Source organism: Billgrantia saliphila, assembly GCF_002930105.1.
Lineage (GTDB): Bacteria > Pseudomonadota > Gammaproteobacteria > Pseudomonadales > Halomonadaceae > Halomonas > Halomonas saliphila.
Genome location: NZ_PJRN01000023.1, coordinates 1 through 45,941 on the forward strand (window position 1 = coordinate 1; position 45,941 = coordinate 45,941).

At 65.8% G+C, this 45,941-nt stretch carries 45 protein-coding genes and 1 pseudogene; 18 read left to right on the forward strand and 28 right to left on the reverse strand.

The genetic code is table 11. From position 1 onward, the window contains the following. Nucleotides 1-206: 206 nt before the first annotated feature. The gene (pssA, locus tag CYJ07_RS18310) at nt 207-1,085 is read right to left on the reverse strand and encodes a CDP-diacylglycerol--serine O-phosphatidyltransferase (RefSeq protein WP_104205160.1); all 879 of its coding nucleotides are present in this window, start codon (nt 1,083-1,085) and stop codon (nt 207-209) included. Nucleotides 1,086-1,230: 145 nt separating this feature from the next. Next, nucleotides 1,231-2,247: a ketol-acid reductoisomerase gene (ilvC, locus tag CYJ07_RS18315; protein ID WP_104205161.1), complete on the reverse strand. Its 1,017-nt coding sequence runs from the start codon at nt 2,245-2,247 to the stop codon at nt 1,231-1,233. A gap of 180 nt (nt 2,248-2,427) precedes the next feature. On the opposite strand from ilvC, the gene ilvY reads away from it, so the two are divergent. Continuing rightward, complete coding sequence (gene ilvY / locus CYJ07_RS18320) at nt 2,428-3,315, forward strand: HTH-type transcriptional activator IlvY (RefSeq protein ID WP_104205162.1); 888 nt, start codon at nt 2,428-2,430, stop codon at nt 3,313-3,315. Between the two features lie 184 nt (nt 3,316-3,499). Here the strand turns inward: ilvY and ilvN are convergent, their stop codons facing one another. The 5 genes from ilvN to rluD all read right to left on the reverse strand — a co-directional run bounded on the left by ilvN (nt 3,500) and on the right by rluD (nt 10,754). Then, on the reverse strand, nt 3,500-3,991 hold the full coding sequence (ilvN, locus tag CYJ07_RS18325; RefSeq protein WP_104205163.1) for an acetolactate synthase small subunit: 492 nt from the start codon (nt 3,989-3,991) through the stop codon (nt 3,500-3,502). Beyond that, a complete protein-coding gene (locus tag CYJ07_RS18330; protein ID WP_104205164.1) occupies nt 3,991-5,715 on the reverse strand; it encodes an acetolactate synthase 3 large subunit in 1,725 nt (574 codons plus the stop codon). The genes ilvN and CYJ07_RS18330 overlap by 1 nt, the downstream gene beginning before the upstream one ends. Before the next feature lie 533 nt (nt 5,716-6,248). After that, a complete protein-coding gene (gene clpB / locus CYJ07_RS18335; protein WP_104205165.1) occupies nt 6,249-8,831 on the reverse strand; it encodes an ATP-dependent chaperone ClpB in 2,583 nt (860 codons plus the stop codon). A gap of 198 nt (nt 8,832-9,029) precedes the next feature. Next, nucleotides 9,030-9,785 (reverse strand): peptidoglycan editing factor PgeF, encoded by a 756-nt coding sequence (pgeF, locus tag CYJ07_RS18340; RefSeq protein ID WP_104205166.1) that lies wholly within the window; start codon nt 9,783-9,785, stop codon nt 9,030-9,032. 15 nt (nt 9,786-9,800) lie between these two features. Then, entirely contained in the window at nt 9,801-10,754 is a 954-nt protein-coding gene (rluD, locus tag CYJ07_RS18345; protein WP_104205167.1) for a 23S rRNA pseudouridine(1911/1915/1917) synthase RluD, read from the reverse strand. A gap of 118 nt (nt 10,755-10,872) precedes the next feature. Between rluD and CYJ07_RS18350 the strand changes: the two genes are divergently transcribed. Further along, entirely contained in the window at nt 10,873-11,697 is an 825-nt protein-coding gene (locus tag CYJ07_RS18350) for an outer membrane protein assembly factor BamD (RefSeq protein ID WP_104205168.1), read from the forward strand. Nucleotides 11,698-11,786: 89 nt separating this feature from the next. Here the strand turns inward: CYJ07_RS18350 and CYJ07_RS18355 are convergent, their stop codons facing one another. Next, nucleotides 11,787-13,418, reverse strand: coding sequence for an NAD+ synthase (locus CYJ07_RS18355; RefSeq protein WP_104205169.1), 1,632 nt, complete (start codon nt 13,416-13,418; stop codon nt 11,787-11,789). Nucleotides 13,419-13,516: 98 nt separating this feature from the next. Between CYJ07_RS18355 and CYJ07_RS18360 the strand changes: the two genes are divergently transcribed. The 3 genes from CYJ07_RS18360 to CYJ07_RS18370 all read left to right on the forward strand — a co-directional run bounded on the left by CYJ07_RS18360 (nt 13,517) and on the right by CYJ07_RS18370 (nt 14,674). Next, nucleotides 13,517-13,786 (forward strand): PP0621 family protein, encoded by a 270-nt coding sequence (locus CYJ07_RS18360; RefSeq protein WP_104205170.1) that lies wholly within the window; start codon nt 13,517-13,519, stop codon nt 13,784-13,786. Between the two features lie 127 nt (nt 13,787-13,913). Continuing rightward, nucleotides 13,914-14,441, forward strand: a complete 528-nt coding sequence (locus CYJ07_RS18365) for a GspH/FimT family pseudopilin (protein WP_104205171.1) — start codon at nt 13,914-13,916, stop codon at nt 14,439-14,441. A 26-nt stretch (nt 14,442-14,467) separates the two neighbouring features. Continuing rightward, the gene (locus CYJ07_RS18370) at nt 14,468-14,674 is read left to right on the forward strand and encodes a DUF3565 domain-containing protein (RefSeq protein ID WP_104205172.1); all 207 of its coding nucleotides are present in this window, start codon (nt 14,468-14,470) and stop codon (nt 14,672-14,674) included. Nucleotides 14,675-14,698: 24 nt separating this feature from the next. Here the strand turns inward: CYJ07_RS18370 and CYJ07_RS18375 are convergent, their stop codons facing one another. From CYJ07_RS18375 to CYJ07_RS18395, 5 genes are all read right to left on the reverse strand, one after another. Then, nucleotides 14,699-14,878 carry a PLDc N-terminal domain-containing protein gene (locus CYJ07_RS18375; protein ID WP_104205173.1) on the reverse strand — a complete coding sequence of 60 codons (180 nt, stop codon included), beginning with the start codon at nt 14,876-14,878 and terminating at the stop codon, nt 14,699-14,701. A 95-nt stretch (nt 14,879-14,973) separates the two neighbouring features. Next, on the reverse strand, nt 14,974-17,283 hold the full coding sequence (locus CYJ07_RS18380) for an ATP-dependent DNA helicase (protein ID WP_104205174.1): 2,310 nt from the start codon (nt 17,281-17,283) through the stop codon (nt 14,974-14,976). Continuing rightward, a complete protein-coding gene (locus tag CYJ07_RS18385; RefSeq protein WP_104205175.1) occupies nt 17,280-19,016 on the reverse strand; it encodes a VRR-NUC domain-containing protein in 1,737 nt (578 codons plus the stop codon). Before CYJ07_RS18385 ends, CYJ07_RS18380 begins: the two co-directional genes overlap by 4 nt. A gap of 72 nt (nt 19,017-19,088) precedes the next feature. Then, nucleotides 19,089-20,078, reverse strand: a complete 990-nt coding sequence (locus CYJ07_RS18390) for a YihY/virulence factor BrkB family protein (protein ID WP_104205176.1) — start codon at nt 20,076-20,078, stop codon at nt 19,089-19,091. Next, nucleotides 20,075-20,605 (reverse strand): retropepsin-like aspartic protease family protein, encoded by a 531-nt coding sequence (locus CYJ07_RS18395; RefSeq protein WP_104205177.1) that lies wholly within the window; start codon nt 20,603-20,605, stop codon nt 20,075-20,077. The genes CYJ07_RS18390 and CYJ07_RS18395 overlap by 4 nt, the downstream gene beginning before the upstream one ends. A gap of 186 nt (nt 20,606-20,791) precedes the next feature. Between CYJ07_RS18395 and CYJ07_RS18400 the strand changes: the two genes are divergently transcribed. Continuing rightward, the gene (locus CYJ07_RS18400) at nt 20,792-22,024 is read left to right on the forward strand and encodes an E22 family MetX-like putative esterase (protein ID WP_104205178.1); all 1,233 of its coding nucleotides are present in this window, start codon (nt 20,792-20,794) and stop codon (nt 22,022-22,024) included. A gap of 20 nt (nt 22,025-22,044) precedes the next feature. Here the strand turns inward: CYJ07_RS18400 and CYJ07_RS18405 are convergent, their stop codons facing one another. Then, the gene (locus tag CYJ07_RS18405) at nt 22,045-22,797 is read right to left on the reverse strand and encodes a sulfite exporter TauE/SafE family protein (protein ID WP_231489690.1); all 753 of its coding nucleotides are present in this window, start codon (nt 22,795-22,797) and stop codon (nt 22,045-22,047) included. Then, the gene (locus tag CYJ07_RS18410; RefSeq protein WP_104205179.1) at nt 22,798-24,177 is read right to left on the reverse strand and encodes an MFS transporter; all 1,380 of its coding nucleotides are present in this window, start codon (nt 24,175-24,177) and stop codon (nt 22,798-22,800) included. Between the two features lie 128 nt (nt 24,178-24,305). On the opposite strand from CYJ07_RS18410, the gene CYJ07_RS18415 reads away from it, so the two are divergent. The 4 genes from CYJ07_RS18415 (at nt 24,306) to CYJ07_RS18430 (ending at nt 28,746) form a co-directional block, all read left to right on the forward strand. Continuing rightward, nucleotides 24,306-25,442 carry a PQQ-dependent sugar dehydrogenase gene (locus tag CYJ07_RS18415; RefSeq protein ID WP_104205180.1) on the forward strand — a complete coding sequence of 379 codons (1,137 nt, stop codon included), beginning with the start codon at nt 24,306-24,308 and terminating at the stop codon, nt 25,440-25,442. A 244-nt stretch (nt 25,443-25,686) separates the two neighbouring features. Then, nucleotides 25,687-27,078: a substrate-binding periplasmic protein gene (locus CYJ07_RS20675; protein WP_231489691.1), complete on the forward strand. Its 1,392-nt coding sequence runs from the start codon at nt 25,687-25,689 to the stop codon at nt 27,076-27,078. Continuing rightward, on the forward strand, nt 27,078-28,343 hold the full coding sequence (locus CYJ07_RS18425) for a GGDEF domain-containing protein (protein ID WP_197038429.1): 1,266 nt from the start codon (nt 27,078-27,080) through the stop codon (nt 28,341-28,343). The genes CYJ07_RS20675 and CYJ07_RS18425 overlap by 1 nt, the downstream gene beginning before the upstream one ends. A 67-nt stretch (nt 28,344-28,410) precedes the next feature. Then, a complete protein-coding gene (locus CYJ07_RS18430; RefSeq protein ID WP_231489692.1) occupies nt 28,411-28,746 on the forward strand; it encodes a sll1863 family stress response protein in 336 nt (111 codons plus the stop codon). A gap of 16 nt (nt 28,747-28,762) precedes the next feature. On the opposite strand, the gene CYJ07_RS18435 is transcribed toward CYJ07_RS18430, so the two are convergent. The 5 genes from CYJ07_RS18435 to CYJ07_RS18455 form a co-directional block, all read right to left on the reverse strand. Continuing rightward, nucleotides 28,763-29,995 carry a toxic anion resistance protein gene (locus CYJ07_RS18435; RefSeq protein ID WP_104205181.1) on the reverse strand — a complete coding sequence of 411 codons (1,233 nt, stop codon included), beginning with the start codon at nt 29,993-29,995 and terminating at the stop codon, nt 28,763-28,765. Between the two features lie 56 nt (nt 29,996-30,051). Further along, on the reverse strand, nt 30,052-30,999 hold the full coding sequence (locus tag CYJ07_RS18440) for a cobyrinic acid a,c-diamide synthase (protein WP_104205182.1): 948 nt from the start codon (nt 30,997-30,999) through the stop codon (nt 30,052-30,054). A 78-nt stretch (nt 31,000-31,077) separates the two neighbouring features. Next, nucleotides 31,078-31,776, reverse strand: a complete 699-nt coding sequence (locus tag CYJ07_RS18445) for an extensin-like domain-containing protein (protein ID WP_104205183.1) — start codon at nt 31,774-31,776, stop codon at nt 31,078-31,080. Between the two features lies 1 nt (nt 31,777). Further along, a complete protein-coding gene (locus CYJ07_RS18450) occupies nt 31,778-31,957 on the reverse strand; it encodes a hypothetical protein (RefSeq protein ID WP_104205184.1) in 180 nt (59 codons plus the stop codon). Between the two features lie 70 nt (nt 31,958-32,027). Continuing rightward, on the reverse strand, nt 32,028-33,662 hold the full coding sequence (locus tag CYJ07_RS18455; protein WP_104205185.1) for a BCCT family transporter: 1,635 nt from the start codon (nt 33,660-33,662) through the stop codon (nt 32,028-32,030). Between the two features lie 175 nt (nt 33,663-33,837). Here CYJ07_RS18455 and CYJ07_RS18460 point away from each other — a divergent pair, with 175 nt between their 5' ends. From CYJ07_RS18460 to CYJ07_RS18485, 6 genes are all read left to right on the forward strand, one after another. Further along, a complete protein-coding gene (locus tag CYJ07_RS18460) occupies nt 33,838-34,833 on the forward strand; it encodes an LLM class flavin-dependent oxidoreductase (protein WP_104205186.1) in 996 nt (331 codons plus the stop codon). Beyond that, the gene (locus CYJ07_RS18465; protein ID WP_104205187.1) at nt 34,830-35,552 is read left to right on the forward strand and encodes an AzlC family ABC transporter permease; all 723 of its coding nucleotides are present in this window, start codon (nt 34,830-34,832) and stop codon (nt 35,550-35,552) included. The genes CYJ07_RS18460 and CYJ07_RS18465 overlap by 4 nt, the downstream gene beginning before the upstream one ends. Further along, complete coding sequence (locus CYJ07_RS18470; RefSeq protein ID WP_104205188.1) at nt 35,549-35,860, forward strand: AzlD family protein; 312 nt, start codon at nt 35,549-35,551, stop codon at nt 35,858-35,860. The genes CYJ07_RS18465 and CYJ07_RS18470 overlap by 4 nt, the downstream gene beginning before the upstream one ends. Before the next feature lie 79 nt (nt 35,861-35,939). Next, nucleotides 35,940-36,320: a hypothetical protein gene (locus CYJ07_RS18475; RefSeq protein ID WP_104205189.1), complete on the forward strand. Its 381-nt coding sequence runs from the start codon at nt 35,940-35,942 to the stop codon at nt 36,318-36,320. 210 nt (nt 36,321-36,530) lie between these two features. Continuing rightward, entirely contained in the window at nt 36,531-36,890 is a 360-nt protein-coding gene (locus CYJ07_RS18480) for a hypothetical protein (RefSeq protein ID WP_104205190.1), read from the forward strand. Between the two features lie 6 nt (nt 36,891-36,896). After that, nucleotides 36,897-37,307, forward strand: a complete 411-nt coding sequence (locus tag CYJ07_RS18485) for a c-type cytochrome (protein WP_104205191.1) — start codon at nt 36,897-36,899, stop codon at nt 37,305-37,307. 12 nt (nt 37,308-37,319) lie between these two features. Here the strand turns inward: CYJ07_RS18485 and CYJ07_RS18490 are convergent, their stop codons facing one another. The 8 genes from CYJ07_RS18490 to CYJ07_RS18525 all read right to left on the reverse strand — a co-directional run bounded on the left by CYJ07_RS18490 (nt 37,320) and on the right by CYJ07_RS18525 (nt 45,163). Continuing rightward, entirely contained in the window at nt 37,320-38,120 is an 801-nt protein-coding gene (locus tag CYJ07_RS18490) for an ABC transporter permease (protein WP_104205192.1), read from the reverse strand. Beyond that, complete coding sequence (locus CYJ07_RS18495) at nt 38,117-38,872, reverse strand: ABC transporter ATP-binding protein (RefSeq protein WP_104205193.1); 756 nt, start codon at nt 38,870-38,872, stop codon at nt 38,117-38,119. Before CYJ07_RS18495 ends, CYJ07_RS18490 begins: the two co-directional genes overlap by 4 nt. Then, nucleotides 38,869-39,891 carry a PQQ-dependent catabolism-associated beta-propeller protein gene (locus CYJ07_RS18500; RefSeq protein WP_104205194.1) on the reverse strand — a complete coding sequence of 341 codons (1,023 nt, stop codon included), beginning with the start codon at nt 39,889-39,891 and terminating at the stop codon, nt 38,869-38,871. Before CYJ07_RS18500 ends, CYJ07_RS18495 begins: the two co-directional genes overlap by 4 nt. After that, nucleotides 39,879-41,090: an ABC transporter substrate-binding protein gene (locus CYJ07_RS18505; RefSeq protein ID WP_104205195.1), complete on the reverse strand. Its 1,212-nt coding sequence runs from the start codon at nt 41,088-41,090 to the stop codon at nt 39,879-39,881. The genes CYJ07_RS18500 and CYJ07_RS18505 overlap by 13 nt, the downstream gene beginning before the upstream one ends. Before the next feature lie 82 nt (nt 41,091-41,172). Then, on the reverse strand, nt 41,173-41,820 hold the full coding sequence (locus CYJ07_RS18510; RefSeq protein WP_104205196.1) for a hypothetical protein: 648 nt from the start codon (nt 41,818-41,820) through the stop codon (nt 41,173-41,175). Continuing rightward, nucleotides 41,817-42,662, reverse strand: a complete 846-nt coding sequence (locus CYJ07_RS18515; RefSeq protein ID WP_197038428.1) for a substrate-binding domain-containing protein — start codon at nt 42,660-42,662, stop codon at nt 41,817-41,819. Before CYJ07_RS18515 ends, CYJ07_RS18510 begins: the two co-directional genes overlap by 4 nt. Before the next feature lie 40 nt (nt 42,663-42,702). Then, complete coding sequence (locus CYJ07_RS18520; protein ID WP_104205197.1) at nt 42,703-43,236, reverse strand: c-type cytochrome; 534 nt, start codon at nt 43,234-43,236, stop codon at nt 42,703-42,705. 103 nt (nt 43,237-43,339) lie between these two features. Next, nucleotides 43,340-45,163, reverse strand: a complete 1,824-nt coding sequence (locus tag CYJ07_RS18525) for a methanol/ethanol family PQQ-dependent dehydrogenase (protein ID WP_104205198.1) — start codon at nt 45,161-45,163, stop codon at nt 43,340-43,342. Between the two features lie 330 nt (nt 45,164-45,493). Here CYJ07_RS18525 and pqqA point away from each other — a divergent pair, with 330 nt between their 5' ends. Next, on the forward strand, nt 45,494-45,565 hold the full coding sequence (pqqA, locus tag CYJ07_RS18530; protein ID WP_081786101.1) for a pyrroloquinoline quinone precursor peptide PqqA: 72 nt from the start codon (nt 45,494-45,496) through the stop codon (nt 45,563-45,565). A 220-nt stretch (nt 45,566-45,785) separates the two neighbouring features. Then, nucleotides 45,786-45,941, forward strand: a pseudogene (locus CYJ07_RS18535) (S-(hydroxymethyl)glutathione dehydrogenase); the annotation flags it as partial.

Consider the following 45,941-nt stretch of genomic DNA (forward strand, 5'->3'; position numbering starts at 1 on the left):
TCGCCGGCAGCGGATGCGTACTTTACGGTTTTCCTCGCGCCCCTGCAAGGGCCGCTTGTCAAAAAGTTTCAGGACGGTGACGGGGCGATGACGGCGAAGCTATCCACAGGCCCTCGCCGTGCCGGGCCTGTGGATGAAACGGGCGCGACCGCCACCGTCGAAAACGCCCGCACGAGGCGGGCGTCGATGCAAAGGAGAGAACCTCCTCAGCTCTCGGGAGGCGAGTGCTTCATCTTGCGCATGGTGGCCAGCACCGGCCCCGAGGCCACATAGGTGCCGAATAGCAGCAGCAGCATCACGGAGGGTTCGAGCGAGATCACCACGAACCCCAGCACGATGGCGAGCAGGACCACGAAGGGCACCGGTCCCTTGAGATCGATGTCCTTGAAGCTGTAGTAGCGGATATTGCTCACCATGAGCACGCCCGCCGCGGCAACCACCAGCAGCATCAACAGCTTGAAACCGACGGCGTCGGCATCGAAGCTGTGGAAGGTCCATACGCTTGCCGCCACCAGGGCAGCAGCCGACGGACTGGGCAGGCCGATGAACCACTTCTTGTCGACGCTCCCTATCTGCACGTTGAAGCGGGCCAGCCGCAGAGCGGCACAGGCGACATAGAGGAAAGCCACGACCCAGCCGGTCTTGCCGATGTCCTGCAGAATCCAGGTGAACGCCACCAGCGCCGGGGCGACGCCGAAGGAGAGCATGTCCGAGAGGCTGTCGTACTCGGCGCCGAAGGCGCTCTGGGTATTGGTTAGCCGCGCGACCCGACCGTCCAAACCATCGAGCACCATGGCGATGAAGATGGCTACGGCGGCTGCGGTGAAGTCGCCATTGATCCCGGCCACCACCGCAAAGAAACCGGCGAACAGCGCCGAGGTGGTAAACAGGTTGGGAAGCAGATAGATCCCCCTGCGCCTGACCTTCTTGCCATCCTCGATCGACTCCTCGACAACTTCGGTCTCGCGCAAGAAGGCGGCGGCCAGATCTTCCTCACCCGACGGCGTCTGCTCCTGCTCGTCCGCCCCGGGATCGACGCTGTCGGGACGGGATGTGCGTTCGCTATTGCTTGGATCTTGACTCATTCGTCTCGTCCGTTGCCAGAAAAAGGTCACCCGCAGGTGGTACGTTTCATTCTACACGGTGGCGACTAGGCGAAAAGCGTACGACACGATGAACGCAAAAAGGGCGCGGATGACCGCGCCCCTCTCGAACGGACTGGCTTGCCGTTCAGTTCTTGGTCTTGTCGACCAGCTGGTTGGCGGCGATCCATGGCATCATGCCCCGCAGCTTGGCCCCCACCTGCTCGATATCGTGTTCGGCGTTCAGGCGGCGACGCGCGGTCATCGAGGGATAGTTGGTGTTGCCCTCCTGGATGAACATCTTGGCGTACTCGCCGGTCTGGATGCGCTTGAGCGCATTGCGCATGGCCTGGCGAGACTGCTCGTTGATCACCTCGGGACCGGTCACGTACTCGCCGTACTCCGCGTTGTTGGAGATGGAGTAGTTCATGTTGGCGATGCCGCCCTCGTACATCAGATCGACGATCAGCTTGAGCTCGTGCAGGCACTCGAAGTAGGCCATTTCCGGAGCGTAACCGGCCTCCGTCAGCGTCTCGAAACCGGCCTTGACCAGCTCAACGGCACCGCCGCACAGCACGGCTTGCTCGCCGAACAGGTCGGTCTCGGTCTCGTCCTTGAAGGTGGTCTCGATGATGCCGCTGCGACCGCCGCCGATAGCTGCGGCGTAGGAAAGCGCTAGCTCCTTGGCCTTGCCCGAGGCATCCTGGTGGATGGCGATGAGATCGGGGATGCCGCCACCCTTGACGAACTCGGAGCGTACGGTGTGTCCGGGCGCCTTGGGAGCCACCATGATCACGTCGAGGTCGCGGCGCGGCTCGATCTGGTTGTAGTGGATGTTGAAGCCATGGGCGAAGGCCAGCGTGGCACCTTCCTTCAGGTTCGGCTCGACCTGGTTCTCGTAGATCGCCTTCTGGTTCTCGTCCGGCGCCAGGAGCATTACCACGTCGGCACTCTTGCACGCCTCCTCGACGGAAGCGACCTTGAGGCCGGCCCCTTCGGCCTTGGCCGCGGAGGAAGAGCCCGAGCGCAGGGCGACGGTGACATCGACCCCGGACTCCTTGAGGTTGTTGGCATGGGCGTGGCCCTGTGAACCGTAGCCCACGATGGTGACCTTCTTGCCTTGGATGAGGGCGAGGTCGCAATCCTTGTCGTAGTAGACGCGCATGGTATTGCTCCTGGAAGCGAAGGGTTGAAATGCGTTCGTGTCAGCGTTGATGGCCACCCGCGCCGTCTGACGCGGCGCTGGGAGTCGGCTCATTCGATGGCTCCACCTTAACGCCAAGGCTATGTTGCGTAAAACGCGATATTTGCAACATTACATGCCGATTCATGCAATACTCGAAGAATGGACATGCGCCCTCTCAAACAGTTTCTCGCTCTTGCCGATACGTTGCACTTCGGTCGTGCCAGCGAGCTGTGCCACGTCAGCCCCTCGACGCTTTCCCGCACCATTCGCCAGCTCGAGGAGACGCTCGACGCCCCGCTCTTCGTGCGAGACAACCGCCACGTCACCATGACACCGCAAGGTCGGCACTTTCAGGAATATGCGCGGGAAGCCCTGGCCCAGTGGGAGCTGTTGCGCCATACCCTGAGCCGACAGGCCGGCGAACTCATCGGCGAAATCAGCATCTACTGCTCGGTGACCGCCAGCTACAGCTTCCTCTATGACCTGCTCAGCGACTTCCGCTTGCGCCATCCGCGAATCGAGCTCAAGTTGCATACCGGCGACCCGGCGGAATCGATGAGCCGGGTGCTGGCCGGCGAAGAGGACATGGCGATCACGCCTCGCCCCAGGAGCGCCCCCGTGGCGCTGGCCTTCAAATCGCTGACGCGATCGCCGCTGGTGTTCATCGCCCCGGTGGAGCAGGCCGCGTGGATCCCCGCCACGCCCGACTCCCCTTCCGCCGAGCAGTGGCAGGGCGTGCCGATGGTGCTTTCCGAGGCGGGACTGTCCCGCGATTACACCGATACGTGGTTCCGGGCGCTGGGCGTGGCGCCGACCATCTACGCCCAGGTCGCCGGTCACGAGGCAATCGTCAGCATGGTGGGGCTCGGCTTCGGCATCGGCGTGGTGCCGAAGATCGTGCTCGACAACAGCCCACTTGCCGAGCGGGTACGCCTGCTACCGGTGAAACCCGAGCTGCCCCACTACGACGTCGGCCTGTGCGCGCTGAATCGTCAGCTCAAGAGCCCGCTGATCCAGGCGCTTTGGGACACGGTCACGGAGCGCTGAGACGAAAAAGCCGCCCCGAAGGACGGCTGTAACATTCTGCAGAATGTAGATTTACGTCACGAGCGAAGATAGGTCGGCCACCGCCGGAGCGCAGCACCCGGAGTTGACTGGCTGCTCAATGAGGATTGCGACGGTTCGACGCCTCGACACCGCCGGTGGCCGAGATATCGAGCGCAGTAGTAAATCAGAGCGAAAGCACCTTGTCGCCCCGGGCGATACCGGAAACCCCGGTTCGCGCCACCTCGAGGATCCCCACCGGCCCCATGGCCTGCAGGAAGGCATCGAGCTTGGAGGCATCGCCGGTGATCTGCACAGTGTAGAGGCTCGGCGTAACGTCGACGATCTGTGCACGAAAGATGTCGACGGTACGCTTGACCTCGTCGCGTGCCGCTCCCAAGGCCTTGACCTTCACCAGCATCAGCTCGCGCTCGATGTGGTTGCCCTCGGTGAGGTCGACCAGCTTGATCACGTCGATCAGCTTGTTGAGGTGTTTGGTGATCTGTTCGATCACGCGATCGTCGCCGACGGTGGTCACGGTCAGCCTCGACAGCGATGGATCCTCGGTCGGCGCCACGTTGAGCGTCTCGATATTGAAGTTGCGCTGCGAGAACAGCCCCACCACGCGAGACAATGCGCCCGGTTCGTTTTCCATGAGAATCGAGATGATATGGCGCATCAGGTCCGCTCCGTCTTGGAAAGCAGCATGTCACGCATGGAGCCCAGAGGCACCTGCATCGGATAAACGTGCTCGCGGGGGTCGACGATCACATCGACGAACACCAGCTCATGCTTGTCGGCGAAGGTGCGCTCCAGCGCCGGACGCAGCTCATCCATCGTCTCCACCCGCAGCGCGGTGAAGCCATACGCCTCGATCAGCTTGGAGAAATCCGGCAGCGACTCCATGTAGGAGTGCGCGTGCCGCGACTTGTAGTTGAGGTCCTGCCACTGTCGCACCATGCCCAGCGACGCGTTGTTGAGGTTGATGATCTTGACGCCCCCGCCGAATTGCTTACAGGTGGAGAGCTCCTGCATCATCATCTGGAAGCTGCCCTCACCGGTGACGCAGATCACTTGCTCCTCGGGAAAGTTCTGCTTGATGCCCATGGCCGCCGGGAAGCCGAAGCCCATGGTGCCGAGCCCGCCCGAGGTGATGAAGCGGTTGGGTTTGTCGAACTTGTAGTACTGGGCGGCGAACATCTGGTGCTGGCCCACGTCGGTGGTCACATACGCCTCGCCGCGCGTCACTTCGCACAGCGCCTCGATCACCTCCTGCGGCTTGAGCTGCTCGCCCGGCTTCGACGGCTCGTAGAGCTTGCCGCGGCGCTCCTCGCGCCAGCCGTCGATCTTCTGCCACCACTCGGTCAGCGCCTCGGGGTGGGCGATCTCCTTGCCCTGTACCAGACTGATCATTTCATCGATGACGCTGGCCGCCGGCCCCACGATCGGCACGTCGGCACGCACCGTCTTCGACACCGAGCTGGGGTCGATGTCGACATGGATGATCTTGGCCGTAGGACAGAACTTGGAGGTGTTGTTGGTCACGCGGTCGTCGAAACGCGCGCCGATGGCGATGATCAAATCGGCGTGGTGCATGGCCATGTTGGATTCGTAGGAGCCGTGCATGCCCAGCCAACCCAGGCACTGGCGATCGCTCTGCGGGTAGGAGCCGATGCCCATCAGCGTCGTGGTGATGGGATAGCCCAGGCGCTTGACCAGATCGGTCAGGCCCTCGCAGGCGCGCCCGGTGATCACTCCGCCGCCGGTATAGAACACCGGCCGCTTGGCCTTGAGCATCATCTCCACGGCCTTCTTGATCTGGCCGGTATGTCCGCGCGCCACCGGATTGTAGGAGCGCATCTTGACCTTCTTCGGATAGACATACTCGTAGCGCTCGGTGGGAGCGGTCATGTCCTTGGGAATGTCCACCACCACCGGACCGGGACGTCCGGTCGCGGCCAGGTAGAAGGCCTTTTTCAGCACTTCCGGAATCTCGGTCGGGTGCTTGATCGAGAAGCTGTGCTTCACGATCGGGCGGGTCACGCCGATGATGTCGGTTTCCTGAAAGGCGTCGTCACCGATCAAATGGCTCATCACCTGGCCGCACAGAACCACCATGGGAATCGAGTCCATGTAGGCGGTGGCGATGCCGGTGACGGCGTTGGTGGCCCCGGGGCCGGAGGTGACCAGGACCACGCCGGGCTTGCCGGAGGCCCGGGCGTAGCCGTCGGCGGCATGGGTCGCCGCCTGTTCGTGGCGCACCAGGATGTGCTTGACCTTGTCCTGGCGGAACAGCGCATCGTAGATATGCAGCGCCGCGCCGCCGGGATAGCCATAGATATATTCGACCCCTTCATCCTGCAGGAATCGAGCGATCATATCCGCGCCGGAAAGCAATTCCACTTGTGTATCTCCCCTGGAGGTCTCGAGTGCGATCCGCGCCCAGGATGGGCACGGGGTCGAGTGCGGCGGTACGCCGCTGCCGGCCTTGCCGGCACCTGATGCCAAACCCTGGCATTGGATGCGACCGTGACGGTACGCATCCCACTGGCCCGGTTGGGGCCTGCACTCTCATCACGGCGGATCGCCGCGTCGGGGCGTTGGCCGAATCCGGCGGTTGGCCGGTTCCGGAGTCCTTCGGCGGGTAGAGGCCCATCGGCCTACCCTTCGCACGGGGATGGGGGATCGCCCTTCAATATCCGTGCCCGCAAATCAGGAACGCTCAAGATTCCAATAGCCATGCGGCAGTGTCAACCGCCGCGTCGACAGCTTGGCCGCCACGGCTCGCACTTTCGAATGAGGTTCGGGGAGTCGAACCGATGAGTAAAAAAGCCCGCCGGCTGAGAGCAGGCGGGCAAGGGGGTTACAGGACGCAACCTATAGAGCAGTGTAGACGCTCGCCAGCCACATGGCTGGCGAATGCGTAAGGGTTGGTATTACGTTCGAAACACCAGTTTGTCGCCTTCGGTTTCGACGTGAATGACATCGCCGGTGGCGAAGCGACCGGACAACAGATCCTGGGCCAGCGGGTTCTCGATGCGGCTCTGGATCGCACGCTTGAGCGGACGCGCACCGAACACAGGGTCAAAACCCGCCAGGGCGAGCTGAGCCATGGCCTCGTCGCTGACCTCGAGCCGCATGCCGTGTTCGGCCAGGCGGGCACGCAGGCGGTCGAGCTGGATGCCGGCGATCGCCTCGATCTGCTCCTGACGCAGGGCGTGGAACACCACCACCTCGTCGATGCGGTTGATCAGCTCGGGGCGGAAATGCGTGCCGACCACATCCATCACCGCACGCTTCATCTCCTCGTACTGCTCCTCGGCACCGCCCATGCGCTGGATGATGTCCGAGCCCATGTTCGAGGTCATCACGATCACCGTATTGCGAAAGTCCACGGTACGCCCCTGACCATCGGTGAGTCGTCCGTCCTCGAGCACCTGCAGCAGAATGTTGAAGACGTCGGGGTGGGCCTTCTCCACCTCGTCGAGCAGCAGCACCGAGTAGGGCTTGCGCCGCACCGCCTCGGTCAGGTAACCACCCTCCTCGTAGCCCACGTAGCCGGGAGGCGCACCGATCAGCCGCGCCACGGAGTGCTTCTCCATGAACTCCGACATGTCGATACGCACCATCGCCTCCTCGGTATCGAAGAGGAAGTTGGCCAGCGCCTTGCACAGCTCGGTCTTGCCTACCCCGGTCGGACCGAGGAACAGGAACGAGCCGTTGGGCCGGTTGGGATCGGCGAGCCCGGCACGCGAACGGCGCACGGCGTTGGCCACTGCGGTGACCGCCTCCTCCTGGCCGATCACCCGCTGATGCAGCGCTTCTTCCATGCGCAGCAGCTTGTCGCGCTCGCCCTCCAGCATCTTGGCCACTGGAATGCCGGTCCAGCGCGAGACCACCTCGGCGATCTCCTCCTCGGTGACGTTGGAACGCAACAGCTTGTGCTGCGAGATGTCGGCCTCGGTTTCGCTCGACTCGGCGATTTTCTTCTCGAGCTCGGGAATCACGCCGTACTGCAGCTCCGACATGCGGCCGAGATCGCCCTGGCGGCGCGCCTGCTCCAAGTCAATGCGGGCACGCTCGAGCTCCTCCTTGAACTGTCCCGCCCCTTGGATGCTGGCCTTCTCGGCCTTCCAGATCTCGTCGAGATCGGCGTACTCGCGCTCCAGGTCGTCAATCTGCTCCTGGAGGCTCTCGAGACGCTTCTTTGAGGCCTCGTCGGTCTCCTTCTTGAGGTGCTCGCGCTCCATCTTGAGCTGGATCAGCCGACGGTCGAGACGGTCCATCTCCTCGGGCTTGGAGTCGAGCTCCATGCGGATGCGCGAGGAGGCCTCATCGATCAGGTCGATGGCCTTGTCGGGCAGCTGGCGGTCGGTGATATAGCGGGTCGAGAGCTTGGCCGCGGCGATGATGGCACCGTCGGTGATATCGACCTTGTGGTGTACCTCGTAGCGCTCCTTAAGGCCGCGCAGAATCGCCACGGTATCCTCCTCGGAGGGCTCGTCGACCAGCACTTTCTGGAAACGCCGCTCGAGTGCGGCATCCTTCTCGATGTACTTGCGATACTCGTCGAGGGTAGTGGCACCCACGCAGTGCAGCTCGCCGCGCGCCAGCGCCGGCTTGAGCATGTTGCCGGCGTCCATGGCGCCCTCGGCCTTACCGGCGCCGACCATGGTGTGCAGCTCGTCGATGAACAGGATCACCCGGCCCTCCTCCTGGGCCAGTTCCTTGAGTACCGACTTCAGGCGCTCCTCGAACTCGCCGCGGAACTTGGCCCCGGCCAGCAGCGAGCCCATGTCCAGCGACAGTACACGCTTGTCCTTGAGCCCTTCCGGCACCTCGCCGTTGACGATGCGCTGGGCCAGGCCCTCGACGATGGCGGTCTTGCCCACGCCGGGCTCACCGATCAGTACCGGGTTGTTCTTGGTGCGGCGCTGCAGCACCTGAATGGTGCGGCGGATCTCGTCGTCGCGGCCGATCACCGGGTCGAGCTTACCTTCGGCGGCACGTTCGGTTAGATCGAGGGTGTACTTTTCCAGCGCCTCGCGCTGCTCCTCGGCGTTGGGATCATCGACCCGCTCGCCGCCGCGCACGCTGTCAATGGCCTGCTCCAGCCCCTGACGGGTGATCCCCGCCTGCTTGAGCAGCTTAGTCACCGCATGGCCCATCTCGAGTGCTGCAAGCAAGACCAGCTCGCTGGCGATGTACTGGTCGCCGCGCTGCTGCGCCTCGCGGTCGGTCAAGTTGAACAGCTTGATCAGGTCGCGAGAGGGCTGGACCTCGCCGGTGAATTGACCAACCGTGGGCAAATCATCGAGATGGCCCACCAGGGTATCACGCAGCCGCGCGGCGTCACCGCCGGCCTTCTGAGTGAGCGCCTTGATGCCGGTGTCGCGAGCATCGAGCAGTGCCAGCAGCAGATGCCCGGGCTCGAGCTGGTTGTGTCCCCGTCCCACGGCCAGGGACTGGGCGTCGGCCACGGCGTTCTGCAGCTTGGCGGTGAACTTGTCGAAACGCATTCGCTTTCCTCCATCGGGGTGGCGGTGCGTTCGGACGCACCGCTTGGCCCTGTCGTATCGTATTGACAGCTTCAATGGAGTCAGCGTGGCCGGCTTTCAAGTCATCGGCCAGGAGGGAAGTGCGGCGGCTTGACGCGGGTCAAGGTTGCGGGATGCAGGCTGCAGTGTATCGTTATGCTCGAAGCTCGTGGCCCGGTGCTACCTGAGCCAGATCACGCTGGCCATGCGTCCGGTCCGCCCTTCGTCGCGGCGATGGGAATAGAAGCGTGACTCGCAGGCGGTGCAGAAGTGGCCACCGCTGATGTGCGCCACGCCGAGCCGCTCCAGGCGCAGGCGGGCAAGCTTGTAGAGGTCGGCCATGTAGTGACCCAGGCGGTAGGGGCTGGGGTCGAAGGCGGCGGCGGTTTCCGGGTGCACGCCGACGAAGGCCTGCTGAACCTCGGGCCCCACCTCGAACTGAGCGTTGGAAATGGCCGGCCCCAGCCAGGCCATCAGCGTTTCCGGCGGGGTGGAGAGCGCTGCGACCGTGGCTTCGAGCACACCGCCGGCCAGCCCGCGCCAGCCGGCATGCGCCACGCCGACTCGCGTTCCCTGGCGGTCGCAGAAGAATACCGGCAGGCAGTCGGCGGTCAGCACCACGCAGGCGTGACCGCGATCGAAAGCCACCGAGGCATCGGCTTCGGGAAGTTTCTCGGTGTAGCTAGCCTGCACGCGGGCGCCGTGCACCTGTCGCAGCCACAGCAATGGCCGTTCGTCGTCGATTTCGGCACCGAGCAGGCGGCGGCAAAGCCCCACGTGGGCGGGGTTGTCGCCCACCCTATCGCTGGGGTTGAAGCAGGCGAAATCACCCTGGCTCGGACCGGTCTCGCGGGTGGTGACGAAGGCTCCCACGTTCATGGGCGCCGGCCAGTCGGGCTCGATCAGGGTCGGTTGCAGGTGGGGGGCGTCGCTCATTCGAGGCTCCTCGGCTCAGGCTTCGCTGTCGTTGCGCAGGTAATCGATCAGCGCGAGCAGGTCGTCGGGCAGGGCGGCACGGAACGTGACCGGCTCGCCGCTGCCGGGGTGTACGAAGGCCAGCTTGCGGGCATGCAGCGCCTGACGCGGAAACTCGCGCAGCAGCACCTTGAGCCCTTCTCCCGCCCCGGCCGGCAGCTTGAGTCGCCCACCGTATACCGGATCGCCGACCAGCGGAAAGCGCCGATGCGCCAAGTGCACCCGTATCTGGTGAGTGCGCCCGGTCTCGAGCCGGCAGCGCACATGGGTATGCGCACGGAAGCGCTCGACCACCCGGTAATGGGTCACGGCCGGTTTGCCGCTGACGTGCACCGCCTGCCGCTTGCGATCCTTCGGATGCCGGCCGATGGGAGCATCCACCGTACCGCCCGAGGTCATCACGCCCACGCAGACCGCATCGTACTCGCGGGAGACCGTGCGTGCCTGCAGCTGCTCGACCAATGCGGTCTGCGCGGCCAACGTCTTGGCCACCACCATCAGGCCAGTGGTGTCCTTGTCCAGCCGGTGCACGATGCCGGCCCGCGGCACGGTAGCCAGCGTCGGGCAGTGATGCAGCAAGGCGTTGAGCAAGGTGCCGTCGGGGTTGCCCGCGGCCGGATGCACCACCAGACCAGCCGGCTTGTCGATCACCAGGATCTCGTCGTCTTCGTACACCGCCTCGAGCGGTATCGCCTCGGGCTCGAAGCGAGCGTCCTCCTCGATCGTGGCCGCCAGCTGCAGCCACTCGCCGCCCGCCATCCTGTCCTTGGGCTTGCCCGGGCGGCCATCGACGGTCAGCGTGCCCTCCTTGATCCAACCCTTGAGACGCTCGCGGGAATGGTCGGCGAAGAGCTCGGCGGCGGCCTGGTCGAGACGGCAGCCGGCCAGTGAAACGGGCACACGTTGCTGGGCTTCCACGATCTGGGGCATAGGGGAACTATCGTTGTCAGCATCCTCGGACTGCGTTTTCATGCGAGGTGCTTTATAGTGGGCGGGTTACGGTCGATTCTACCACGGCCGACACGGCTTGTTAGACACGAGGATCACGATGCGCGTTTCCCCCATCGCCACACGCCTTATTGCCATGCTACTGGCCGCCGCCCTGGTCACCGGTTGTGCCGGCAGGTCCGCCACGGAAGAAGAGGAAGACGAATTCGAAGGCGTTGCCGAACAGCAGCTCTACGACGAGGCGCGTGATGCGCTCGAGGGTGGACGCTACCCCTCCGCGATCACTCGTCTCGAAGCGCTCGATACGCGCTTCCCCTTCGGGCGTCACGCCGAGCAGGCGCAGCTCGAGCTGATCTACGCTTACTATGAGACCAACGACTGGGAAGCCACGCGCGCCGCGGCCAGCCGCTTCATTCGTCTGCATCCCACGCATCCGCAAGCCGACTATGCGCTCTACATGCGCGGGCTGGCTTCGTGGCAGGCCGGCCGCTTCAGCCTCGAACGCCTGCGTCTGATCGACATCTCCAAGCGCGATCTCGGCGCCTCGCGCGACGCCTACGCCGATTTCCGCGAGCTGGTCACCCGTTATCCGAACAGCGAGTACGCCCCCGACGCCGAGCAGCGCATCGTCTATCTGCGCAACGTGCTAGCGCGCCATGAACTGCACGTTGCTGACTTCTATCTGCGCAAGGGTGCCTATCTTGCCGCTGTCGAGCGCGGTCGCTGGGTGGTCGAGAATTACCCCCAGGCGGAAGCCACTCGCGATGCACTGGCGGTGATGGTGGAAGGCTACCTGGGACTCGACATGCGCGATCGCGCCCGCGAGGTGCTCCAGGTACTGATTGAGAACGCTCCGAGCCACGATCGCCTACGCGGTCGCACCTTCCAGCCACAGCACGTCGATGCGGAGTCGATCTCGGCCTGATAGCTGCAGGCTGGCAGAGTCAGACTTCACAGCAGAACGCCACCGCCCATTCGGACGGTGGCGTTCTTTTTGGCTCGTGGCTCTAGAGCCTACTCCCCCGGCTGCCAGGCATTGACGATGGGATAGCGCCGATCCCGACCGAAGCCCCGCGGTGTCACCCGCACGCCCACCGGCGCCTGGCGCCGCTTGTACTCGTTGCGGTCGACCAGCTTGACCACCTGATAGACGTCCTCGCGCTCGAATCCAGCTTCGATGATCGCCTCGGCGCTCATGTCGCCCTCGATGTAGCGCACCAGGATGGCATCGAGCACGTCGTAGTCGGGCAGCGAGTCGGTATCCTTCTGGTCCGGCGCCAGCTCGGCGGAAGGCGGACGCGTGATGACACGCTCGGGAATTGCCGGCGACTGGGTATTGCGCCAGCGCGCCAGGCGATAGACCCACGACTTGTACACGTCCTTGAGCGCATTGAAGCCGCCCGCCATGTCGCCGTAGAGGGTGGCATAACCCACCGCCATCTCGCTCTTGTTGCCGGTGGTGAGCACCATCAACCCCTTCTTGTTGGAGATGGCCATCAACAGCACGCCGCGACAGCGAGACTGCAGATTCTCTTCTGTAGTATCGCGCTCGGTGCCGGCGAAGGTATCGGCCAGCGTGGTCATGAAGGCGTCCACCATGGGCTCGATCGGCAGCACTTCGTAGTGCACGCCGAGCAGGCGAGCCTGCTCGGCGGCGTCCTCCTGAGAGATGTCGGCGGTGTAGCGATACGGCATCATCACCGCATGCACGCGCTGTGGCCCCAGCGCATCCACGGCGATAGCAAGCGTAAGGGCCGAGTCGATGCCGCCGGAGAGTCCCAGCACCACCCCCTGAAAGCCGCTCTTGTTGACGTAATCGCGCACGCCGCTGACCAGCGCGCAGTAGAGGCTCTCTTCGGGCTCCTCGAGGGGCTCGATCTCGCCTTCACGCGGCACCCAACGACCCGCCTCCTGCACGAATTGCACCGGCATCAGCCCCGCCTGCCAGTAGGGCGCCACCACGCGCAGCTCACCTTGGGCGTCGACGCAAGCCGAGCCGCCGTCGAAGACCAACTCGTCCTGGCCACCGATGGTATTGACATAGACCAGCGGCAGCGACACCTCGGCGGCTCGCTCCTCGAGCAGGCGCAGGCGCTCAGACGGCTTGTCCTGGTGATAGGGCGAAGCGTTGAGAGTAATCAGGATATCGGCACCGTCGTCGCGCGCCGCCCTCACCGGTTCGCCATTCCACAGGTCCTCACAGATCAGAATGCCGATCCTGGCACCCTTGTGCTCGATCACGAGGCTCCGCTCGCCGGTGGCGAAGTAGCGCCGCTCGTCGAACACCTGGTAATTGGGTAACGCCTGCTTGGCGTACTCGCCGATCCACTCGCCGTTATAGAGCAGCCCGGCCAGATTGTAGCCCAGCCCCTCACGGCGTCCCGGATAGCCGATGACCACCAGCACGTCGCGCGACATCTTCGCCGCCATGCGCGAGCGTGCCTCGCGCAGACGGGTCTCCATGGAAGGGCGCAGCAGCAGGTCCTCGGGCGGATAACCGCTGAGGAACAGCTCGGGGAACACCACGATATCGGCACCATGCTCGATGCGTGCCTCGCGAACGGCTTCGATGGCGCGATCGGCGTTGCCGGGAATGTCCCCTACCAGCGGGTCCAGCTGCGCCATCACCAGCGTCAAGTCTTGCATGGGCGTAGAAATCTCTTGAGAATCCGAAGTCATCGTATTGTCCCGCAAGGGCGTCCGGCTGGCAAAGCCGCTAGCCCCCGACAGGGAGCCTAATAAGGATGAATCTCTTGATCATTCGCCTGATCATCTTCGCCGTGCTGTTCCTCGCCGGCCTCAAGCTCTATCGGATGTATCGGCAGTGGAAGCTCGATCACGATGACTCGATGGCGGATGACAACCACCGGGTCGAGGGCCAGATGGTGCGCTGCGCCTGGTGCAGTGTCCACGTGCCGGAATCCGAGGCCCTGCGCGACAAGGGCGAGTGGTTCTGCAGCAGCGCCCACCGTGACCGTTATCTTCAGGAACGACAGTCCGACGAGAACGAGTAGCCGTCAGGCCACGACGACGATCGCTTACAAATTGTATCGGCAATAACTGATGGAGCGTGCGCCCCGCTCGCCTAGAGTGGAGACCTCATAACACGAGGCCTTCTTACGGCAGGGGAGACATCACACCATGGGCGCAACGCATGTCCTTCGCTCCGGCGCCGGCGGCCAGCGCGGTCTGACCCTTCTCGAATTGTTGGCGGTCATAGCCGTGGCCATGTTGCTGCTGGGTTGGGCCGTTCCCGGCCTGCAGGCGATGACGGCGCGGCAAGAAGTGGCCGCCGAGGTGCACCGGCTGCGCACAGCGCTCTCCCTCGCCCGCAATACCGCCATCGCCAGGCGTTCGATGGTGACGGTCTGCCCCAGCGTCGACCGCACGAGCTGCAGCCAGCAACACTGGAACGCCCCGCTGGCCATCGTCCTGGGTTCCGCAACGAGCGGCAGCTTCGGTGACGATGATCTGCTACGGCTTCTCGAAGCTGGCCGCGGCGTCACGGTCGAGTTCCGCCAGGACGGCAAGCCCGTACGCTACAGCGCTCTGGGTCGCCCGGCGGGCCACAACGGGACCTTCCGCATCTGTGGCCGCAGTGGCCGCGGCGCCCGATTGGTGCTCAGCAATTTCGGCCGGGTTCGGCTGGGCGAACCCCTCACCTGCTGATGCAGGACGTCATCACGGGATCCGTCATGCAGCAACCCATTACCGGTTACCATCGCGACGAAGAGGGTGATTGGGTCGCCGAACTGGCCTGCGGTCACAATCAGCACGTTCGCCATCAGCCGCCGTGGATCGAGCGTCCCTGGGTCATGACGCGAGCCGGACGCCGTTCGCGCCTCGGTATCGAACTCGAATGCGTGAAATGCGAACAGGGCGAGCCACGCGACAATCCATGATCCGCCCCTTGAGCGGTAGGCCTGCTACCCCTTTGGCCCCATTAATAGCCAGATGATCAGGCCGACCAGCGGAAAAATCAGCAGCGCGAGGATCCAGAGGATCTTGGCGAAGGTGCCGGCCGAACTCTTGGCTACCTTGACGATGGCCCAGATCAGGATGATCAGCCAGATCAGGCCTAGCAGGCCGCCCACTTCAATTCCCATTAGACATCTCCTTGTCCAGCGGTATGTGGTTCTAGGATTAGCACGCCCGGGCACAGCTAACAAACCGGGACTGTAGCGATATGTGACTCAGCGGTTCAGTCGACCCGCCACCACCCGGGCAGAAGGCGGCGGACGTCGGGGCGCCGGAAGCGGTCGTCCAGCAGCACCAGCGTGCCCCGGTCCTGCGGATCGCGGATCACGCGACCGGCAGCCTGAACCACCTTGATCAGGCCGGGAATACGGTACGCGTAGGCGTCGCCGCAGCCGAAGCGGGTCTCCAGCCTGGCCTTGAGCGCCTCGTTGAAGGGATCGAAGGGCGGCAGCCCCAGGGTGGCAATGAAGGCGCCGATCAAGCGGTCGCCGGGAAGGTCGACGCCCTCGCCGAAGGCGCCACCCAGCACCGCGAAGCCGATTCCGCGGCCGCCCGGCCGGAAACGGGCCAGGAAAGCATCGCGCTCGGCCTCGCTCATGCCGCGGGTCTGCGCCCAGGTCGGCACGTCGGGTTGTCTCTCGGCCAGGCGCGCCAGCACTCGCTCGAGATAGGCGAAGCTGCTGAAGAAAGCCAGATAGGGGCCAGGCTGGCGACGATACTGGTCGGCCAGCTCGGCGACGATAGGATCGAGCGAGGCCTCACGGTCACGAAGGCGGGTCGAGATGCCCCCCGGGATACGCACTTCGAGCTGCTCGGCGCGAAACGGCGTCGTCACCGTCTGCCAGACGCAATCCGACGGTAATCCCAGCAGGTCGCGGTAATAGCGCGGCGGGCTCAGCGTGGCCGAGAACAGCACCGTGCTGTGCGCCTGCGCGAAACGCGGCGCCAGAAAATCGGCCGGCACCAGGTTGCGCAGGCCGAGCACTGCCTGGCCCCGCCCGGGTTGGCTCAGATCGCACAGCGAATGGTCGCCGAACGTCTCGGCCAGGCGGATGAACGCCAGCGCCTCGAACAGCCGCTCCTGCAATGCCGCATCGGCGCCACCGGGGTGCTCGGCCAGGTAGTCGGTGATCGCCACCGCCGCCTGATTTAGTGCTGCCACCAACCGCTGGGGCAGGGCCGCAAGTACGCCATAATCGGACGACTCCGCCTTCGCCGCGCCCGACTCGCGCTGCTCGCGCACCAGGCCCTGCCACTGGCGAACCAATCGGCCCATCGGCTTCACCAAGGGCGCGGGTGCACTGCGATGCAGTCGGGAAAAGGCACGCTGATCGAGCTCGGCGCTGTACATGCCTCGCGCCCGGTCCACCAGATTATGAGCCTCGTCCACCAGCAGCGCCAGGCGCCAGCCATTGGCCTGGGCCAGGCCGTGCAGCAGGGCGCTGCTGTCGAAGTAGTGGTTGACGTCGCCCACGCAGACATCGCTCCAGCGTGCCAGCTCTTGACCCAGGTAGTACGGGCAGATGTCATGCTCGAGAGCCACCTCGCGCAGCGCCTCGCGGTCGAGCCAGCCGCGGGCGACCGCCGCCTGGCGCGCCGCCGGCAGCCGGTCGTAGAAACCCGCGGCGAGCGGGCAGGCGTCGCCGTGGCAGGCCTTGTCGGGATACTCGCAGGCCTTGCTGCGTGCCACCAATTCCAGCACCCGCAGCGCCGGCCGCCCGAATTCGCCCTCTTCACATGGCTCGGCGAGCTCCAGTTGAGCCAGGGCATCCAGTGCCAGACGCCGACCCGGCGTCTTCATGGTCAGGAAGGCAACCCGGTCGATTCGCTGGCGTGGCATCGCCTTGAGCGTGGGGAACAGCGTCGCCATGGTCTTGCCGATGCCGGTGGGCGCCTGCGCCAACAGGCAGCGCCCGGTGGCCGCCGCCTTGTAGACGCTCTCCGCCAGCTCACGCTGGCCGGAGCGGAACTCGGCGTGAGGGAAGTGCAGCGCTGCTAGCCACCGGTCACGCCGCTCGCGATGACAGCGCTCCTGCTCGGCCCAGTCGAGAAAACGCCGGCACTGCGCCGCGAAGAAGGCGTTCAGCTCGGTGGCCGTTGCCGCCTGGGTCAGCAGCGTCTCGCGCTGGGTGGCGATATCGAGATAGACCAGCGCCAGGGTCACGTCGTCGAGCCCACGCTCGGCGCACAGCAGCGCCCCGTAGACCTTGACCTGGGCCCAGTGCAGGGCGCGCTGATTGGCCGCCATGCGCGAAAGGTCGCCGCGGTGGGTCTTGATCTCCTCGAGGCGGTTGCGAGCGGGATCGTAACCGTCGGCCCGGCCGCTGACGACGAGCCCCTCATAACGACCGGAAAGCGGCAGTTCGGTCTCGTAGTCGTCAGCGCGGCGGCCCGCCACCAGCGCATGCCCCTCGATCCCCTCGCGTGCGCTGGGCGATGGCGTAAATCGGTGATCCAGATCACCTTCTCGAGCGGTGAAGTCGCACAGGGCGCGCACCGCCACACGATAGTGCGGGGCTTGGGCGTCGCTCATGGCGCCGCTCCATCCTGCCAGGTGACGTGGCAGACGACGGCGGGCACGCCGTGCTGGCGAAAGAACGCCAGCCAGCGCCGCTGGTTGTCCTGCAGGCGATCGCCGGGGCCCTTCACCTCTATCAGCCGATAGCGCGGCCCCTTGTCTTCACCAGGCAGGAATTGAATCAGGTCGGGCAGCCCGGCCCGATTGGCCTTGAGATCGCTCAGCAGCCGCTCGAAGCAGGCCTTGAGATGCTGCGCCGGCAGGCAGGCAAGCGCTTGTTCGAGCAACGCCTCGTCGAGCCCCTCCCAATGGACGAAAGGGGATGCCAAGCCGTGCTTGGCGTGCCAGGTCGAGAGAATCGCTTCGGCGTGGCTGCCGTCATCGAGCCGGGTCAGGCAGGCATCGAAGCGCTCGCGCCGGCGGGCGACGAAGTCATCGTGGTACAGGTCCGCGGGGCCACGGTGGAACGGATGGAAGAAGGCACCGGCCAACGGCGCGAAGAGCGCCGGCCAGCAGAGCAGCCCGAAGAGGCCGGAAAGCAGCGTATTCTCGACGTAATAGACCGGCGCGTGCGGTCGATGCAGGTGATCGCGCACGGCACATTCCACGCCGCTCCAGATATCCGACGCGGGACAGGGCAGGCAGAGGTCCAGGCGTGTCGGGGTCGCTTCGAGCCGGCGCGGCGTAGAAGGCAACCCCAGCCGACGCCGCAACCTTGGCAGCAGACGCTCGAGCGCCTGGGTCTCCTGCTCGCTGGCCTGCGGTGCCGCCAGCACGGACGCCAGCGCATGAGCCAGCTCGTGCTCGCCCTGCCGCTCGAGCAACCGCAACCGGCGAATGCGTGCCTGGACCTGGCCTCCCGGCCCCTCGCCTCCCAGCTCGTAGAGGCGCAGCGCCAGCGCGTAGCGGGTTTCGCGTTCAGCCGCCTGTGCCAAGCGGAACCACAGCCGGCCGCGGCGCTGCGCCAGCCAGGCGTTGTCCTCGGGCAATACAGGGACTTCCTCGGCCAGCGCAGCGGGCGACTCCCCCTCCTCCAGTCGTTCGCGCAGGCGATCCAATGCCAGGTAGGCATCCACCTCCTCGCGACGCCGAAAGGCGCGCGAATCGGGTGTCAGCTCGACCTGTTCGAAACGCTGCAGGCCGAGCTCGGTGAGTACGAACTCGGCCCAGTCCTGGCGCAGGTTGCCGAAGAACATCAGTCGCAGCCGATCGCACAGCGGCATAACCGCCAGCCGCACGATATGCTCTCCAGACAATGCCTCGCCTGCGCCGGGCCACCAGTCGCCCAGCCGGCGCGCACCGGACAAGCGCGGCGTCAGCGCCTCGCACAGCGCCGCCTTGCTCGCCGAGCGCGGCAGCCCTGCGGCGGCGGCCTCCTCCGCCAGCGCCTGGCGCAACTCGGCCAGGCGCAGCAGATGAAACAGCTCGGCCAATGACAGCGCCGGTTCGGCTTCGACCCAGCCGGCCGCGAGCAGCGGCGCCAGCGCACGCTCGGGATCGCCGATCTCGGCATAGGCGAGCTTGGACGTGCGGAAGCACTCGCCCTTGCGCATCACCATGCGTACCAGTAGCGCACCGGAGGCTCGCGGCAGGGCATCGAATGCCGCCAGGAAATCATGCTCCTCCGGGGTTAACAAGTCACCGTGGCGCTCACCCACCCAGCCGAGTACGAAGCGGAAGTTCGCCAGGTAGTAGAAAGGGTCGTCGAGCGATGCGGTGACCGGAGCGGCCGTCAGGATACTGTTCATGTATCCATGATATCAGCCCTGCAGTCCCTCGCCAGCCTCGATGTTCAGCGAACGCTCGCCGCGGAATCAAGTTCACGAGCGCTCTTCTTGTTGGCGCTGGCGATACCCTTCGGGACGCGGCGCCCCCACAGTGTCGGCGGCATAGGCGCCGCGCTCCCCCTTCGGCCGCTCCTCGCCTGTCGTGGTGTCGCGCCGGGTCTGGCGCTCCATTTCAGCGTTGATCTCGGCGCCCAGCAACACGACGAACGAGGAAAGCCAGAACCACAGCATCAGCACCACCACCGCCCCCAGCGAACCGTAGAGCTCGTCCATCCGGGCGAACTGGCTGACGTAGAGTGACAGCCCTCCGGAGCCAACCAGCCACATCAGCGTCGCGACCACCGTACCCACGCTGACCCACTGCCAGCGCGGTGAGCGGCGATAGGGGCCGAAGCGATAGAGCACGGCGATGACGAACATCATCATGAGCAGCAGCGCCGGCCAGCGAAGCCAGGTGATCAGCGTGATCAGATCGGGGTCCAGCGCCAACCACTCGACGGCCAGCGGGAACAGGGCGATGAAGCTGGTCGCCACCGCCGACATCACGACCAGTCCGACCGTCAATGCGGCTACGACCAGCAAACGCTTGAACCAGCCGCGCTTTTCCCCTTCGCCGTAGACCACGTTGAGGCCGACCATCAGCCCGCGTACCCCCTTCGAGGCGAGAAAGATCGCCACCACCAGGCTCAGCAGCGCGGTCAGGCTAAGCCCCCTGTCGGTGTTCTCGCCGACCTCCCGGGCCTGCTCGTTGATGAGCCTAGCCCCGCCCGGGGGAATCAATCGGCTCAGCTCGCCGATCTGCCGGGCCATCTCCTGCGGATCGAGCGCCAGCGCCCACAGCGAGATGACCGCACCGATGGCGGGAAATAGCGAGAGCAGAGCATAAAAGGCGATCGCGGCCGCCAGCATGCCGACCCGATCCTCCGATGCCGCCTTCACGACTCGCCAGGCGACGTCCAGCCAACCGGGCCCGGGAATCTGGCTCGGCTTGGCGGCACGTCGACCGCGAAGAAATCTCGTCATGGCGTTCCCTGTTGTCGCTGTGCCGGCCTCAGCACCATCTGCGTATCGCGTATCTCGATATCGAAGCGGTTCAGAAAGCTCATGCCCAGCAAGACCACGTCGCCTTCGAGGCCCGGGCTGATGGAACCACGCACCTCGGAGGCAGTGAAGCCTCCGAGGCTGACCTCGTCGAGCCAGGTCAGGTCGCCGCGCACGCGACCGTTGGCCGTATGGAACCAGGCCGAGCCCACCGGCTCGAGCGCCAGCCGCTCGGCAAGCTCGGTGGGCACGGCGACGTAGGTGGCTCCTGTGTCCAGCAGGAATTCCACCGGTTCGTCATTGATGCGCCCCGAAGCGACGAAGTGTCCCGCCCGGTTACGCTTGAGCACGAGCGGCTCGCCGGCGGTAGTGATTAGCTGTGCGTTGGGATTGCGCTGGGTCTCGAGATAGCCATGAAACCACCAGCTGCCAACGGCAATGAACGACACCCAAAACAGCAGCATCATGCCTATTCCGGCCCCTCGGACCGACCCATGCTCTCGGCTCATCGACCCTCCCGTTTCAGCGGGCAGGCCCGCGCTTTGACACCTATGATGGCGCTGACTTTACTGAGGACGCCAATACCGTTTGGCGCACCGCCCCTTCAAGGCGCATGACCGGACGTTTCGGCTGTCGCCGACCGCTCTCTTCCAAGCGACGCTCACAGCCACCTCGACAACAACAAGGATAGCCACATGCACGACAGCAACGCATCATCGCGCACCCCCGACACGCTTCACGTCAATCATGGACGGTTTGCCGGCCTCGTAGTGGCCGGTGCGCTCATGTTGGCCGTCACTGCGGCAACGGCCTGGGACGGCCAGGTGGAGAAGCAGGTCTTCGAGATGCCCGAGTACACCACCACCGGGGGTGAAGCCATCGGCCCGGTACGCATCGGCTGGGAAGCCTACGGCACACTCAACGAGGCAAAGGACAACGCCATCCTGATCACCCATTTCTTCTCCGGTACCAGTCATGCCGCCGGCCGCTACGCCGAGGACGATCCGGCGCCCGGCTACTGGGACGCCATCATCGGCCCCGGCAAGCCGCTCGATACCGACGAGTACTACATCATCGCCTCGGATACCCTGGTCAACCTCAACGCCCACGACCCCAACGTGATCACCACCGGGCCGGCCACGCCCCACCCCGACACCGGCGAACCCTGGGGCACGGACTTCCCGCTGGTCACCATCCGCGACTTCGTCGAGGTGCAGAAGGCGCTGCTCGAGAGCCAGGGTATCGAACGCCTGCATGCGGTAATGGGCGCCTCCATGGGCGCGCTACAAGCCTACGAATGGGCCAGCGCCTATCCCGAGCGCGTCGAGCGACTGATACCTGTCATCGGCGCGGGGGCGGCCGACCCCTGGCTGCTCGCTACCCTGAGCGCCTGGGCCGCCCCCATCCGTCTCGACGCCAACTGGAACGACGGCGACTACTACGACGGCGAGCCGCCGCTGGACGGCCTGCGCGAGTCGCTCAAGCTGGTCACGCTCAATGCCAATCATTGGCAATGGGCCAACGAGACCTTCGACCGCAGCTGGGCCGACGAGCAGGCCGATCCGGCCCGCGACCTCGACGCGCGCTATGCCATCGAGCAGACCCTCGACGACATCGCCGCCGCACGCGCCGAGGTCGCCGACGCCAACCATCTCCTCTACCTGGTCAAGGCCAACCAGGCGTTTCTCACCGGTCACGGCGAGAGCCTGGAGGAGGGCCTGGCGCGCATCGATGCTCCCACGCTGATGCTCTACAGCGAGGACGATCTGGTCTTCGCCCCCGAGAGCGTGCGCGAGACTGCCGACATGATCGAGGCCGGCGGCACCCCGGTCGAGCAGGTCACGTTGGCGGGCAACCGCGGTCATCTCGACGGCGTGCTCGCCATCCAGCAAGCCGGCGACCGGATTCGCGACTTCCTGGCCGAGTGAGCCGTAAGGTCGCTGCCGGCTCACCCCAGCAGCGACCGCAGCAGCAGATACCCCCCCATGGCCAGCAGCCCGCTGAGAAAGACGCGCCGGAAGGTCGTCTCTGATAGCCGGCGACGCAGGCGCTGACCTAGCTGCATGCCGATCAGTGCCGGTACCACCGCCGCCAGAGAAAGCCCCGCCAGTTCGACGCTGAGCAGGCGCTGCCCGCCCATGGCGAGGCCCAGTGCCGTGGTCGTGGCCACGAACAGCACGCCCATGGCTTGGATCAGCATGTCGCGCGGCAGATCCAGCGCCTGCAGATAAGCCACGCCGGGAAACACCGAGGAGCCGGTCATGCCGGTGAGCAAACCGGTCAGACCGCCGTTGATAGGCCCGGCATGACGCCCGCGAGCGACGACCCTGCCGATCTCCAGGCGCAGCAGACCGGATAGCGCGTAGAAGGCGATCAGCACACCCAGCAGTGCCGAGAGCCAGCGCACTTCGGCCCTCGCCAGGATGGTGACGCCCAGCCATACGGTCACCACCGAGGCCAACAGAAAGCCCCACAGGCGACGCAGGATCGCCGTCAGATAACCGCCCACCAACGCTTGCCAGACGTTGGTGACAATGGTCGGCGCCAACAGCAGCGCCATCGCCGATGGCAGGCCCACGGTCGCCGTCAGCAGGGCCAGCGAAACCGTCGGCATGCCCATGCCGATAACGCCCTTGACCATCCCGGCCAGCAGGAAGGTTGCCGTCACCAGCCCCAACAGCAGCAGGTCGGACGCTGCCACTCAGCCATCTCCCTGCGGCACTTCGCCGTTGCGTCTCTCCCAGTCGCTTGCCGCCTGCTGGCCACGCGCCTGGTCCACGGCCAGGCAGATCAGGATGGCAACGACGAACAATCCCACGCACAGCAGGATCGAACCCTGCAGCCCCACCACCGACTGCAGCAGTCCCAGACCGATGATGCCGATCACCCCGGCGAGCTTGTTGGCCAATCCCCAGAAACCGAAGAATTCGGCGGCCTTGCGCGTCGGCGAGAAGAGCCCGACCAAGGCGCGGCTGGCCGACTGGCTCGACCCCAGCGACAGCCCCGCCAGACACCCCACCACCAGGAACAGGTGCTGTGCCTCCCAGCCGAGGCCGAAGGCGCCGTTGAGGAAGGCGGTGACCTCGGGCGTGGCCCAGATGGCGACGACCGCCGCCACCCAAAGCAGCAGTGTCAGCTGATAGGTGAACTTGGTGCCGATACGGTCCTGGAGGAAGCCGAAGCCCAGTGCCCCCGCCGCCGCGGTGATCTGCACGATGATGAACATGACGTTGCGGACCGACTCGTCCCAGCCGATCACCTGGGCACCATAGATGAAGGCGAAAGCAATGATGATGTAGACCCCGGCCATGGAGAACAGTAGCGACACCAGGAAGATGCCGAGGTCGCGGAAGCGTCTCAGCTCGTGCAGTGTGGTGGCGACCCGCTGCCAGGCGATCTGGCGATAGGTCATGGCATGCGGCTGTGGCGTGCCGCGCTCCTTGACCCAGAGGAAGGTGGGAATCGCGGTGACGAGGAAGAACGCCGCGGCGAACGGGCCCACCCAGCGGATGCGTTCGAAGTTCTCCGCCGTGGCTTCGCCCAGCGCCACCAAGGTGAACCCCGCGGCGCAAAGGCCGCCCACGTAGCCCAGCGCCCAGCCGAAGCCGGATATCTTGCCGAGATCCTCCGGCGGGCCCAGGTCGGGCAGGAAGGCGGCGATGAACGATTCACCCATGGAGTAGGCGTAGTTAGACACCACGAGCAGCAGTAGCCCCAGCATGATGTAACCCGGCGCCACGAAGTAGAGCAGCGCAGTGGCCACTACGGTGACCACGTAGCTCACGAACAGGAAGCGCTTCTTGGCCGCCCGGTAGTCCATGATCGCACCGCATAGCGGGCCGGTGACGACCACCAGCAGGTAGCTCGTGGCCAGCGCCACGCTCCACAGCAGGTTGGCCAGGCGATAGCCATCGTCGCGGTCGCCAACGATGACGGTGGTGAACAGTTCGCCGAAGACCACCGTGATGATCAGCAGCGTATAGGCCTGGTTGGCGAAGTCGAACATTGCCCAGCCCAGGATCTCCTTCTTCGACGCCCGCTGTCTGGACGACGTCTCCCCCACCACCGGAATCACGCTCATCTGCTCCTCGCCTCCTTTCCCTGCGAGACTTGCACGAAAGCGCCTAGCCTAGCAGGTATCCGTTGACGAAATGACGTGCTCCGAGCTTTCACTACACTGGTAAGGGCACTCGCAACCGGAGGTAAGCAATGAAACATCGCTGGAGTGGCATATCCCTGCTGACGCTGGCCGCTTTCACCGCGGCTGCGTTCGCCGAAGAAGAGAGCGTGAGCACCGAACACCAGGAGCTGCGCCTGGTCACGATCGCCGAGGATTTCGACGAACCCTGGGGGCTGGCCGTGCTCCCGGGGGAACTCTATCTAATAACCGAGCACTTCGGTCGCCTCGTGAGCGTCTACAACGGCAAACGGCAGGAGGTCGGCGGACTGCCATCGATGTACGCCAACGACGAGGGCGGCCTCCACGACATCATCGCCTCTCCCGACTTTCCCGACACCGGCTGGCTCTACTTCACCTATGCCAACGGCGACGCCGACGCCACCGCTACGACGCTGGCCCGGGGCCGCCTCGCCGGAGATCAGTTGGTCAATGTAGAGGAGCTATTCAAGGAGAATCGCCCTTCGGAACCCGGCTGGCGGCACGGATCACGCCTGGCCTGGCTGGAGGACAACACCCTGCTGATGAGCATTGGCGACCGTGGCAGCCCGGAACGGGCCCAGGACACCGAGGACCATGCCGGTTCGATTCTGCGCATGGACCCGGCGGGCCTGGCACCCGAGGACAACCCCCTGTTTCAGGAGGCCGGCTATCTGCCACGAATCTATTCTTGGGGTCACCGCGAGGTGCAGGGCATCGCCACCGACCCCGAAAGCGGCGACGTCTGGGCCGTCGAGGCGCGACCCGACGGCAACGACGAGCTGAACCGGATCGAGCCGGGCGAGAACCATGGCTGGCCCGAACTCACCCTGGGCGAGGAAGCCGGTACCCGCGGCATTCTGGAAGAGGTCTCCAGCAGCTCGCTGCTTACCGACAAATCGCTGGTCAAGCCCATCCATCGCTTCGAGGATCCCATCGATCCCACCGGCCTGGCCCTGGTCCGCGGCGAGCGCTATCCCCAGTGGGACGGGGATCTCATCGTCGGCGGCCAGGAGAGCGAGAAACTCTATCGTCTCGATGTGTCGGGGGGGGAAATCGTCGAGGTGGAGCCACTGCTGACGGAATCGATCGGACCGGTTCGCGACGTTCGCCTGGGCCCCGACGGCTATCTCTATATTCTCACCGGCGGCTCGGATGGCGCTCTGCATCGACTCGAGCCAGTCGAATGACCCCGTCCCGGGCCGCCTGGGGACGGCGGGCCGGGGCAGCGTTCCCTTGGCGTGAACACGCCTTCTTCACTTCTGTCCTTCCCCCGGGCATTATCGAGGTTAACCTAAGTTATGTTTTGTCCGCCTCGGCCGGCTCTCTTGAGGGGAGTCGCGCTGGCGGACCAGGGCCAGGTAGCGTGCGACGAGGTATGCCACGCGCGTGAGTGATGGCAAGAATAACAAGCTGGAAAGGGACTCGGGGCGCATGAAAAAGTGGTTAACGCTATGGCTCCTGGCTCTGCCGCTCCCGGCAGTGGCCGGCCTGGAAGGCCTGACCTTCATCACCGAGGAGTATCCGCCCTATAACTACCAGGGCGATACGCGCCTCGAAGGCATCTCCGTCGAGATACTCGAGCGGATTTTCGAGGAGACCGGCACCGCGTTGTCTCGCCGCGACATTCTCTACCTGCCCTGGGCCCGCGGCTACGATACGGCTCTCTCCGAGCCCGGCACGGTGCTATTCTCGACCACCCGTACCGAGCAGCGCGAAGCGTTGTTTCAATGGGTGGGACCTATTGCCACCAACCGGGTGACGCTGATCGCCCGGCGCGACAGCGGCATCCAGTTGCAGGACATCCAGGAGGTGATCGAAGGCGATTATCGCATCGCCGCGATTCGCGAGGATGTCGGCGCCCAGCGCTTGCAGGAGGCCGGCGTACCGCCCGAGCAGGTGCAGATGGCGATGTCGAACGTCAGCGCCCTGCGCATGCTGGAACGAGGAAGGGTCGACCTGTGGGCCTACGGCGAGGACGTGGCGTTCTGGCTGATGCAGGAACACGATCTGCCCATCACCGACTACATGCCGGTACTGACCATCAGCGAATCGGATCTCTACTACGCCCTGCATCGCGATACCGACCCAAGCCTGGTCGAACGCATGCAGGCGGCACTGGATCGTCTGCGTCAGCAGGGCGTCATCGGCGAGCTCCTCGGCGGTACCATCGCCTTCAATACCGAGGAGTACCCGCCCTTCAACTACGAGGATACCGACGGCACGGTCACCGGCCACTCGACCGAACTGCTGCGAGCGGCGCTTGACGATGCCGAACTCAGCGCCGACTTCCGCCTGCTGCCCTGGGCCCGCGCCTATACCGAGGCCCAACTGCGCGAACGCCACTGCGTCTACTCCACCACCCGAACCCCCGAACGCGAGCCGCTGTTCACCTGGGTCGGCCCGCTGGTATCCAGCACCTGGGCCGCTTACGCGCTGGCCGACTCCGCCGTCGAAGCCGCCTCGCTTGCCGAGCTGACGAAACTACGCGTCGGCAGCTTCCGCGAAGATGCGGTGGGCCAGTTCGTTGCCGGCCGCGGGGTGCCGATCGTGGTGTCCAGCGCCGAACGTGAGAACATCGGCCGCCTGCGAGCCGGCATGATCGATGTCTGGGTGACGGGAGAGCAGACCGCCGAATTTCTCGCCGAGGAGGCCGGCGTGGAACTGCACCGCCTGTTCGATTTTCAGGAGGTCGAGCTCTATCTCGCCTGTCACCCTTCGGTCCCCGACCCCTTCATTGCCCGACTGCAGGCGGCTCTCGATCGCCAGCTGGCTGCTCAGGCCGCCACGCAACCCGCGCGTAACGGCGCCGAGAGCACGCCGTGATGCGTCTTGGCGGCGTGGGCCGTCAGTCTCACAGCCGCAGCCTGACGGCCAAGCAGGCGCTGCTTACCCTTGCCATAGCCCTGCTGCTCAGTGTCCTGGCCGGAGCCATCGAGCTCGCCCTGGACGCACGCAAGATGCGCCAGGAAATCGTTCACCAGACGCAATATCGTCTGGAGCTGGTCGACGGCACCGCCGCCGAGGCCGCCTTCCAGCTCAATCCGGACCTGGCCAACCAGGTCATCGAGGGGCTGTTCGGCGGCGGACGGGTGGCCAGCGTCATCCTGCGCGACGACTTCGGACGCATCATGGCGGAACGCTACCGGGAGTACGAGGCGCCTTCCGGCTGGCTGACCCGGGCCCTGTTCGGCGACATTCTCCACTATGTCGAACTCCTCGAATACCACACCGGAAGCGGCTCATTGTCCGAGCCGGTGGGCGAGCTGGAGCTCACGCTGGCGCTGGATAGCCTGGGCCGCGACTTCACCGAACGCAGCCTGCTGATCTTCTCGCTGGGCGTCGTCAAGGCGCTGGCCATTGCCGCCCTCCTGGCCGTCGCGTTTCACGCCTACATCACCCGGCCGTTGCTCCAGGTGCACGATGCCATCGTCAACGCCGACCCGCGCCAGCCCGGGCGCTGGCCGAAGCCCGCCATGGGCGGCCACGCCAACGACGAACTGGGGCACCTGGTGGAGAGCCTCGATGAGCTGCTCAACGCTTTCCAGCAAGGGCTCGAGCAGCGCGACCGGCTCCACCAGATATCCACCATGGACGGGCTGACCGGCATCGCCAATCGTCGCCGCTTCGACGACTTCCTGGCCCAGGAGTGGCAGCGCGCCCATCGCTGCGGCCACCCACTGTCGGTGATCTTCCTCGATATCGATCACTTCAAGGAGTTCAACGATCACTACGGTCACGTGGCCGGCGACGACACCCTGCGCGCCATGGCCGAAGCATTGACGCGGGTGGTCAACCGCGCCTCGGATCTGGTGGCCCGCTACGGCGGCGAGGAGTTCGTCTGCGTACTGCCCGACACCGACCTGGAGGGCGCCCGACAGGTCGCCGATCGCATTCGCCGGGCGATCCACGACCTGAACATTCCGCATGCCCACTCCACCCAGGCCGGGCGGGTCACGGCCAGCCTCGGCGTGGCCAGCGCCTTTCCCGCCGACGGCAGGAGCAATCGCGAGGCGCTGCTGGCCCAGGCCGACAGCCAGCTCTACCGCGCCAAGCATCAGGGACGCGATCAGGTGGCCTCGCACAGCTGAGATTCTGGGCAGGAACCTCCGGGTACGCGTAGACTCGATAGGTAAGTCCCAGCCAGAGGCACCCACCATGAGCAGACGCGATGAGTTCGTCGAGCGGATGAAGGCTCAACTGGACGAATGGAATGTCGAGATCGACGAGCTGGCCGCCAAGGCGCGGCGAGCCGGGGCCGAGGCCCAGACCCGCTATCACGAGGATATCGAGCGGCTGATGCGGCGCCGGGACGAGACCCGGCGGCGCCTGGAGGTGTTGCAGTTCGCTAGCGAAGCGGCCTGGGAATCCCTGCAGGAGGGGCTGGAGGACGCCTGGGAACTGATGCGCAAGGCGCTGCGCGATGCCTACGCTCATGCTCCGGATCGTGGCGATGACGGCCCGAGGCGTCGCTCTTCGGGAGGCTCGCCCTAGGCCCCATCCGGTCGGCTCAGCCCCGCTGTCGCTCGCTGTCGTCCTCGTCCCGCGACACAGGGCTTTCGTTGTCGGGATGCACCTCGCTGCCGCGCTGCAGCTTCTCGATCGCACCGCTGCCCTGGCGCGCCAGCACTGCCAGCCGGTCGATCTGGGCGTCGAGGCGCGGAAGCGCCTCCTGCCGATAGCGCGAAAGATCGTCGATCGCTCCCATCACATCGCCGAACGCCTGCTCCAGCGCCTGCATGTCGAGCTGCGCCGAGGCCGCGCGGGTCTGAATCTCCACGCCCTGCTGACGCAGCGCCTTGGCCGTCCCCGCGATCATTTCCGAGGTGGTGGTGTTGAGTGATTCGACGCGATCGAGCACCAGCCGCTGATTGGCCAGCGCCAGGGCGACCGCCACCGCCACGGTCAGCGCCGATACGGTGACGTGGATTGCACGATCGACGCCACGCATCAGCTCGCGGTTATTGCGGATGATCACTTCCAGCGCCAGCACGCCCTGCTGGCTTACCGCCAACTGCTGCTGCAGGTCGACGATGCGCTGGCGCAGAGGGAAGAGCAGCTCCTCCTCGATGAAGGCGCGCTGCGGGTGGTCGTCGCCCAGTCGCGTCAGCGCCTGCCCCAGGCGCCGGTCGATCAGCCGGCCCAGGTCGATCTGGCGCTGCAGCCTACCGAGCAGCTCCCGCAGGCTCTCCTGATCGTCGTTGAGGGTGATGTTGTCGCGATACAGCATGTCCCGCCCCGACTCCAGGTCGGCGATGATGGCGTCCAGCGCCTGCTGGGCGTTCTCGAACTTGCGGAAGTAGCGCTGCATGCGGCTGCCGGCACCGGGTATGCGGGCCAGCAACCGATCCAGCGGGCCCGACGCCAGCCGGTGCTGCTGGGGATCGAGCTCCTGCATGCGGCCGCGCAGGTCGATCAGCGCCTTGGCCACCGGCCCGCCCTCGTCGCCCTGATGCGCCAGCTTGCGCAGCGGTGTCTGCAGCATTTCGCTGTGGTGGGCGGCCTGCTGCTGCAATTCGAGCCCCATCTCGTCCACCGCGCGCCGCTGGCGATCGAGCGCGGCGCCATCGCCGCTGGCCAGCACCTCCTCGACGAAGCGATCGGCCATCGTCTCGAGTTCGGGATCGTCGATCTCGACCTCCGCGCTTTCCACCGGCTCGGGAGCGATCTCCTCCAGCTCCCTGGCGATCTCCTCCACCGGCGGCAGCGAGAGGGGCGAGCCACGTTCGGATGGCTGGTTCATGTTCGTCTCCCCTTCACAACGCTTTGCTGACATTAAGCCATAGTCGAGCCGGCGCATCAGCGCCGGTCACTGCGACTGTATCGCTCCGCCCGGCCGATGAAGCGCCGCAACTCCTCCAGCGCCTGATCGGTCGCCAGCGATGCCTGGGGACGTCCCGTCTCGACCCGCGCCAGCGCCACCGCGGCATCGTCGAGCAGGGTGAGGGCCGACTCGTTGCGCGCCGCCAGCCGCCGCAGGCGCTTGTCGGTATCCTCGATCAGCTCGAGGCGACGCTTGAGGGCGATGCGCTCCTCGATTGCCAGCTGGCTTCCTTCCTGCTCCAGCCGGCGCCGCACGTAGGCTTCGTCCAGCCCCATCACGCCGCGCGCCTGGGCCGCCATGGAAGTGAAGGTATCCACTACACCGAGACATACCTCCCTGACCAGCCCCTGCGAGCGCTCGTAGGCCAGCTCGCTGCGATCGAAGCGGGCGCCGAGCACCGTCATGACATGGCAGTAGCGGGTGTAGCAACGGTCGACCTGAGTCGCCAGATCCGGGCGGCGCGCCTCGAGCAGCGCCTGCTTGGCCCGGCACAGCGCCAGGATCAGGTCGTCGGCGTCCGCCGGCGGGTGCGCCGGGTCGAGTTCCGCCACGCCCGCCTCGCGCGCTTCATGCTCGCGCTCGGCGCGACGGCGCTCGGCCTCGGCTTCGAGGCGCTCCCGCAGCCGGCGCTGATGCCGCCGTGCGCGCCAGCGGCGCCAGCCCCGTTCGACCGGGAGCGACACCCCCACCGCCACCAGCCCCGCCAGCCAACCGCCCAGGCTCGGCCCGAAGCCTCCCCACAGCGAAGTCAACCACAGCACCGTGCTGATGAAAGGCACCAGCAGGCAGTAGCGGAACAGCACTTGGAAACGGGTGGGATTGTCGGTGGGCAGTGCCAGGCGCGGGTTGGCCAGGCCAACCAGGCACCATGGCAGGCAGGTAACGAACAGTCCGTATGCGAATCCCTGCAGAAATCCCAGCATAAGCCTCGTGACTCAGCGACCTGAGAGTAATGCCTTGAGTGTACGGGTGCGCGCGGTGGCAAGCGAGCCCTACGCGACTCAGCGACACAGGCCGAAGCTGCGCATGCCGAAGTGGAAATGGTCGGCGTGGGCCTGGTTGTAGTCGGGGCCGAGCACGTTGCCGAACAGGTCGCAGGCGCCGTCGCGGGCGGCGCGCAGAAAATCGCCGCGTGTCCCCTCGTCGTCCCAGTGGCGCCGCAGCGACACCTCGCGGCCATCGGCCAGGTGAAACGTCGCCACGTCCAGCGCCTCGGCGGTGGCATGCTCGCTCTGGCGCTCGTCCTCGCGCCCGTTGACCGCGCGACAGGCGAAGCTGCCGTAGTGATCCACGCGGGACACGCGCGAACCGAAATGCGCCTCGGCTGTCGGCTGCAGGCGATGTCGCTCGTAGAGAGCCCAGGCCAGGGCCAACGGGCAGGAAGCCACGAAGCTGGCATTGAACGTCACGCCGGCGCGCTGAACACGCACCACGTTCTCGAGTGGACAGCCGGCCACCGGCTCGTGATCCTCCAGCGGCGTGATGCGAAGTTCATCGCCGGGGGCGGTGCCTAGCGCCGCCAGACAGCCCTCCGGGTCGTCGTCCAGGCGCCGCAGCTTCCAGCGCGTCACGGGCGTCAGGGGATCGTCCAAGGCTAGGGGTTGCCATGGGTGCCAGTGGCGCGGGATGCGCTCCCCGTAGCCCCACCAGGTCAGGGTCGCGAATAGCGGCACGAGCAGCACGAACGCTAAGGACCGCACGTCAGCTCAGCCAGAGGTGCAAGGCCAGCGCCACGCCCCCCACCAGCAGGGCCGTGATCACGGCGATGTCGACCGCACGGTCGAGCCAGCGATCGAAGCCGCCGGGACGCCGTCGCGGCGGCTGGCGTCGGCGGGTGGCGCCACGCGGAATCGGGCCGCGGCCCGAGCCGATCAGAGACATGGTAGCGATCCGGTTCCCCATTTCCGCTGAGCTTACGGCTTGCGCCGTCGCCTGACCACTGCTGCTTGCATCAACCGCCTTCACGACGATTGATCCTGCGATTGATCACGTTGGGCGCACGCCGCAGACGCTCCTGTTCGCCCAGCAGCTCGGCCTCGAAGGCGTCGGCGCCCACCGGCGTCTCGCCATGGCGGCGGTAGAGCTGGGTCAGCATCGCCTGGCGGTCGGCGCGCAGCTCGCGCATCAGCACGAAGAGCATGCCGTAGAGGATGAAGGTGAACGGCAGCGCCGACAGCACGGCGGCCGACTGCAAGCCGGTCAGCCCGCCCGCGGCGATCAGAGTGAAACAGATGGCGGCGATCAGCACACCCCATGCCACCCGCTTGTACAGCGGTGGGTTGATCGAGCCGTTGTCGGTCATCTGGGCGACGATGTAGGAGGCCGAATCCGCCGAGGTCACCAGAAAAATGAAGATCAGCAGCATTGCCACCATCGATAGCGCGCCACTGAAAGGCATGCGCTCGAACATCTCGAACAGGGCCACGGTGATGTTGTCCGCGGTGGCCGCCGCCAGGCCGACGTCGCCACCGAGCTCCATGTGCAATGCCGCGCCGCCGAACACACCGATCCACAGGCAGGCCAGTAGCGGCGGCACGATCAGCACGCCGAACACGTACTCCTTGATGGTGCGCCCGCGCGAGACCCTCGCCACGAAGGTGCCCACGAAGGGTGACCAGGCGATCACCCAGGCCCAGTAGAAGATCGTCCAGTTGGCGCCCCAGGCGTTGTCGCCGAAAGGGGCGATGCGCAGGCTCATGCCGACGAAGTTCTGCAGGTAGTCGCCGATGCCCAGGGTGATGGTCTCGAGAATCGCCACCGTCGGGCCGGTCACCAGCACATAGAGCATCAGTCCGATGCACAGCAGCATGTTGAGATTGGAGAGCCGCCGAATCCCTTTGTCCAGGCCCGACCAGGTGGACGCCATGTAGGCAAGGAACATGGTGGACAGGATGATGAACTGCCACAGCCGGTTCTCGGGCAGCCCGAACACGGCGTTGAAGCCGCCGTTGAGCTGCAGTACACCAAGCCCCAGCGAGGTCGCCACCCCCATCACCGTGGCCACTACCGCGAACACGTCCAGTGCCGGCGCATAGGGGCGAATGCGCGGATGCTTGGCCGCGATCGACGACAACACCGAAGAGACCAGCCCGGCCTGTCCCTTGCGAAACTGGAAGTAGGCGATGATCAAGCCCACCAGCGAGAAGGCCGCCCACTGGTGGACACCCCAATTGAAGTAGCTGTACTGGATGGCATAGCGCGCCGCTTCACTGGTCTCGGCCGGCAGGTCGCCGTAGGGCGGTTCGACATAGTGCAGCATCGGCTCGGCCATGCCATAGAACACCAGTCCCACGCCGAAGCCCGCCGCGAGCAGCATGCTGACCCAGGAGAAGAAGCTGAAACTCGGTGTGCTGTCCTGGGGGCCCAGGCGGATCTTGCCGTAGCGACTGAACGCGAGGAACATCAGGCAGATCACAAAGCCGAACACCGACAGCAGATAGAACCATCCGAACAGATGGGTCACGCCCGCAAGTGCGGTATCGGCCGCGCTGCCGAAAGCGTCGGGAAAACTGGCGCCTATCGCCACCAGCGCCGCGATGATCAGCGCCGAGACGGCAAAGACGCGCTGCCCTCCATGGTTGGCCATGTACAGTTCCTTCTGTTTCGTCCATGAATGACTTCATCCTATCAGTCCACCCGCGAGGGCACACAATCCGCTATCGCGATTGGCACTTGGGGTGACAAACCATTGCATCGAATCGCTTCCCAGACGATTCTGGAGAAACCCAGCAGGCTAAACATATCCGACCAGGGCCGATACCATGTCCCGACTTCCCCGGACTCCCCTCTCCGTGCTCGACCTGGCGCCGATCCGCCAGGACGGCACCATCGCCGACAGCTTCGCCGAGAGCGTGGCGCTGGCCCGGCTGACCGAATCGCTCGGCTTCACCCGCTACTGGCTGGCTGAGCACCACAGCCTCGACGGCATCGCCAGTGCCGCTACCGCCGTGCTGATCGGCCATCTCGCCGGCGCCACCACGCGCATCCGCGTCGGCAGCGGCGGCATCATGCTGCCCAACCACCCCCCGCTGGTGATCGCCGAGCAGTTCGGCACCCTGGAGACGCTGTATCCGGGCCGCATCGACCTGGGACTCGGCCGCGCTCCCGGTTCCGACGCCGCCACCATGGCCGCCCTGCGCCGCGACCCCTACGCCGGTGCCGAAAACTTCCCCGAGCTGCTCGCCGAGCTGCAGGGCTTCCTCGACGAGGTGCAGCCTGGCCAGCGCGTCCACGCCGTGCCCGGCCAGGGCACCCGGGTGCCGATCTGGCTGCTCGGCTCCAGTGGCTACAGCGCCCAGCTCGCCGCCCGCGAGGGGCTGCCGTTCGCCTTCGCCGCCCAGTTCGCTCCCGGCTACCTGCACGAGGCGCTCAGGCTCTACCGCGATAACTTCCGCCCCTCGGCGGTGCTCGAGCGCCCCTACGCCATGGTCGGCCTGCCGGTGATCGCTGCCGAGAACGACGAGCAGGCCCAATTTCTCGCCTCGACCACGCGACAGAAATTCCTCGGCATGGTGCGCGGTCGGCGTACCCGCTCGCTGCCGCCGGTGGAGACGCTCGACTGGACGCCGATGGAGCGGGTCCAGGTGGAGCAGTTTTTGGGCGCCGCGGTGATCGGCGGCCCCGATACCGTACGCGATGGGCTCGAAAGCTTCCTCGAGCAGACCGGCGCCGATGAGCTGATGCTCAACACCGACACCTACGCCAGCGCGGACCGCCTGCGCAGCTACGAGATTGTCGCCGAGGTGTGGCGATCATGAGTGCGCCGACTCCCGGCGCCCACCTGGACCGGGCCGGCATCCTCTCCGGCATACGCCGCATGGCGCCGCTGTCGCTGTTCGTCGTGGTGTTCGGCCTGGCCTTCGGCGTGGCCGCCCTGTCACGCGGCCTCACCGGCCTGGAGGCGCTGCTGATGAGCGCGCTGGTGTTCGCCGGCGCCTCTCAGTTCGCCGCCCTCGAACTGTGGGGCGCGGAGATTCCGCTGCTGCCGCTCATCGCCACCACCCTTGCCATCAACGCCCGCCACCTGCTGATGGGGGCGGCCATCCAGCCATGGTTGGCGCACCTGCCGCCAGCCCAGCGCTACGGCAGCCTGGTGCTGATGAGCGACTCCAACTGGGCCATGGCCGCCGCCGATCGTCGAAACGGTGAAACCAACGTTGGCATGCTGGTCGGTGGTGGAATCGCCCTGTGGTTGACCTGGGTTCTGGGCACGCTGCTGGGAGTGATCTTCGGCAGCGGCATCGAGGAGCCGCAGCGCTTCGGCCTCGACGTGATCATGGGCTGTTTCCTGCTGACCATGCTGGTAGGCGGTCGTCGCGACCTCTCCATGCTGCTGCCGTGGACGGCCGCCGCGTTGGCCGCTCTGGCGGCAATGGCCTGGCTGCCGGTGCACTCCCACGTGATCGTCGGCGCGCTGGCCGGAGGCCTGGCCGGCCTGCTGCTGCCTTCGCGCGGGGAGCGGGAGGCAGCCGCATGACCTTGCCTTCGACGACGGCGGGAGCCGTCATCGCCATCTTGGTCATGGCGCTGGTCACCTTCCTGACCCGCGCCGGAGGCGTATTCGTAATGTCGCGAGTGCCCATCGGGCCTCGGGTGGAACGCTTCATCAACGCCATGGCGGGTTCGGTACTGGTGGCGGTGATCACGCCCATGGCCGTGCAAGGCGACTGGGGTGCCCGCCTGGCGCTGCTCGCCACCCTGGGCACGATGCTGACATTGCAAAAGCCGCTGCCCGCCATTGCCGCCGGCATTTTCACCGCCGCCCTGTGGCGACTGGTCGCATAGGTCAGGGGGAACGATCCCTGCCAGGCAACCTCAAAGGAACAGCCATTCCGCATGCCGCTTCGCGGCAGCCTCACCGGAGATGCCCATGTTCGACCCCAACGATCCGCGCCGCAACGCCGCCTGGCAGGCCGCCCAGCAGTGGCGCTCCCGCGCCCGCCAGACCCCGGGCGGCCCTCTCGGCGGGCTGAAGCTGATCTTCACCTGGCTGCTGTTCGGCCTGCTGCTGATCGTCGGCACCCTGCTCGGCCTGTTCTTCCTGCTGGTCGGCTGGGCGATGCTGCCGTTCGTACGCCACCGCATGAAAAAGCGCCTCGAGCAGATGCGCGCCGAGCAGGCCCGCGATGCCGGCGGCGACTTCTCCTATCGCGAGGAGACGGCCTACCGTGACAGCCGTGGACATCGCGAGCACGAGCTGCTCGAAGGCGACTACGAAGTCCAGGACGACAAACGTCGGGATTAAGCAAAAAGACCCGCCGGGAGGCGGGTCGCAAGCATGTCATGCAGGGGATGCAGACAGTCGGCCGAAGCCGACCTCGATACGCTATCGTTTCGCTTCATCGGCGGCCAATAGGCTTTCACCATCGGGTCGATAAACCGACACTCGCGGTGGAAAAAACGACTTGTCTGCCATAAGTTGAAGCAGAACACTCACGCTCCGGAGACAACAATAATGCTTCGACTTCGGACGGCGCCTGCGTGCACGCGCCCTCTTGTCCTCGCGACACTGCTGCTCTCTCTGCCCTGGGCCGCCCAGGCCAACGATTACCCCACCGAAGCGCGTGTCGATTACGTGCTCGGCTGCATGGCATCAAACGGCAATAACTATCTGACCATGCAGAAATGCTCGTGCAGCATCGACGTGATTGCCGAGCATCTGCCCTACGAGAGCTACGAGCAGGTCGAGACTGTGCTGGGCATGCAGGATCAGCGCGGCGAGCTCGGCGTGCTGTTTCGCACCGAACGCGGCATGCAGGACCAGGTCGACGCCCTGAATCGGGCCCAGGCCGATGCCAACCTGCGTTGTTTCTGAGCGCTCATGCCGCCGCGCGCCGTAGCCCGCTCCGCCGTGCGCTGTCTCGCCGTCGGCCTGTGGCTGGCGTCGCTGATCGCCACGCCGACCCAGGCGGACACCGACGCCGAACGCGCCCAGGGTGAGCGCCTGTTCCGCGCCCAGTGCGTCGGATGTCACAGCATCGAGTCGGGCGTGCATCTGGCAGGCCCCAGCCTGCACGGCCTGGTGGGCCGCCCCGCGGGCAGCGTGCCGGACTTCGACTACTCACCGGCGCTGCGCGAGGCCGATCTGATATGGAACCGGGATACCCTCGACGCCTTCCTCGCCGGCCCCCAGGACTTTCTGCCCGGGACGCGCATGGTGCTGTGGGGACTCGATGAGCGAACGCGCGGGCGCATCATCGATTACCTCGTGAGCGAAAGCGCCGAGCACTGAACCGGGCAGCGTTCAACCGCCCTTGCGCGCCATCATGCCCCGCGACGGGTTATACCCCAGAATGGCCAGCGCCAGCAGCACCGCCGCCACCGTCACGCTGATCGTCACCGCCTCGGCATTGAAGCGCTCGTAGAGGGCGAAGCGGATCATTTCCACGGCATGGGTGAAGGGATTGAGCGCGGCGATTTGATAGACCAGGTAGCTGCCCTCGCGGATGCGCCACAGCGGATAGAGTGCCGAGGAGAGGAAGAACATCGGGAAGATCACGAAGTTCATCACCCCGGCAAAGTTCTCCAGCTGACGGATCAGGGACGAGAGCAGCAGCCCCAGGGCGCCGACCATGAAACCGGTCACCAGCAGCGCCGGCAGCAGGTAGAAATAGCCCAGCGCAGGCGCCTGGATGCCGTACACCCAGGCGATGGCCAGAAACACGTAGACCTGTACCACCGAGACCAGGGTGCTCGCCAGCAACTTGCAGACCAGCAGATACCAGCGCGGAAAGGGGCTTACCAGCAGCACCCGCATGCTGCCCATCTCGCGGTCGTAAACCATCGACAGCGAACTCTGCATGCCGTTGAACAGCTGGATCATGCCCACCAGCCCCGGCACGATGTAGACCTCGTAGAGAATGTAGGTCTGGTAGGGCTCGGTCATCGCCACGCCCAGCGCCATGCGAAACCCGGTGGCGAACACGAACAGCCACACCAGTGGGCGTACCAGCGCGGCCAGAAAGCGGCTGCGCTGATGCAGGAAGCGCAGCAGCTCGCGTCCCACCACGCCGCGAAGACAGTGCAGCCACGGCATCGGCCTCATGCGCGCTCCTCTCCCACCAGCCGGTCGAACGCCTCGCCCAGGCTGTCGACGCCGAGACGTTCGCCGAGCGCATCCGCCGGGCCATCGGCCAACAGCCGACCGCGGTGCAGCACCAGTACCCGATCGCCGGGGCGCACCTCGTCGATCAGGTGCGTCGCCCACAGCACCGCCACGCCCTCTTCGGCGCAGAGCTGGTGGGCGTGCTCGACCAGGTCGCGACGCGATGCGATGTCGAGCCCCACGGTGGGCTCGTCGAGCAGCAGCAGACGCGGCGTATGCATCAGGCCACGGGCGATCTCCACCCGCCGCCGCTGACCGCCGGAGAGGCGACGCACCCGCGTGCGGCGCTGCTCGGCGAGCCCGATCCGGACGAGCTGGGCCTCGGCGCGTGAATCCGCCTCGCGGCGGCTCATGCCGTGCAGGGCACCGTGGTAGGCCAGGTTCTGCGCCACGCTGAGATCGGGGTCGAGGGTCGGCTGCTGAAACACCACGCCGATGCGGGCATGCGCCTGCACCGCCTGGCGGCGCACATCGAAGCCGCCGATGCGGATCTCACCGCGTGGCGCATCGTGGAGGCGCGTGATCAGCGAAAAAAGCGTGGTCTTGCCCGCGCCATTGGGCCCGAGCAGGACGACGAACTCCCCCGCCGCGATGGCCAGGGAGAGCGCCTCGAGCACCGGCTTCGCGTCGTAGGCGAAGCTCAGTCCGTCGACCTCGAGGGCAGGCGCCGTTTCACCGGGCACCTCGCTCATGGCTCGACGATCACGCCCCAGGGAAAGCGTCCCACCGGGATCGAGCGCACCGCCCGCAGGCCGTCGATCTCGATCATGGTGACGTCGCCGCTGACCCCGTTGGTGGTGTAGAGGCGACTCTCGTCGGCGTTCAGCGCCAGGTGCCAGACTCGCTGGCCGACCAGGATGTAATCGAGCACCTCGTAGCTCTGCTGATCGATCACCGCCACCCGATTGGACGGCCCCAGCGCGACGAAGGCGTAGCGGCCGTCGGAGGTGAGCTCAACGCCCACCGCCTGCACGGTCTCCCGCGGCACGCCGGGCACGTCGAAACGAATGGTGTGCTTGATGTCGAAGGTCTCCTGCATGTCGAGGACCGACACCGTGCCGGCGATCTCCGCCGAGACCCAGGCCTCGCGGCCGTCATGGGTGAACTCGACGTGCCGCGGCCGCGCGCCCACCAGGCGATGGTGCACCGCCTCCATGGCCTCGAGATCAATGATGTGTGCCATGTTGGAGGTCTCGGTGGTCGAAATGAGCCAGCGCCCGTCGGGGCTGATACCGAGCCCCTCGGGCTCGACCCCCACCGGGATCTCGGTGACCAGGCTGCGGCGCTCGTAGTCGAGCACCGACACGATGTTGTCGTCCTCGTTGGAGACATAGACGTAGGGTCGGTTGGGGTCGACACGAATCACCTCGGGATCCTCCCCGGAGGACTGGCTACGCACCACCTTCAGCGTCTCCAGGTCGATCATGTCAATGGATTCATCGTCTCCCACTGCCACGAACAGCTCGCTACCATCGCTGCTGAAGGCCATCGCACGGGGGCGGCGTCCCACCCGGATGGTCTCGATCACCTCGAGGCTCGCGCCGTCGATCACCGAGACGGTATTGTCCTTCTCGTTGGAGACGAAGATGCGCTCCGCCTGAGCCGTCAGCGGCACGAGCGCCAGCCCTCCCAGGAACAGCCCCCCCATGACCGGCCCCAGCAGGCCCTGCGCGACTGTGCGAGTCGCCCCCCTGCGCGTCAGAAACGACATGACGATTCCCCCTCGTCGGCGCCGAGTGCATCGAGCGGCGTGCGTGGATGCAGATAGCCCTCCTGCGGCGACACCGAGGCCACCATGCGCGGCCCGGTGACCAGGATCGGCTGGCGCAGCTGGTGGTTCCACGTGCGGTAGCTGACCGGCAGGCCCAGGTAACCGGCGAGTTCGAACTCGTCGCCGAGCATGTAGTCGAGGATCGTATCGCGATCGACGGAGCCGGTACGCGCCGACGCCTCGCCCAGCGAGCGCACCGCCAGCCAGGCGCCGAAGTCGCGCGGTGTCATCCAGCGGTCGGCGAGTTCCTCGAAGCGTCGCTGCAACTGCACTGCGCCCCACGACTCGTGGGCTCGGTGCCAGGCGGTGGCGACCAGCCCCTGAGTGCCCACCACCGGGCGTGGCGCCCAGGTCTGGTAGGGGAAATATTCGCCGAAATAGTCGGTCTCGTCGGCGATTACCAGAACGTCATGCTCGGGCAGGTCCTGCACGAAGACCGGGATCTCTCGCTGGATGGCATGGAATCCGCCCTCGGCACGACGCGCCATGGGGTCGTGGGGCCACATCCTGTCGTCCACGATGCGGTGTCCGTAGCGCTCCGCCGCGGCACGCAGAACCTCGGCCAGGATGCGGTCCTCTTCGGTATTGCCGTACACCAGCACCCAGCGGTCCCACTGCTTGAAGGCGAGAAACTGGGCCAGGGCATCGGCCAGCATTCGCCGGCTCGGGGTGGTGTGATAAAGGTCGGGATGGCACGCCTCGCCGCGCAGTTCGTCGTCGGGCGCCCGGGCATTGAAGACCGCTCGGTCGCCGCGAGCGGGATGCGCCATCACCTCGGTCAGCGCCTCGGCGGGCAGACCGCTGACGATCCATTCGACTCCCTCGTCGACCAGCGCCTGCAGGGCCTCGCCGACGTCGCCGCCCTGAGCGACCTCGACCTCTTGCAACACGAATTCCTGGCCCAGGAACTGCGCCGTGGCGTTGTTATCGTTGATCCCCAGGCGAGCCCCCTGGAGCCCTTCGTCGTCGAGCACCGGGTCGAGCACCGAGAGCGGCTCGAGGTCGTCGTCACGCTGCATGCCGATGTAGCCGACGGACAGGGTCTCGACGGTATCGGCCGGCAGCAGCGCGGGCCACCCCAGACCGGCGGCGAGACCACCCACCGCCAGCCAGCGCAGCCCCCATGGCCAGGTCTTCATGCTTGCTCCTCAGGCAGCCTGCGCTGCCGCTGTCGCGCTCGTCGTTGTCGTTGTCGTTGTCTTTGGGTGTACCGCATGTCGGCTACGGCATTCCCTCCATGATCACCCGCACCATCCGTGCCAGGCGCTCCTCGAGCAGGTAGGGCTGGTCGCACATCGCCGGCAGCGCCTGCTGACGATGCTGGAAGGTGCGCTGCTCCCAGAAGAGGGCCTCGGAAAGGCGTTCGATCTCCGCCTCATCGGCCCCCTCCTCGGCGCGACGCGCCTCAAGCTCATCGACCATCGTCGAGATGGTGTCGAGGCGAGTCATCTGGGCGCGCGAGGCTTGGCGAATCCCCTCGATGGTGCGCCGGCGCTCGCGGTCGGTGAGTTCGAACAGCCCGGCGAAGAGCAGGGTAAGGCGCCGCTCGGCTTCCTCCTCGTCCACCGAGTCGACGAAATCGCGCACCCGTTCAAGGGCTTGCTCCTCGGAGGTCGAGCGTGCGGTGGCGAAGCGCGCGACACGGCCGACCTCCTCGTCCTCCCACCAGGCCTGCTCCAGCTCGTCCAACGGCGGCCCAGTCCACAGCGTGCCCCAGGCCAGCTCGGGGATCAGGCGCTGGACGCAGGGCCAGTCGGGCGGACCCGCGGCCGCGCGCTGGGCCTCGCCCCGTTCGACGCTGACCAAGGCCAGGCCGATGACGAGCCCCAGCGCCAAGGGACGCAGCGCCAGGCGATCAGTGCGACTCATGCCCCACCTCCCCCGGCCTGGGAATCGAGCAGCTGGCCATGACGATCGAGCAGCGGCACGCCGTACTCGGTGAGGATGGCATCGATCTCCTCCTGATGCCGCTCGATGAAGTCGTTGATCCAGTCCTTCCAGTGGGCCTCGCCATGACGAATGCCCATGGTGATGCGGTAGTCGAGCGTCGCGCCGGTGTCGTCGTCGACCAACGGCACGACCTTGAGCGGCGGGTCCTGGCGGGCGGCGTAGTAGCCGGCCAGCGGCCCCCACAGCACGGCGCCGTCCGTGTTGCCCGCAGCGACGTCCTCGATGGCGTCGCGCACCGGCGCTCGCACCCGAGTATCGACCATCAGCGGGTAGCCCTCGATGCGCGCCCCCGTGCGCCGCAGCGGTACGATCGGCGGCGTCTCGGCCACCACGCCGATGCGGCGCCCGGTCAGCGCCGCATCGCCGAGGCTCGCCACCTCGAGATCCGAGTCCTCGGGCACCACCAAGGCGTAGACCGAACGATAGTAGGGGTTGGTGTTCTGTACGAACCCGTAGCCGGCGGCGACGCCGATCATCACGTCGCAGACGCGCAGTTCCAGGGTGTTGCGCACGAAGCCCATCACCTGAGGCGCCCAGACGTAGGTCAGCGGAACCCCCATCTCGTCGGCCATCAACTCGGCGATGCGATTCTCGAATCCTTCACCGGCCCGATTGCTGAAGGGCATGTTGTTGCCATCGGCACAGACCCGCAGGGCCTCGCGTTCCAGGCGTTCGGGAGGGTTGGCGATGGCGACGGCGGCTGCCCCCAGGGCCATGGCCAGGGTGACCGCGTTCAAGCTCAGACGACAGGCGGCTCTCATGGCTCCTCCGCACCGGGGATGGATATCGCAGACGCGCCGCTCAGGCGCCATCCGCAGATTCTGCAGCGGCTTCGTTGTCCTCCTCGATATCCTCCGTCGTTTCTTGCATCGATTCGATGATCTTGGGGCGACCGCGCCCCAGGCCGCCCTCGCCACGCGCGCGCAGATAGCTGTAGATATTGGGGATATTGCCCATTACATAGGGATCGTCGGCGAAGGAGGGCATTACCTGGCCGGGTTGAACTTCGCGACCCGTGGCGATGGTGCCGGCGAAATCGGCCCAGCCGAGTCGCTCGGCGCCCCGCACGAGGTTGGGCGCGAAGGAGGAACCCAATCCGTCGGGACCATGACAGGCCATGCAGACCCGGGTATAGACCAGATAGCCTTGGTAGGTGGCGGGGTCGACCTTGCCGTCCTCGACGACGAAGGCGCCGGGCGCCTCACCGGTAGTGCGTTGCTCGTCATCGGTAGCGCGTTGCTCGTCGGCCAGGCCGGCCGGAGGCAATCCCAGCATCAGCAGGGCGACGACGAATACGGGGAGGGTAGAGCGACAAGCACGTGCGAATACCGTCATGCAGGACTTCCTTCTACAGCTTCAGCCGCGTCGGGACTGACGCCGCCGGAAGACAGGACGGAGCGGGTACGGCACCGCCGTACCCGCCCGATGATGAACCGGTTCAATCCGGTAGAGCGAACACCGTCAGCACGCCCCCGAGCTTGGTGTAATCCCCCAGCGCTGAGAACGCACTCACCGCACCCAACCCGTCCTCGGGGTTTTCCAGGCCCGCCGCCAGACCGATGCCGGCCCAGCCGCCGACGCCCGAGAGCACCGCCAGGTACTGCTTGCCCTCGTGCATGAAGGTGTTGACGTTACCGATGATTCCGGAGGGGGTCTTGAAGCGCCACAGCTCCTCGCCGGTCTCGATGTCGACCGCCTTCACGTGGCCCTCGAGGGTGCCGTAGAAGGCCAGGTCGCCGGCGGTGGCCAGCGCCCCGCTCCATACCGCGAAGCGCTCGTCGATTTTCCACACGGTCTCGCCGGCTACCGGATCCCAGGCGATGAAGCTGCCCATGCGCCCTTCCATGTCGCCTTCCTGCGTGGGCGCCGGCATCATGGTCAGGGTGGCGCCGACGTAGGGCTGGCCTGCCACGTACTCGGTTTCGAAGGGCTCGTAGTTCATGCAGATCCGGTTGATACCGGCATATATCAGCCCGGTACGCGGTGAGTAGGCGGTCGGCTGCATGTTCTTGGCGCCCATGGCGGTGGGACAGATGTCGGTGGTATTGACGTCTACCCCCTGCCGGTAGGTGCTGTACTGCTCGTTGACGTTGGGACGACCGGTCTCCATGTCGTAGTCATCGGCCCAGTTGGTCTCGGGAGCGAACTTCTCGGCCACCAGCAGCTCACCGGTTTCGCGATCGAGCAGGAAGCCGAAGCCGGTACGGTCGATGATCGCCAGGCCCTTGCGCTGCTCGCCCTCGTATTCGATGTCGATCAACTGGTTCTCGTTGACCCCGTCGTAGTCCCACTCGTCGAAGGGCACCTTCTGGTAGACCCACTTGACCTCGCCGTTGTTGGGATCGCGCGCGAATACGGTGATGGCCCACTTATTGTCGACCGGCTCGCCATCCTTGGTGCGCTGCTCGGGGTTCCAGGTGCCGGGGTTGCCGGTGCCGTAGTAGATCAGGTCGAGCTCGGGATCGTAGGTGACCCAGCCCCAGGGGGCGCCGCCGCCCCGTTCCCACTCGCCCTCGGGCCAGGTGGAGACGCCGAGGTCGGCCTCGCCGATCGGTTCGCCCAGCATGGTGGTGGTCTCAGGATCGATCAGCACTTCGTCGTCGGGGCCGGTGGAGTAGCCGCGCCACACCTGCTCGCCGGTCTCGACATCGTAGGCGGTCATATGACCGCGGATGCCGTACTCGCCGCCGCTGATGCCGATCAAGACCTTGTCGTGCACCACCAGCGGCGACATGGTATTGGTCTCGCCGACGGTATGATCACCATTGCTGACCTCCCACAGCAGCTCGCCCGATTCGGCGTCCAGGGCGATCAGGGTATTGTCGGCCTGACCCAGGAAGAGACGGCCATCGGCATAGGCCAGCCCGCGGTTGACCGTGTCACAGCACATCACCGGAATGACGCGCGAATCCTGGTCCGGTTCGTAGCTCCAGACCACGCGCCCCTCGTCCTCGAGATCGAGCGCAAAGACCTTGTTGGGGAAGGGGGTGTGTATGTAAAGACGCCCGTCACCAACGTAGAGGGGGCCGCCCTCATGTCCGCGCAGCACGCCGGTGGAGAACTGCCAGACCGATCGCAACTCACCCACGTTGTCGCGATTGACCTGATCCAGTTCGCTGAAACGATTGCCTTGATAGTTGCCCAGCTGAGTGGCCCAGAATTCGGGGTTCTGCTGGAGTTCGAGCTGGTTATCGTTGGCGTAAGCTACCGATGCGGCCATCAGCCCGGCGGCCGTAAGGGCATACCCGATCTCCCGAAGCATGGCGTTATTCTCCGTCTCACTGAAGGTGTGCCTGGGGAATCGGGCACATCTTGTGTAGTTGTGTTTCAGGTATTGACAAGGAAGGTCTAGCACATCTTTGGAGGTCGGCAGGCCGTGGAGGAGAGATTTGGTCACTTATGGGGAGTCAAAAGACTTTTGCTACGTGGCAATAATGTTTCCGATCCGTTTCCAAGCCGCGTCATAGGCGGGTTCTTGGCACCATGACCGCATCGAACGACGCTTCTACGACTTAGGTAGATAGGGTACGGTCGCCGTTAGCTGCTTAACTGAAAGGGCAACGCCGCAATCCACCAACGTGGAGGAACTCCTATGTGGACCAAGCCTGCCTATACCGACCTGCGCCTGGGTTTCGAAGTGACGCTGTATATTTCCAACCGCTGAACCCACCCGGCAAGACGCACGACCCGACAGGCTGACGCTCGCACAGAGCGCCAGCCTGTCACTTTTTGGGCTACCGTTTTTTCTGGAGGAATGTTGCCGGTAGGCAACTCTGTTGTGTCGCCACGTCACAATCGTTTCGCCTCCGCTCACCTAGACTGGAGTAGCGTCGCCCAATCCGGCCGCGACCACGGCCGCCATGCCAACAACAAGGGAGTTCGCCATGAAATCGCGCGCCGCCGTTGCCTGGGAAGCGGGCAAGCCGCTCGAGCTCACCGAGATCGACGTCGAGCCGCCCAAGGCGGGCGAGGTGCTGGTGCAGATCAAGGCCACCAGCGTCTGCCATACCGACGCCTATACCCTCTCTGGCGCCGACCCG

Excerpts from the sequence above, each read along its gene's own strand:
- pssA (WP_104205160.1), bottom strand. The coding sequence starts at position 1,085 with ATGAGTCAAGATCCAAGCAATAGCGAACGCACATCCCGTCCCGACAGC.
- ilvC (WP_104205161.1), bottom strand. The coding sequence starts at position 2,247 with ATGCGCGTCTACTACGACAAGGATTGCGACCTCGCCCTCATCCAAGGC.
- ilvY (WP_104205162.1), top strand. The coding sequence starts at position 2,428 with ATGGACATGCGCCCTCTCAAACAGTTTCTCGCTCTTGCCGATACGTTG.
- ilvN (WP_104205163.1), bottom strand. The coding sequence starts at position 3,991 with ATGCGCCATATCATCTCGATTCTCATGGAAAACGAACCGGGCGCATTG.
- clpB (WP_104205165.1), bottom strand. The coding sequence starts at position 8,831 with ATGCGTTTCGACAAGTTCACCGCCAAGCTGCAGAACGCCGTGGCCGAC.
- pgeF (WP_104205166.1), bottom strand. The coding sequence starts at position 9,785 with ATGAGCGACGCCCCCCACCTGCAACCGACCCTGATCGAGCCCGACTGG.
- rluD (WP_104205167.1), bottom strand. The coding sequence starts at position 10,754 with ATGCCCCAGATCGTGGAAGCCCAGCAACGTGTGCCCGTTTCACTGGCC.
- CYJ07_RS18350 (WP_104205168.1), top strand. The coding sequence starts at position 10,873 with ATGCGCGTTTCCCCCATCGCCACACGCCTTATTGCCATGCTACTGGCC.
- CYJ07_RS18355 (WP_104205169.1), bottom strand. The coding sequence starts at position 13,418 with ATGCAAGACTTGACGCTGGTGATGGCGCAGCTGGACCCGCTGGTAGGG.
- CYJ07_RS18360 (WP_104205170.1), top strand. The coding sequence starts at position 13,517 with ATGAATCTCTTGATCATTCGCCTGATCATCTTCGCCGTGCTGTTCCTC.
- CYJ07_RS18365 (WP_104205171.1), top strand. The coding sequence starts at position 13,914 with ATGGGCGCAACGCATGTCCTTCGCTCCGGCGCCGGCGGCCAGCGCGGT.
- CYJ07_RS18370 (WP_104205172.1), top strand. The coding sequence starts at position 14,468 with ATGCAGCAACCCATTACCGGTTACCATCGCGACGAAGAGGGTGATTGG.
- CYJ07_RS18375 (WP_104205173.1), bottom strand. The coding sequence starts at position 14,878 with ATGGGAATTGAAGTGGGCGGCCTGCTAGGCCTGATCTGGCTGATCATC.
- CYJ07_RS18380 (WP_104205174.1), bottom strand. The coding sequence starts at position 17,283 with ATGAGCGACGCCCAAGCCCCGCACTATCGTGTGGCGGTGCGCGCCCTG.
- CYJ07_RS18385 (WP_104205175.1), bottom strand. The coding sequence starts at position 19,016 with ATGAACAGTATCCTGACGGCCGCTCCGGTCACCGCATCGCTCGACGAC.
- CYJ07_RS18390 (WP_104205176.1), bottom strand. The coding sequence starts at position 20,078 with ATGACGAGATTTCTTCGCGGTCGACGTGCCGCCAAGCCGAGCCAGATT.
- CYJ07_RS18395 (WP_104205177.1), bottom strand. The coding sequence starts at position 20,605 with ATGAGCCGAGAGCATGGGTCGGTCCGAGGGGCCGGAATAGGCATGATG.
- CYJ07_RS18400 (WP_104205178.1), top strand. The coding sequence starts at position 20,792 with ATGCACGACAGCAACGCATCATCGCGCACCCCCGACACGCTTCACGTC.
- CYJ07_RS18410 (WP_104205179.1), bottom strand. The coding sequence starts at position 24,177 with ATGAGCGTGATTCCGGTGGTGGGGGAGACGTCGTCCAGACAGCGGGCG.
- CYJ07_RS18415 (WP_104205180.1), top strand. The coding sequence starts at position 24,306 with ATGAAACATCGCTGGAGTGGCATATCCCTGCTGACGCTGGCCGCTTTC.
- CYJ07_RS20675 (WP_231489691.1), top strand. The coding sequence starts at position 25,687 with ATGAAAAAGTGGTTAACGCTATGGCTCCTGGCTCTGCCGCTCCCGGCA.
- CYJ07_RS18425 (WP_197038429.1), top strand. The coding sequence starts at position 27,078 with ATGCGTCTTGGCGGCGTGGGCCGTCAGTCTCACAGCCGCAGCCTGACG.
- CYJ07_RS18430 (WP_231489692.1), top strand. The coding sequence starts at position 28,411 with ATGAGCAGACGCGATGAGTTCGTCGAGCGGATGAAGGCTCAACTGGAC.
- CYJ07_RS18435 (WP_104205181.1), bottom strand. The coding sequence starts at position 29,995 with ATGAACCAGCCATCCGAACGTGGCTCGCCCCTCTCGCTGCCGCCGGTG.
- CYJ07_RS18440 (WP_104205182.1), bottom strand. The coding sequence starts at position 30,999 with ATGCTGGGATTTCTGCAGGGATTCGCATACGGACTGTTCGTTACCTGC.
- CYJ07_RS18450 (WP_104205184.1), bottom strand. The coding sequence starts at position 31,957 with ATGTCTCTGATCGGCTCGGGCCGCGGCCCGATTCCGCGTGGCGCCACC.
- CYJ07_RS18455 (WP_104205185.1), bottom strand. The coding sequence starts at position 33,662 with ATGGCCAACCATGGAGGGCAGCGCGTCTTTGCCGTCTCGGCGCTGATC.
- CYJ07_RS18460 (WP_104205186.1), top strand. The coding sequence starts at position 33,838 with ATGTCCCGACTTCCCCGGACTCCCCTCTCCGTGCTCGACCTGGCGCCG.
- CYJ07_RS18465 (WP_104205187.1), top strand. The coding sequence starts at position 34,830 with ATGAGTGCGCCGACTCCCGGCGCCCACCTGGACCGGGCCGGCATCCTC.
- CYJ07_RS18470 (WP_104205188.1), top strand. The coding sequence starts at position 35,549 with ATGACCTTGCCTTCGACGACGGCGGGAGCCGTCATCGCCATCTTGGTC.
- CYJ07_RS18475 (WP_104205189.1), top strand. The coding sequence starts at position 35,940 with ATGCCCATGTTCGACCCCAACGATCCGCGCCGCAACGCCGCCTGGCAG.
- CYJ07_RS18480 (WP_104205190.1), top strand. The coding sequence starts at position 36,531 with ATGCTTCGACTTCGGACGGCGCCTGCGTGCACGCGCCCTCTTGTCCTC.
- CYJ07_RS18485 (WP_104205191.1), top strand. The coding sequence starts at position 36,897 with ATGCCGCCGCGCGCCGTAGCCCGCTCCGCCGTGCGCTGTCTCGCCGTC.
- CYJ07_RS18490 (WP_104205192.1), bottom strand. The coding sequence starts at position 38,120 with ATGAGGCCGATGCCGTGGCTGCACTGTCTTCGCGGCGTGGTGGGACGC.
- CYJ07_RS18495 (WP_104205193.1), bottom strand. The coding sequence starts at position 38,872 with ATGAGCGAGGTGCCCGGTGAAACGGCGCCTGCCCTCGAGGTCGACGGA.
- CYJ07_RS18500 (WP_104205194.1), bottom strand. The coding sequence starts at position 39,891 with ATGTCGTTTCTGACGCGCAGGGGGGCGACTCGCACAGTCGCGCAGGGC.
- CYJ07_RS18505 (WP_104205195.1), bottom strand. The coding sequence starts at position 41,090 with ATGAAGACCTGGCCATGGGGGCTGCGCTGGCTGGCGGTGGGTGGTCTC.
- CYJ07_RS18510 (WP_104205196.1), bottom strand. The coding sequence starts at position 41,820 with ATGAGTCGCACTGATCGCCTGGCGCTGCGTCCCTTGGCGCTGGGGCTC.
- CYJ07_RS18515 (WP_197038428.1), bottom strand. The coding sequence starts at position 42,662 with ATGAGAGCCGCCTGTCGTCTGAGCTTGAACGCGGTCACCCTGGCCATG.
- CYJ07_RS18520 (WP_104205197.1), bottom strand. The coding sequence starts at position 43,236 with ATGACGGTATTCGCACGTGCTTGTCGCTCTACCCTCCCCGTATTCGTC.
- CYJ07_RS18525 (WP_104205198.1), bottom strand. The coding sequence starts at position 45,163 with ATGCTTCGGGAGATCGGGTATGCCCTTACGGCCGCCGGGCTGATGGCC.